The organism is Acinetobacter parvus DSM 16617 = CIP 108168 (genome assembly GCF_000368025.1).
GTDB classification, from domain to species: domain Bacteria; phylum Pseudomonadota; class Gammaproteobacteria; order Pseudomonadales; family Moraxellaceae; genus Acinetobacter; species Acinetobacter parvus.
The window spans coordinates 1,446-44,255 of the sequence record NZ_KB849215.1 but is presented as its reverse complement, the minus strand read 5'-3'; the positions used below and the strand labels follow the sequence as shown (position 1 = coordinate 44,255).

37 protein-coding genes and 5 pseudogenes are annotated in these 42,810 nt (G+C 42.7%); 20 read left to right on the top strand and 22 right to left on the bottom strand.

The features are described 5' to 3' along the window. Nucleotides 1–309: 309 nt before the first annotated feature. The 4 genes from F988_RS14115 to F988_RS15745 form a co-directional block, all read right to left on the bottom strand. Nucleotides 310–1,317 (bottom strand): putative solute-binding protein, encoded by a 1,008-nt coding sequence (locus tag F988_RS14115; RefSeq protein ID WP_004683902.1) that lies wholly within the window; start codon nucleotides 1,315–1,317, stop codon nucleotides 310–312. A gap of 207 nt (nucleotides 1,318–1,524) precedes the next feature. Beyond that, nucleotides 1,525–2,526, bottom strand: a complete 1,002-nt coding sequence (locus tag F988_RS14110) for a putative solute-binding protein (protein ID WP_010589445.1) — start codon at nucleotides 2,524–2,526, stop codon at nucleotides 1,525–1,527. A gap of 217 nt (nucleotides 2,527–2,743) precedes the next feature. Continuing rightward, a complete protein-coding gene (locus F988_RS14105) occupies nucleotides 2,744–3,058 on the bottom strand; it encodes a putative solute-binding protein (RefSeq protein ID WP_034426718.1) in 315 nt (104 codons plus the stop codon). After that, entirely contained in the window at nucleotides 3,055–3,237 is a 183-nt protein-coding gene (locus tag F988_RS15745) for a hypothetical protein (protein WP_004683898.1), read from the bottom strand. The genes F988_RS14105 and F988_RS15745 overlap by 4 nt, the downstream gene beginning before the upstream one ends. Before the next feature lie 302 nt (nucleotides 3,238–3,539). Here F988_RS15745 and F988_RS14090 point away from each other — a divergent pair, with 302 nt between their 5' ends. Both F988_RS14090 and F988_RS14085 read left to right on the top strand, forming a co-directional pair. Next, on the top strand, nucleotides 3,540–5,468 hold the full coding sequence (locus F988_RS14090) for an ATP-binding cassette domain-containing protein (RefSeq protein ID WP_004683897.1): 1,929 nt from the start codon (nucleotides 3,540–3,542) through the stop codon (nucleotides 5,466–5,468). 333 nt (nucleotides 5,469–5,801) lie between these two features. Further along, nucleotides 5,802–6,359 (top strand): VTT domain-containing protein, encoded by a 558-nt coding sequence (locus tag F988_RS14085; protein WP_004683895.1) that lies wholly within the window; start codon nucleotides 5,802–5,804, stop codon nucleotides 6,357–6,359. 88 nt (nucleotides 6,360–6,447) lie between these two features. On the opposite strand, the gene gyrB is transcribed toward F988_RS14085, so the two are convergent. The 4 genes from gyrB to dnaA form a co-directional block, all read right to left on the bottom strand. After that, nucleotides 6,448–8,916, bottom strand: coding sequence for a DNA topoisomerase (ATP-hydrolyzing) subunit B (gene gyrB, locus F988_RS14080; RefSeq protein ID WP_004683893.1), 2,469 nt, complete (start codon nucleotides 8,914–8,916; stop codon nucleotides 6,448–6,450). 47 nt (nucleotides 8,917–8,963) lie between these two features. Then, a complete protein-coding gene (gene recF, locus F988_RS14075) occupies nucleotides 8,964–10,058 on the bottom strand; it encodes a DNA replication/repair protein RecF (protein WP_004683891.1) in 1,095 nt (364 codons plus the stop codon). A 28-nt stretch (nucleotides 10,059–10,086) separates the two neighbouring features. After that, nucleotides 10,087–11,235 carry a DNA polymerase III subunit beta gene (dnaN, locus tag F988_RS14070; protein WP_004683890.1) on the bottom strand — a complete coding sequence of 383 codons (1,149 nt, stop codon included), beginning with the start codon at nucleotides 11,233–11,235 and terminating at the stop codon, nucleotides 10,087–10,089. Between the two features lie 89 nt (nucleotides 11,236–11,324). Further along, entirely contained in the window at nucleotides 11,325–12,716 is a 1,392-nt protein-coding gene (dnaA, locus tag F988_RS14065; RefSeq protein ID WP_004683889.1) for a chromosomal replication initiator protein DnaA, read from the bottom strand. 666 nt (nucleotides 12,717–13,382) lie between these two features. On the opposite strand from dnaA, the gene rpmH reads away from it, so the two are divergent. From rpmH to F988_RS14035, 6 genes are all read left to right on the top strand, one after another. Further along, nucleotides 13,383–13,517 (top strand): 50S ribosomal protein L34, encoded by a 135-nt coding sequence (gene rpmH, locus F988_RS14060; RefSeq protein ID WP_000831329.1) that lies wholly within the window; start codon nucleotides 13,383–13,385, stop codon nucleotides 13,515–13,517. A gap of 27 nt (nucleotides 13,518–13,544) precedes the next feature. Then, entirely contained in the window at nucleotides 13,545–13,940 is a 396-nt protein-coding gene (rnpA, locus tag F988_RS14055; protein ID WP_004675434.1) for a ribonuclease P protein component, read from the top strand. Between the two features lie 9 nt (nucleotides 13,941–13,949). Next, nucleotides 13,950–14,273: a membrane protein insertion efficiency factor YidD gene (yidD, locus tag F988_RS14050; RefSeq protein ID WP_004675433.1), complete on the top strand. Its 324-nt coding sequence runs from the start codon at nucleotides 13,950–13,952 to the stop codon at nucleotides 14,271–14,273. A gap of 2 nt (nucleotides 14,274–14,275) precedes the next feature. Further along, complete coding sequence (yidC, locus tag F988_RS14045; protein ID WP_004683887.1) at nucleotides 14,276–16,036, top strand: membrane protein insertase YidC; 1,761 nt, start codon at nucleotides 14,276–14,278, stop codon at nucleotides 16,034–16,036. Nucleotides 16,037–16,150: 114 nt separating this feature from the next. After that, nucleotides 16,151–17,506 (top strand): tRNA uridine-5-carboxymethylaminomethyl(34) synthesis GTPase MnmE, encoded by a 1,356-nt coding sequence (gene mnmE / locus F988_RS14040; protein WP_004683886.1) that lies wholly within the window; start codon nucleotides 16,151–16,153, stop codon nucleotides 17,504–17,506. A gap of 784 nt (nucleotides 17,507–18,290) precedes the next feature. After that, nucleotides 18,291–18,989 carry a DsbC family protein gene (locus F988_RS14035; protein WP_004683885.1) on the top strand — a complete coding sequence of 233 codons (699 nt, stop codon included), beginning with the start codon at nucleotides 18,291–18,293 and terminating at the stop codon, nucleotides 18,987–18,989. A 50-nt stretch (nucleotides 18,990–19,039) separates the two neighbouring features. Here the strand turns inward: F988_RS14035 and F988_RS14030 are convergent, their stop codons facing one another. The 7 genes and pseudogenes from F988_RS14030 to F988_RS14000 form a co-directional block, all read right to left on the bottom strand. Beyond that, nucleotides 19,040–19,291, bottom strand: a complete 252-nt coding sequence (locus F988_RS14030; protein ID WP_004683884.1) for a GlsB/YeaQ/YmgE family stress response membrane protein — start codon at nucleotides 19,289–19,291, stop codon at nucleotides 19,040–19,042. 200 nt (nucleotides 19,292–19,491) lie between these two features. After that, nucleotides 19,492–20,019, bottom strand: a complete 528-nt coding sequence (hpt, locus tag F988_RS14025) for a hypoxanthine phosphoribosyltransferase (RefSeq protein WP_004683883.1) — start codon at nucleotides 20,017–20,019, stop codon at nucleotides 19,492–19,494. 224 nt (nucleotides 20,020–20,243) lie between these two features. After that, a complete protein-coding gene (guaD, locus tag F988_RS14015) occupies nucleotides 20,244–21,560 on the bottom strand; it encodes a guanine deaminase (RefSeq protein ID WP_004683880.1) in 1,317 nt (438 codons plus the stop codon). Nucleotides 21,561–21,741: 181 nt separating this feature from the next. Next, nucleotides 21,742–21,936, bottom strand: a pseudogene (locus tag F988_RS14010) (glutathionylspermidine synthase family protein); the annotation flags it as partial. Nucleotides 21,937–22,007: 71 nt separating this feature from the next. Then, nucleotides 22,008–22,205: pseudogene (locus tag F988_RS14920) on the bottom strand (hypothetical protein); the annotation flags it as partial. Between the two features lie 138 nt (nucleotides 22,206–22,343). Beyond that, nucleotides 22,344–23,300, bottom strand: a complete 957-nt coding sequence (locus F988_RS14005) for a TerC family protein (protein WP_004683878.1) — start codon at nucleotides 23,298–23,300, stop codon at nucleotides 22,344–22,346. A gap of 269 nt (nucleotides 23,301–23,569) precedes the next feature. Beyond that, nucleotides 23,570–24,520: a LysR family transcriptional regulator gene (locus F988_RS14000; RefSeq protein ID WP_004683877.1), complete on the bottom strand. Its 951-nt coding sequence runs from the start codon at nucleotides 24,518–24,520 to the stop codon at nucleotides 23,570–23,572. 106 nt (nucleotides 24,521–24,626) lie between these two features. Between F988_RS14000 and F988_RS13995 the strand changes: the two genes are divergently transcribed. From F988_RS13995 to F988_RS13980, 4 genes are read left to right on the top strand one after another with little or no spacing between them, the layout of a single operon-like run. Continuing rightward, entirely contained in the window at nucleotides 24,627–25,856 is a 1,230-nt protein-coding gene (locus F988_RS13995) for an acyl-CoA dehydrogenase family protein (RefSeq protein ID WP_004683876.1), read from the top strand. 16 nt (nucleotides 25,857–25,872) lie between these two features. Then, nucleotides 25,873–26,994, top strand: coding sequence for a phosphotransferase family protein (locus F988_RS13990; RefSeq protein ID WP_004683874.1), 1,122 nt, complete (start codon nucleotides 25,873–25,875; stop codon nucleotides 26,992–26,994). Then, entirely contained in the window at nucleotides 26,991–27,689 is a 699-nt protein-coding gene (locus F988_RS13985; protein WP_004683872.1) for a histidine phosphatase family protein, read from the top strand. The genes F988_RS13990 and F988_RS13985 overlap by 4 nt, the downstream gene beginning before the upstream one ends. A 20-nt stretch (nucleotides 27,690–27,709) precedes the next feature. Then, entirely contained in the window at nucleotides 27,710–28,453 is a 744-nt protein-coding gene (locus F988_RS13980) for an SDR family oxidoreductase (protein ID WP_004683871.1), read from the top strand. Between the two features lie 412 nt (nucleotides 28,454–28,865). Here F988_RS13980 and mpl read toward each other — a convergent pair whose 3' ends face one another. Continuing rightward, complete coding sequence (mpl, locus tag F988_RS13975; protein ID WP_004683869.1) at nucleotides 28,866–30,227, bottom strand: UDP-N-acetylmuramate:L-alanyl-gamma-D-glutamyl-meso-diaminopimelate ligase; 1,362 nt, start codon at nucleotides 30,225–30,227, stop codon at nucleotides 28,866–28,868. A gap of 184 nt (nucleotides 30,228–30,411) precedes the next feature. Here mpl and F988_RS13970 point away from each other — a divergent pair, with 184 nt between their 5' ends. From F988_RS13970 to F988_RS13955, 4 genes are all read left to right on the top strand, one after another. Further along, nucleotides 30,412–30,765, top strand: a complete 354-nt coding sequence (locus F988_RS13970; RefSeq protein ID WP_004760281.1) for a DMT family protein — start codon at nucleotides 30,412–30,414, stop codon at nucleotides 30,763–30,765. A 134-nt stretch (nucleotides 30,766–30,899) separates the two neighbouring features. After that, nucleotides 30,900–31,412 carry a 5-(carboxyamino)imidazole ribonucleotide mutase gene (gene purE, locus F988_RS13965; RefSeq protein WP_004675406.1) on the top strand — a complete coding sequence of 171 codons (513 nt, stop codon included), beginning with the start codon at nucleotides 30,900–30,902 and terminating at the stop codon, nucleotides 31,410–31,412. 11 nt (nucleotides 31,413–31,423) lie between these two features. Continuing rightward, a complete protein-coding gene (locus F988_RS13960; protein WP_004683865.1) occupies nucleotides 31,424–32,545 on the top strand; it encodes a 5-(carboxyamino)imidazole ribonucleotide synthase in 1,122 nt (373 codons plus the stop codon). Nucleotides 32,546–33,006: 461 nt separating this feature from the next. Beyond that, nucleotides 33,007–34,308, top strand: a complete 1,302-nt coding sequence (locus F988_RS13955) for a lytic murein transglycosylase (RefSeq protein WP_004683863.1) — start codon at nucleotides 33,007–33,009, stop codon at nucleotides 34,306–34,308. 46 nt (nucleotides 34,309–34,354) lie between these two features. Here F988_RS13955 and F988_RS13950 read toward each other — a convergent pair whose 3' ends face one another. Beyond that, on the bottom strand, nucleotides 34,355–34,726 hold the full coding sequence (locus tag F988_RS13950) for a hypothetical protein (RefSeq protein ID WP_004683862.1): 372 nt from the start codon (nucleotides 34,724–34,726) through the stop codon (nucleotides 34,355–34,357). Between the two features lie 132 nt (nucleotides 34,727–34,858). Continuing rightward, nucleotides 34,859–34,979: pseudogene (locus F988_RS15740) on the bottom strand (matrixin family metalloprotease); the annotation flags it as partial. Between F988_RS15740 and F988_RS15530 the strand changes: the two are divergent. After that, a pseudogene (locus F988_RS15530) lies at nucleotides 34,961–35,326 on the top strand (DDE-type integrase/transposase/recombinase); the annotation flags it as partial. The pseudogenes F988_RS15740 and F988_RS15530 sit on opposite strands and share 19 nt — an antisense overlap. A 53-nt stretch (nucleotides 35,327–35,379) precedes the next feature. On the opposite strand, the gene F988_RS13940 reads toward F988_RS15530, so the two are convergent. Further along, nucleotides 35,380–36,291, bottom strand: coding sequence for a matrixin family metalloprotease (locus F988_RS13940; protein WP_004683861.1), 912 nt, complete (start codon nucleotides 36,289–36,291; stop codon nucleotides 35,380–35,382). Between the two features lie 181 nt (nucleotides 36,292–36,472). Here F988_RS13940 and F988_RS13935 point away from each other — a divergent pair, with 181 nt between their 5' ends. Next, complete coding sequence (locus F988_RS13935; protein WP_004683860.1) at nucleotides 36,473–37,351, top strand: MBL fold metallo-hydrolase; 879 nt, start codon at nucleotides 36,473–36,475, stop codon at nucleotides 37,349–37,351. Nucleotides 37,352–37,404: 53 nt separating this feature from the next. On the opposite strand, the gene dnaK is transcribed toward F988_RS13935, so the two are convergent. From dnaK to F988_RS14910, 3 genes and pseudogenes are all read right to left on the bottom strand, one after another. Next, the gene (gene dnaK / locus F988_RS13930; protein WP_004683859.1) at nucleotides 37,405–39,348 is read right to left on the bottom strand and encodes a molecular chaperone DnaK; all 1,944 of its coding nucleotides are present in this window, start codon (nucleotides 39,346–39,348) and stop codon (nucleotides 37,405–37,407) included. Nucleotides 39,349–39,497: 149 nt separating this feature from the next. Next, nucleotides 39,498–40,043: a nucleotide exchange factor GrpE gene (gene grpE / locus F988_RS13925; protein ID WP_004683857.1), complete on the bottom strand. Its 546-nt coding sequence runs from the start codon at nucleotides 40,041–40,043 to the stop codon at nucleotides 39,498–39,500. 159 nt (nucleotides 40,044–40,202) lie between these two features. Beyond that, a pseudogene (locus F988_RS14910) lies at nucleotides 40,203–40,532 on the bottom strand (LysR substrate-binding domain-containing protein); the annotation flags it as partial. A 410-nt stretch (nucleotides 40,533–40,942) separates the two neighbouring features. Between F988_RS14910 and F988_RS13915 the strand changes: the two are divergent. Together F988_RS13915 and F988_RS13910 are read left to right on the top strand one after the other, a co-directional pair. Beyond that, entirely contained in the window at nucleotides 40,943–42,013 is a 1,071-nt protein-coding gene (locus tag F988_RS13915) for an alpha/beta hydrolase (RefSeq protein WP_010589408.1), read from the top strand. 137 nt (nucleotides 42,014–42,150) lie between these two features. Further along, nucleotides 42,151–42,705 carry a peptidylprolyl isomerase gene (locus F988_RS13910; RefSeq protein WP_004683852.1) on the top strand — a complete coding sequence of 185 codons (555 nt, stop codon included), beginning with the start codon at nucleotides 42,151–42,153 and terminating at the stop codon, nucleotides 42,703–42,705. Nucleotides 42,706–42,810: the final 105 nt, after the last annotated feature.

Sequence of the window (42,810 nt, the reverse complement as noted above, 5' to 3'; positions counted from 1 at the left end):
TTGGCAGAAGAAATTATTTAGACCAATGATCAAAAACTTCATTGATGACTTTATTCTCGATAAAAATCATCTGCTACCACAGAGAGTCTATAAATAACAGTGCGTAAGTCCTAATAGATTTGAAAATAGCCATCATTGCTTTTGATGGCTTTAATATATTCTTAAATCTTCTCTATTCCATTTGATTTCTTATGTCTCTGTATAATCATAATCTTAGCAGTTAAAGACAATGACTTAAATGACAATGCTTAAAAAAACAAAAAGCCTAGATAAATCTAGGCTTTAAGTGTTTACTTTAGCAATTACTGATTATTCACCAGGTAAAGCACATTCAAAGTTCGCCTTGTCTACTGAACAACGAGCTTTCTTCAATACAGACATCATGCCTGCATCGTAAATACCACGTTTAGTTAAGTCCATACGACCATCACGCATTAATTTTTGATATTTTAATTTGTCTTCAGCAGTTAAGTTCATTTTGTATTTTGCTGGGATTTCAGCTTCATAACGTTTGATCATTGCGAAAGATTTTGGAAGTTGCTTCACAAAATAATCACGCGATTTTTGACCAAAACCAGCTGGGAATTTTTCTGGGCGTAACACAAGATCCGCAGTTACTTGTAATACTGGGAAGTTGAACATCGCACCGTTAGCACCTAAACCTTTGCTCAACTCTAATGGCTTATATGCATAAGCAGGAGCGCCTACCATATCTACTTGTCCGTTGTTAAATTTAGCAGCAAAGTTAGAAATATCAGAAAGTACAGCTTGTGCACCTACGCGTTGTACCATAATTTTTTGCGCGTCGTCATGACCCAATACCGCGAATTTTTTACCCGCTGCTTTTTCGATTGAGCTAATGCTCTTATCACGCACGAAAATATAAGCCGCACCTAATGGAGCAATACCACCAATTTCGTATTTATTACCACCAAGATTGGTGGTCATTTTTGCTGCATTACGTGCATCCAGTACATAGGTAATCGCACGTTGAGCAATCTCATTACTTGGCGCACCGCCTAAAGAGTCAATAGAACCCGCAAACTTGTTGTACGGACGTGCACGCATTGCTGTCATTGCCACAGCATCACATTTACCCGCCTTAAAGTTGTTGTCCGCCACCTGCTCATCAGTAATTGCCTGAAGGTTAACGTCAGCACCCCAGCTTTTTGCAGCCAGTGCCCAGTCCTGCATCATTTTGTATGATTCACCTGACTTTCCTAATAAGTCGAATACACACACATTAACTGCCGCCTGAGTTGAGGCAGATACACCTAAGATTGAAGTTGTTGCAATAGCTAATGCAATTTTTTTCATATTTTTCATCCTTTCACAAACTTTATGTTTGTCTCCTTGTTGGAAGCAAATATTAATCATGTTTCTTGAAAAAGAATAAAGCTCGTACTCTATTTTTATATCAATATTGTTTATTTTTTGTCCTGCTTGATCTTATTCACTCATTTTCATGGGTAAATTTGTTATAAGCCGCACAATTTTTTTGTAAATTGATAATTTTTACAGGTCTTATTCACCACTGAGTGAACACTCAAAATTGGTCCGCTCCACCGTACAGCGTGCACGCTTCAGCACGCTCATCATGCTGGCATCGTACACTCCCTGTCTGGTCAAATTCATGCGTCCATCACGCAGTAGTTTCTGATAGCGGATCTTGTCTTCATTGGACAGGGTGATTCTTCTGGCATCCATGCCAGCCTCTAGACGATGTACTGTTGCGAAGTTGCCTGGTAATTTGTTGATGAACCACTGACGTGACTGTGTACCAAAATTTGCAGGGAATTTTCCAGGCTTGATAATTAAGTCGCCCGTAATGTTAACCGCTGGAAAATTGAATAATGCCCCATTTGCCATACCCTTGCTAATTTCCAGAGGTTTATATGCATAGGCAGGTGCGGCAATCACATCGACCTGACCACTGTTAAACTTCTTCACAAAGTCTGAAATGTCGGATGGCACGGCAATCAGATCAATGCTTTCAACAATCGTCTTTTGTGCCTGGTCATAGTGGAGGTAGGCGAATTTTTTGCCTTTGGCCTTTTCAATGGTGTCAATATTTTTGTCCCGAACAAAGATATAGGCCAGTCCGACTTGAATAATCCCTGCAACCTCATGTTTCTCACCCCCAACTGACGCGGTTAGACGGTGCTTGTTGCGATTATCCAACACAAAGCTAATGGCTTTTTGGGCAATGGCATTACTGGTAACCGCGCCCACAGCATCAATTGAACCCGCAAACTTGTTGTATTTACGGGCACGCATGGAGGTCATATAGACACCGTCACACTTCCCTGCATCGAAATCCTGTTCTGCTTTTTTCTCATCCTGATAAGGAATCAGCTCTATATCACCCTGCCAGTTTTTGGCGGCCAGCTTCCATTCCTCGATCAGTTTGTAAGACTCTCCAGCCCTACCCAACAAATCGAATACGCAAATTTCTTGTTTTGCCTGTACAGGAGTAGTCATGACAAATAGAGTCGCAGCACTCAATGCCAAAAGTCCTTTTTTCATTTTGTTTTCCCTTATTTGCTGTTTTTGCATATTTTTCCACTAGCGAGAGACGAATATAGTCAGATCTTGACTAAAAGCCTAGTCCTTTTATTTACATACATCGGGTTTTACTGATTTTTAATAGCACTCATCATATTTTACTCATTGATAAAATATCTATTTTCCCTATCAAATGATTTGTTCAAATCACCACACAATTCAATCTGGATTCAGATTTTTATTCACCTCCCAATGAACATTCAAAACGGGTTCTTTCCACTGAACAACGTGCCCGTTTCAAAACACCCATCATCACTGGGTCATAAATACCATCTTTGGTAAAACGGATTCGTTGCTCCCTAAAAAGTTTTTCATAATTCTCAACCTCTTCCTTAGAAATCGAATATTTATATTTTGTTGGAATGGCATCCTCAAGCCGTTTAATCATGGCAAAACTTGTTGAAATTTGTTGTATAAGCCATTCCCGTGAATTCAGAGAGAAACCTGCGGGAAAAGAGTTTGGGCGAATAATCAACTCAATCGTAATATTCACAACAGGAACGTTGTCAAACATTGCCCTGTTGTTCGCAGTCCTTTCTCAATCTCCAGAGCTTTATAGGCCTCGCCAGATTTTCCCAACAAGTCAAAAACACAAATTTTAGTATCTGTATTAACCTGCATACTTGCCCCCAACATCAGCATTGCCCCCACGGCAAGAATCCCTTTCCTCATCCCTAATCCTGTCACTATACTTCTAATCTTGTTGCTTATTTTTTCATTAAAACCAAATAATAATCTGATTTGCATCACAAAAATAGAGTAAAAACTCTATTTTTAATGATTGAATTGCTGGATTCAATCGAATTGATCTTTAGGGCAGATGGATTACGGTATTTAGATTTCATAACACACTCGACAAGGTTTGAAGCCAGAATATAATTTATGAATGAATATTGAATGGCTACCAGATAAAAATTTGCTTTCATGCACGTTCACCTTAAAATGCAGCCAACTCTTTGTAATTTTGCATGCTCATGATCCAGTTTGACCAAGTTTCATTGCGCCGTGGTGGGCGAGTCCTCTTTCAGAAAGCATCAATGCAGCTCCATCCTGGCTGGAAAATTGGCCTTACAGGCGTGAATGGTGCGGGTAAATCGACTTTGTTTGCCGCATTTCTGGGTGGCTTGGTTGCAGATGAGGGAAATCTAACTCGTCCAGCAGTTTGGACTGTGGCACACATGGCTCAGGAAATTAAAGCCTTAGAAATGCCAGCAATTGATTTTGTTTTGTCTGGTGACGAAGAATATTGGGACATTCAAGAAAAATTAGCGCATCCAGATCATCTGAGTAATGATGATTTAGCCAAATTACATGGTCGTTTTGATGAAATTCATGGCTATGCAGCACCTGCGAAAGCAGCCCAATTGATGGCAGGTTTAGGATTTCTTGATCATCAAATCCGTTTAAATGTGGCAAGCTTCTCGGGTGGTTGGCGGATGCGTTTAAACCTCGCCCGTACCTTAATGAGCCGCTCAGACCTACTGTTGCTGGATGAACCCACCAACCATTTGGATCTGGACGCAATTCTGTGGCTGGAAGACTGGCTTAAAGCCTATGAGGGCACGCTGGTGTTGATTTCACATGACCGTGACTTCCTTGATGCCATTACCGACCATATCCTGCACATCGAAAATCAGGAACTCATGCTCTATACAGGCAACTACTCCACCTTTGAAACCACCCGTAGCGAACGCTTGGCACAACAGCAACAGGCGTTTGAGAAACAACAGGAAACCCGTGCACATCTACAAAAATTTATTGACCGCTTTAAGGCCAAAGCCACCAAAGCCCGTCAGGCACAAAGTCGTATTAAACAGCTAGAGCGCATGCAACAGCTTGCGCCTGCGCATGTGGACACGCCATTTACCTTTAGCTTCCGTGAACCCAGCAAAATGAGTTCACCGCTGTTAAGTCTGGATATGGCGACAATTGGCTATGGCGATAAAATCATTGCTGAAAAAATCCGCCTGCAAATCACGCCAAGTTCACGCATTGGCTTGTTGGGGATGAATGGTGCAGGTAAATCAACCCTGATCAAAACATTGGTGGGTGATTTACCGCTCTTGGCAGGCGAGCGCAAAGCCTCTGAACTCTTGAACATCGGTTATTTTGCCCAGCATCAAATGGATGCACTGGATGCCAATGCCAGTCCAATGCTGCAACTGGCCCGCATTGCAGATAAACAAATCAGTGAAGCTTCCTTGCGCGCCTTTCTGGGTGGGTTTGGTTTTAGTGGTGAACGTATGGACACCCCATGCGAGAGCTTTTCAGGTGGTGAGCGCGCACGTCTGGCATTGGCCCTAATCGTATGGCAACGCCCAAATGTATTGATTCTGGACGAACCCACCAACCATCTGGACCTGGATATGCGTCATGCCCTGAGTATGGCATTGCAGGACTTTGAGGGTGCTGTGGTGTTGGTCTCGCACGAACGCCAACTGATTGCCAGCGTCTGCGATGATTTACTGTTGGTTCATGCAGGCAAATGCACAGAGTTTGAGGGCGATTTACAGGATTATGCGAAATGGTTGCGTGAAGCGCGCCAACAGCAGATCAACGCTCAAAATGCCCTACAGCAACAAAGCAGCAATGCACCCGCCTCAACTGCAAAAGTGGATAAGGAAGCCCAGCGAAAAGAGGCTGCCCGTCGCCGTGAACTGACCCGCCCGATTCGCAAGAACATCGAAAGGGTTGAGGCACAGATTGACAAGGTTCAACCGCGTTTAGCAGAGATTGAACAGGCTTTGGCGGATAGTGCCCTGTATGAAGCGAATCGAAAAGATGACTTGATCAAACTCATGAATGAGCAAAATGATTTAAAGGCAAAACTAGAACAATTCGAAGAACAATTGCTCACCTTCATGATGGAGTTAGAAGAATTAGAAGCGTCATTTACGCATTAATTTAAAAATATAGATCCATATATTTACTGCATAGAAATATATGGATCTTAGATTCATGTAGATATTTAAAAACCTTTAAGCCTGTTCCCAAGCTCAAATCAACATCCCCGTAACATAAATCTGTATTGAATAATGTTATTCTTTTATCTCACTTTTTAATCTCGATTAAAATTTGAATTTTCTCAAAAAATTGAGCTTTGGCTTCAGGCTAGATATACTCAAGCCCCATTATTGTAATGTTATCACCTACGAATGAATCTTGAGGGTTAGATTCGTTTAATATTTTTTGTACTGCAATTTGCTGAGTACGTTATTTGGGACACTACAAACTGAATGAACTCTTTAGACTTTCTTTTTAATTTCGAACACTTCCTGCCAATCCTAGTTCAGGAATATGGTTTATGGATTTATGCCATCCTGTTCCTGATTATTTTTTTAGAAACAGCTTTTGTGTTTATGTTCTTTTTGCCAGGCGACAGCCTGTTGCTGACCGTAGGTGCCTTGTGCTCCATGATCGAGATCATGCATCTTGGTTATATGATCAGCTTGCTTTTTGTTGCCGCAACCCTGGGTTATATGGTCAATTATCATATTGGCCGTCATTTTGGTGACCGTATCTTTAATATGGAATCTCGCTTCATCAAACAAGAATACCTACAAAAAACCAATGTGTTTTTCTTAAAGCATGGTGGGAAAACTATCCTTCTTGCCCGCTTCATTCCTTTTGCACGCTCATTTGCACCGCTAGCAGCAGGTTCAAGCAATATGAATTATACGCACTTTGTAGTTTACAATATCCTAGGTGCGTTGCTGTGGATCAGTGTTCTAGTTACTGCAGGTTATTTATTTGGTCACGCGATTATTCAAGTGAGTGATTTGGTAGATAGTTAATCCTTTAGTGTTCCACGTGAAACCTTCCCTGCTAGTTTTCAAAAAAAAGACGATGCTCCAAGGCATCGTCTTTTTTTACATTCAGAATTTAAGCGTCAATATCTGCATTGAGTGCGTTTTCTTCAATGAAGGCACGACGAGGTTCAACATCATCACCCATGAGACATGAGAACATACGATCCGCCTCAATCGCATCATCAATGGTCACTTGCAACATATTGCGATTTTCAGGATCCATCGTGGTTTCCCAAAGCTGCTCGGCATTCATCTCACCCAGACCTTTATAACGCTGGATCATCATGCCACGGCGTGAGTCCTGCAAAATATGCTGCCATACCTGATGGAAACTGTTGACCTGAATACGGCGCTCACCTTTTTGCAGATAAGCCCCCTCTTCAAGCAGCTTGAACCAGCTCTTGGCATTTTTCAGCAAACGTGCATATTCAGCAGAATTGAGCAGACCTGCATCCAGCAAATAGGCATGTGGCAAGTTATGTACATATACCGTGACACGCGGCCAGTAGTGTGCCGATTTTTCACCCAGGGAGTTTTCACGTTCAAATGATTCCAAGGTAATTTCAGGGCGCAAACTTGGCTGTAATTTTTCAATTGCCACACGCAATTGCTCAGCCCATGATTCCACATAGTCACGCTCATGGTTGTGGTCAGCCTTAAATGCCTCTAGCTCAAGCAGGCCATCCAGCAGGCTCGCAGGATAACGCTGAGTGAGGCGCTGCAAGCTCTTCTGTGACACCTGATAATCCGCAATCACACTCGCCAATGCCGCACCAGTAATTGCAGGTGCTTCCGCACTGATATGCAAGGCAAGCTCATCAATTGCATTGGAGATCAAAAACTCTTCCAGTGCATCATTGTCCTTGATGTATTGTTCGTGCTTGCCTTTCTTCAATTTGTACAGTGGTGGCTGGGCAATATAGATATAACCACGCTCAACCAGCTCTGGCATTTGACGGAAAAAGAACGTCAACAACAAGGTACGGATGTGTGAACCATCCACGTCCGCGTCAGTCATGATGATGATTTTATGATAACGTAACTTATCTGGATTATATTCTTCACGCCCGATGCCACAGCCTAAAGCCGTAATTAGCGTCCCGACTTCCTGACTGGAAATCATCTTGTCAAAGCGGGCACGCTCAACGTTGAGGATTTTACCTTTCAACGGCAAAATCGCCTGCATCTTACGGTTACGGCCCTGCTTGGCACTACCACCCGCAGAGTCACCCTCGACCAGATACAGTTCAGACAAGGCTGGATCTTTTTCCTGACAGTCCGCCAATTTTCCTGGCAAACCCGCAATATCCAGCGCACTCTTACGGCGGGTCATTTCACGGGCCTTACGCGCCGCATCACGGGCACGCGCTGCATCAATGATCTTACCTGCAATCGATTTCGCTGCTTGTGGATTTTCCAGTAAATAAGCAGAAAACTCTTTGTTCATGGCCTGCTCTACCGCAGGTTTTACTTCACTCGAAACCAATTTTTCTTTGGTTTGCGATGAGAATTTTGGATCTGGCACTTTCACTGAAACAATCGCGGTCAAGCCTTCACGAGCATCATCCCCTGTAACAGCAACTTTTTCTTTCTTTAAAATATTTTCACTTTCAAGATACTGGTTCAAACCACGGGTTAACGCCGCACGAAAACCTGCAAGGTGTGTACCACCATCTTTTTGTGGAATGTTGTTGGTAAAGCAGCGTACATTTTCCTGATAGCTGTCATTCCACTGCAAGGCAACTTCGACGGTAATCCCGTTTTCAGCATCAGCCGTGAAATGAAAAATATCATTCAGATGGGTCTTGCCTTCGTTAATGTATTTAACGAATTCAGACAGGCCACCCTCATAATCGTAGACGTGTTCAAGGTTGATCCGTTCATCACGCAATACAATCCGTACACCTGCATTGAGGAATGAAAGCTCCCTTAAACGGCGTGCCAGAATATCAACATTGAAAATGGTCTGGCTAAAGGTCAACTCACTTGGCCAGAAACGTACAACTGTACCTGTACGCTCTGTTTCACCCACCACCTTTAATGGATATTGTGAATCACCATGCTGATATTCTTGCTCGTGAATTTGACCCGCACGATAAATCGTCAACTGTAGTTTTTTCGACAAGGCGTTGACAACCGACACTCCTACACCATGCAAACCACCCGACACCTTATAGCTGTTATCATCGAACTTACCGCCCGCATGCAGGATGGTCAGGATCACTTCTGCCGCAGACACGCCCTCTTCAGGGTGTATGTCGGTTGGAATACCACGTCCGTTATCCGACACGCTGACCGATTCATCCTCATGGATGGTCACCAGAATTTCGTCACAATGACCCGCCAGGGCTTCATCAATGGCATTATCCACCACCTCAAACACCATATGGTGCAGACCAGTACCATCATCGGTGTCACCGATATACATCCCAGGACGTTTACGAACCGCGTCTAATCCACGTAATACTTTAATACTAGAGGAATCATAAGCCTTTTCATTTGTTTGTTCTGTTTGAGAGACTGATTGAGACTCTGAACTCATGGTTACTCCCTAGTAATATTGATCTATTTGAAGATGAGAAAATAAAATTATGGTGCAGCAAGACTGACTTGACCGTGAACAACATGGAATAATTGAAAAGGAATCGACAAATCATGTAAGTGTTTTAATACCGACGCATGGTCCAGGGTGGTCATAAAAACCTGACTTCCCAGCTGACTCAGTCGCTCAATTAAACGCTGTTGTGCGGCTACATCCAACTCTGCTGTCAGATCATCCAATAATACCACAGTTTCCTTGTTGCTCGCATGCAGCATTGCAATTTGTGACAGTTTTAATGCCATGATTAACAACTTTTTTTGCCCACGGGACAACACATCCGCAGCATCACTGCGCAGGGCATCGCCACCCGTTTTTAAACGCAGGTCGGCACGGTGTGGACCATACTCAGTATAGCGCCGTTCCATGTCTTTTTGATGCTGCTGCACCAGATCGTGTAGCAGTCCCTGCTCGGTATGAAAACCTGGATTGTATTCCAGCACAATCTCCAGATCAGGCAACAACTGCTTTAAATCTTCCTGAAAAAAATAGTTCCATTGCTCCACAATGCTGACCCGTTGTGAATGCAGAATTTCACCATAGTCACTCAGCATCTTGTTCCATGGTTCCAAATCAGCCAAGGTCAAGTTACGCCGTGACTTCAGCAGACTGTTCCGCTGCTTTAATGCACGTGAATAATATTGCCAGGCAAAATAGAACTCAGGTTCCACGTGGAACATCAACCAGTCCAGCAGTTGCCGCCTTGGTTTAGCTCCATGATCAATGATATCTGTACTTTGTGGGTCAATATGCTGCAAAGGCAGCAGTTTTGCCAACTGCCCCTGCGTGGCAATGGTATCACCATTGACCTTGATCAACTGCTCACCAGAAGCCAGCTTTTGCATACCAATCCGTTCACTGGCGGATTGGGCAAAAACAAGCGCATCGTCTGCATTGTACTGAATGTAATGTTTTGGTATATGGGTACGGAATGATCGGCCTGTCGCCAATAAATGAATGGCTTCCAGAACTGAAGTTTTTCCAGAACCATTTGCGCCGTAAAAAATATTAAACGGTTGCAACTCGCCGAGTGCAACCGCCTTTAAATTACGTACACGTTCGATATTTAAACGCGTGATTTGCATGTTTTAAAACTCAAACCATCAATCGCAATTAAACCCGCATCGGCATTACGACATAGGTTTGGTCTGGATGGGCTGGGTCTTGCACCAACACCGACTGATTGGCTTCGGTCATGCTCATCTTGACATCATCACCATCCAGCACACTCAGGACATCTAAAATATATTGTGCATTAAATGACATTTCCAGCGGCGCATCCTGATATTGAATGACCAGATCTTCACTGGCCTCATCCTGCTCAGGGTTATTGGCACGCAACTGCAAGGTATCCTGGCTAAAATTCAGGAAAACCCCACGCAGCTTCTCATTACTCAGAATCGCCACACGTTGCAGTGAATGTTTAAACACATCATGGGCAATTAGCACATGCTTATCACCACCACGCGGAATCACACGGCGATAATCTGGGAACTTGCCATCAATCAGCTTGGTGGTAAAACGAACAGTGATATCACCCTGCTCCTTATCACGGCTTGGCGTATTGATGGTGATATTTAACAGTTCACGGCCAATCAACAAGGTCAGTTGCTCATCCTCAATACTGAGTAAACGCTGTAATTCACCAACCGCCTTACGCGGAACAATCGCCTGAATCGATGCAGATGCTGTCGATGTAGCCGACACTTCACACAATGCCAAACGGTGACCGTCTGTTGTGACTGTACGCAATTGATTTTGATCAATTTCCAACAATGTACCCGTCAGATAGAAACGAACGTCCTGAACCGCCATGGCGAAAGAGGTTTTTTCAAACAATCTTTTTAATTCACGCTGTGTGACCTGCACCTGTGTACCCTGACTGTTTTCAGTCGTCAGTAATGGATAATCCTCGGCAGGAAGCGTACCCAGAACAAAGCGGCTATTGCCTGATTTCAGGATACAACGCTGGTCTTCAGTAATTTGTAGGTCAATCAAGGCTGCTGTCGGGAGGGATTTACAAATTTCGACCAGTTTACGTGCTGGAACAGTCGTTTCGCCAGCCTGCAAACAGGCACCCTCAGCCAGCGTGGTGCTTGCCACCAGTTCAACTTCCAAATCAGAACCCGTAATGGTTAAAGCCTGTTGAGTGGTTTGAATTTTGACATTAGAAAGAATATTCAAGGTGTGACGACGCTCAACCGCCCCCACCACATGCGATAAAACATTGAGTAAACTTTCTTTAGCGATTTTCAAACGCACGATTTATTCCTCTTACAACAGAAGCCGATATGAATGTTAGCAGTGTACTATGCTGCACTTAAAAGCAGTTTGCAACTCTGAAAAATGAATTAACTTTGTAAAAGACGCAGCAGGTTTTTATAGTCTTCATTAAAAATTGGATCTTGCTCACGTAGGCTAGCCACTTTTTCACAGGCATGCATCACTGTACTGTGGTCACGCCCACCAAATGCCATGCCAATCTCTGGAAAACTGTCACCTGTCAGTTCACGCGCCAACCCCATTGCCAACTGGCGTGGGCGTGCATAGATACGAGTACGTTTTGGCCCCACCAGTTCCTTGAGTGGAATACGGAAATATTCACTGACCACACGCTGAATGTTTTCCACACTGATGGTACGGGCACGAATTGCCAACACGTCTTTCAAGGACTCACGCACCACATCCAGATCAATGGCTGTCCCCTTGAAACGGGAAATAGCCACCACCTTATTCAATGCCCCCTCAAGCTCACGCACATTGGCAACCACTTGCTGGGCAATAAACAGGGCACAGTTGCGGGGTAAATCGACACCACTGTTTTCAGCTTTCTTCAATAGAATTTCAATACGGGTTTCAATATCTGGTGGTTCAACCCCCACCGACAATCCCCATGAAAAACGAGAGACCAAACGCGGATCAAGCTCAGTTAATTCTTTTGGATAACGGTCAGATGTTAAAATAATTTGTTTAGATTCATCGAGTAAAGCATTAAAAGTATAGAAAAACTCGACCAAACTCGCCTCTTTACCTGCGAGTAAATGAATATCATCGACCAACAACAAATCTAAAGAACGACAATTTTTCTTAAATTCTTCAACCTTACCTTTTTGTAGTGAACTGACAAAATCCTGTACAAAACTTTCCGAGGTCATATACATCACACGCGCATTTGGCTTGGCTTGTAACAGCGCATTTCCGACAGCTTGCATCAAGTGTGTTTTACCCAAACCTGTTGGACCATATAAAAATAAAGGATTGTGCTGAGACGCACCAAGCTGGGTCAAAACCTTGCGGCAGGTTTCCGCAGCCATCTGGTTGGAACGGCCTTCCACAAACAGTGAAAAAGTGAATTGCGGGTTGAGCTGTCTTTTCTTTGGTGATTTCGCTGTGTTTTGACTTGGCTGGACCAGATCAGGCTCTTTCTTGATACGTGTTGGAATAGTCTGGGTATTTAAAGCGGCAGTCGTGGTTGCTGGCTGCTCACTGGAAGACAAAATCGTACCAGGGCGGGAATCAACCAGGATCTCAACCTGACGAATCCGCCCTTCAGACAACTGTTCCGCCAAAATTGAAATGAGTTCCAGATGATTATCTTGAATATAACGTGTCCAATAAGGGTTAGGTGCGTATAAACGCATGACTCCATCAACCTCTTCGGCAACCAAAGGACGAATCCACATCGCAAAGACGTTATCAGAGAGCTCTTGTCGCAAGCGAGTTAAGCAGTCTGTCCAGAGCATGTGCATCCCCTATCTATCCATTTTAAATTCAAAAATAAAAACCGTTACCCTCATCTTTCAAAGGGGTCGCCATTCTAACCAAGTTATCCACATCTGTCAGGACAATTTATGAGACTTTCGCTGAAAAAGACAGCATTTGTTTATAAATTTAAATTCAAAACAGCATGTGTATAACTTTTTGCACAAGCTGTGGATAATTTTAAGCTCAAAGTTATCCACAAACTATATTATTGATAAAAACATGCTTATCCACAGCATAAATTTATGTTTATTCAAAAAAAAACACCACTTTCCACAGAATAAATCCACACTAATAAGAATAAATTTAAATTTTAAAATTTGAATTTACTTATAAGGTTTACCTGTTTTGTGGATAACTGAGCATATCGAAATTTAAATTCAAAATCCAAGAATTAAATTTAAATTAGAAAGCGGGTTGTTGATAAACCTGTTTGTAAACTGGGAAAATAAACGAATGCTGATATAATTTAACCAGATAGCTTGTGTATATTTTTTGTTTTCAATAAAAGCATGTAACTGCATGCAGGTTTATTGCTTCAAAACAGAACAAACAAAATGTAAAGTTTTTGATTTTCCATTGACAGCGTAAACATTGCACAATAAAATCGCGGACCTTTATAGAAAGATCATTTTGGGAGTTTCGATATGAAACGTACTTTCCAACCATCTGAATTAAAGCGTAAACGCGTTCATGGTTTCCGCGCTCGTATGGCTACTAAAGCAGGTCGTCAAGTTTTAGCTCGTCGTCGTGCAAAAGGTCGTCATAGCTTAACCGTTTAATACTGTTAAGCTGACCAGACTTGGGTGATGGCACTTTACAGTTTCGGCATTGAATCTCGTATTCGTTGTGCTGCAGATTATAAAAGTGTGTTTGATGGTGCACTTTTTAAAGTGCACCAGCCCCATTTCCTTTTTTTAGCAAAATTAACCGAACAGCCAAATAGCCGTTTGGGTATTGTCGTTGCTAAAAAGAAAGTACGTCGTGCTCATGAACGAAATCGAATAAAACGTCTTGCTCGGGAGAGCTTTCGCTTACACAAAGTGCAATTTAATGCTGATATCGATATTGTGGTAATGCCTAAAGTTGGTATAGAAGCAATCGCAAATCAAGAATTACATCAACAATTAGAGTTTGCTTGGCAAAAATTACAACGCTTAGCAAAAAAGCATTCAAAAGCTGTTATAACATCTTCACAAAATTAGAGATCTCCAATGGTACAATTACTACATTGGTTGATAAGATGTTACCAGATTGCTATTAGTCCATTATTGGGTCCTCGTTGTCGCTATATTCCTACCTGCTCGCAATATGCGATTGAAGCATTGCAAACACACGGTGCGGTCAAAGGTGTCTGGTTATCGACTAAACGAATTTGCCGTTGTCATCCTTGGGGCGGCTCAGGCTACGATCCAGTACCACGCAAAGCACTTCGTTTTATTTCGTTTCATCAAATAGATTCTCAAATGCATCACGTTGCTGTACCCTTTCGTGATCGTTTATTCAAGCAAAATCTCTCTAACCATTTGGGATTATAGATATGCAACAATGGGCCAGATTTGCAATTCTTGGAGCCATGTTTGTTACCGCATATTTGCTTATTTTGGCTTGGCAAAAAGATTATGGTCATGCTGCACCAGCACCGCAACAACAAGCGGCTGCTGTGACTGCACATGAAGTATCTGCAGATTTGCCAAACGCTCAAAATGCAACAGCGGCTTCAGACTTGCCACAAGCAAATGTGACTGCATCACAAACCACAGAACATAATACATCTGTGAGTCAGCAACTGATTTCAGTACAAACTGATCTTTATCATCTGTGGATCAATCCAAAAGGTGGTGATATTGTCCGTATTGAATTGTTAAGCCATGATGAAAGCAAAGACAGCGATAAACCGTTTGTCATGCTGGAAAGCGATGCGAAACGTACCTACGTCGCTCAATCGGGGTTAATTGGTTTAAATGGACCAGATAGCAGCCGTGGCGGTCGTCCAATGTATGATGTTGAGAAAACAGCATACACCTTGGCAGATGCGAAAAGTGTAGCGTCGAAAGATGGTAAAACACATCAAGTATTGACTGTGCCGTTGGTATTTAAAACACCTGAAGGTGTGGAAGTGATTAAATCGTTCACTTTCACGCAAGGTGATTACCCAATTACTGTTAAACATCAAGTTGTTAACCGTAGCCAGCAAAACTGGCAAGGTCAAATGTTTGGTCAGCTGAAACGTGATAATTCTGATGATCCAGGGAAGTCTTCTCAAGGTATTTTCACACTAGGTACCTATCTAGGTGGAGCATGGGGTACACCTGAAGAGCCATATAATAAGTTAAAATTTGCCAATTTTAATGACGAAAAATTAAATGTTGAAGCCAAAGGCGGCTGGGTTGCCATGGTTCAGCATTATTTTGTGAGCGCATGGATTCCTGGGAATTTAAAACTCACTCAGGCCGATGGTCAGCCATATAATGCAAAATTAGAGTCACGTCAGTCTACGGACGGCATGAATATCATAGGCTTCACCTCTCCAGTGATCAATGTACCTGCAGGTACTTCAATGGAAGTGGATGCTAAACTGTATTCAGGTCCAAAAATCCAATCTGAACTCAAAGACTTGGCTGCTGGTTTAAACCAAACTGTTGATTACGGTTGGTTATGGCCAATTGCGAAATTATTGTTCTTGGGCTTGCAATTCTTCCATAACATTATTGGTAACTGGGGCTGGTCAATTATCTTATTGACGATCTTGGTGAAGTTGATTTTATGGCCACTTTCTTCAAAAAGTTATCGTTCGATGGCGAAAATGCGTGTGATTGCACCAGAAATGCAACGCATGAAAGAAGAATTTGGTGAAGACCGCATGCGTTTCTCACAAGAAATGATGGCGCTCTATAAGCGTGAACAGGTTAACCCTCTGTCTGGTTGCTTGCCATTGCTATTGCAAATGCCAATTTTCCTAGCCTTGTATTGGGTATTGATGGAATCGGTTGAACTGCGTCATGCACCGTGGTTAGGTTGGATTCAAGATTTATCTGCGATGGATCCATGGTTTATCTTGCCGTTGATCATGGGTGTCACCATGTATGTTCAGCAGATGCTTAACCCACAACCAACGGATCCAATGCAGGCAAAAGTATTCCGTATCATGCCAATCATGTTTACGGTATTCATGTTGTTCTTCCCTGCGGGCTTAGTGCTTTACTGGATCGTCAACAATAGTATTACCATTTTGCAACAATGGTTTATTAACAAAAGCGTCGAAAAAGACCGTCTCAACAAGGTTGAGCCGAGCGCTTAAGTCCGAACTTTTACTGAATAAATCCGCTTAAGATGGTAATCTTGGGCGGATTTTTCTTTGTCTGTATTTAGGGTTCCTGTTTCATAACCCTTGTGTTTTTTAGGTGAATTTAACATGCAACATCAAACCACAATTGCTGCGATAGCTACCCCATTAGGTCGTGGTGGTGTGGGCGTGATTCGACTTTCTGGACCAAAAGCTTATGCGATTGCAGAACAGTTGACCCATAAACAATTACCTGCTCCACGTATGGCAGGTTTCCGTCAGTTTTGTGATGCCGATGGCTCAGTGATGGATGAAGGGATTGTGTTGTGTTTTCCTAATCCCCATTCGTTTACGGGCGAAGATGTGGTGGAATTACAGGGGCATGGTGGTCCTGTTATCCAAAATGCTTTGCTGGCACGTTTGCTCGATCTGGGCGCGAGTGCTGCAAAAGCGGGTGAGTTTTCTATGCGTGCCTTTGAAAATGGCAAAATGGATTTAGTACAAGCAGAAGCAATTGCCGATTTGATTGATGCCACTTCACAGGCGGCAGCACGTTCTGCCGTTCGCTCTTTGCAAGGTGTATTCTCAACCAAAATTAATACAGTTTTAGAAAAACTCATTCACTTACGTTTGCATGTTGAAGCTGCGATTGATTTCCCTGAAGAAGAAATTGATTTCCTTGCTGATGGCAAGATTTTGGCTTTGTTGGATGAGGTACAGGACTCAGTTCAAGCGGTACAGCAGTCTGCTCGTCAAGGACAGCTATTACGTGAAGGTTTACAGGTGGTAATTGCGGGTAAACCAAATGCGGGTAAATCGAGCCTGTTAAACGCACTGGCGGGCCATGAACGTGCTATTGTGACGGATATTGCAGGCACCACCCGAGATGTGCTGCATGAAAAGATCAGTTTGAATGGTTTGCCGATCACCCTAACTGACACTGCTGGTTTACGTGAAACGGGCGATATTGTCGAGCAGGAAGGGATTCGTCGTGCGATCAAGGAAATTGAACAGGCGGATTTATTGCTGTTGGTGTATGACTTGAATCAAGGTGATGAGCCATTGCAATTAGCGCATGAATATTTTTCAGAGCATCTTGAGCCAAAACGTTTGCTATTGATTGGCAATAAATGCGATTTAACGGGGCAAGATGCCACATTACGTGATTATCAAGGCTTCCGTCATATCAGTGTCTCCGCAAAACAAGATATGGGGGTTCAGGCACTCATAGAGGCGATTACAGCGCATGCGGGCTTCCAGCCTGAAGAAGACACCTTTATCGCCCGAACACGTCATTTAGATGCAATGAAGCGTACTCAGCGCTATCTTGCAGAAGCACGTGAGCAGTTAGTTGTGTTTAATGCAGGTGAATTGGTCGCAGAATCATTGCGACTGGCTCAAAATGCGTTGGGCGAAATCACTGGTGATTTCAGTGCTGATGATTTACTCGGAAAGATTTTTGGTTCATTCTGTATTGGAAAGTAATTTGAACCTATTTTATTGGCTCTAGACTAGCAGATTACCCTTAATTTTACCTAATTAGATTCCTTGAAAATAGTTTTTATCAAAACGAATTTTAAGCATCATTGTGAATCTGGATATGACCCAATGAACGCTTGTGGTGGAATTATTCCAAAATTTAATGCGATGATCTACCTTATTCTGGTTTTATCCGAATAGCCGTAAAACCTCGGGGTTTAGCCCGAGGATATAAGGCTGCAATCCGCTAGTCCCCCTTGTGGGGATTAGCTAGGATTGCTAAAAACATTTGGATCTAGTAATCCATGTGCTATGATAATTATGTTGTATATTTTTAGTCAGCAGACTGATACAACACGAAAAAAACAGTTTTCCCCATTGTAATCCGTGCGCTCTTTGCAATCCGAAAGGTAGGACTACATTGGAATAAGAAGCAGAGAACTATAGTATCTGTTTCGTGGCAGGACATTGCCATCTAGCAGTAGGAATCCCCCTCCTTTAGGTCGGGGAGGATGTCAAATTTATATGTCAACATGTTGTGATATTTATTGTTAGTTTATTACCAAACTGGAATGTGTATTAAGGAGTTTCTTTGAGAATCAACGGAAGTGTTTCACGTTGAACACAGATACAACTGGGTCTTTGAATATGAAAATCTATGATTTTAGAATGAATGTTCCACGTGGAACTTTTTGACACAGGTTAGATTTTGGTTGTGACTGAGTAAGCTGTGCAATTTATGAGGATAAGCTTGATTAGAATAGCGCTAATTTTGAGTTGAGTATGAGACATGTTGAAAAGAATTGCTTTATTTTCATTATTGAGTTGTGCGTCTGCGATGATTTTTGCAAATGTAGAAACCTTAAAAAATAATTTAAATCAGCAATATCCCAATATTCATGTTAGTAATATTCAAGCAACAGAAATGACAGGACTATACAGTGCCAATTTAGATAATCAGATTATTTATTTGGATGAAAATGCCCAACATATGTTTATTGGTTCGATGGTTCGTTTAAAAGATCAAAAGAATCTGACCAAGGACTTGGTTCTAAAGCAAAATTCAATTGACTGGAAACAATTACCTTTAAAAGATGCAATAAAAACGGTAAAGGGCAATGGCAAACAGCAGCTCGCTATTTTTTCAGATCCGAATTGCCCCTATTGTAAGAAATTAGAAGCTGAACTGGATAAGCTCAATGATGTCACCATTTATACGTTTATCTATCCATTAAAAGCACAATCAATTACGGTTTCAAAATCGATTTGGTGTGATCCTAACCAAGCTTACGCGTGGAAAAACTTATTGCAGAAGAATGCACAGCCTAAAGAAAAAACCTGTGCCAACCCGATTGAGCGTAATCTGGCACTGGGACGTAAACTGGGCGTTGAGGGCACCCCTACCCTGATTTTTGAGACGGGTTTTAAAATGACGGGTGTACGGAGTGCCGAGGAAATTCAGTTGATCTGGAAAGAACTGGGCTTATAAATAAACAACTCCCAAACCATTACACCATGAATTGGGAGTATTCAAACGGTTTAGGCTTTTTTGCTGACCAGATTGTAAATAAACAGAACAATCACTGCACCAATCACAGAGGCAATAAATCCTGCCGCCGAATTTTCGCCGTATAGGCCCAGCAAACGGCCACCGTAGGTTGCCAGCAACGAACCTGCGATACCCAGCAGGGTGGTTACAATAAAGCCTGCCTTGTCATCTCCAGGGTGCAACGCACGGGCAATCAAACCCGCAAAGAAACCCACTACAATCGCCACAATTAGAGACCACATTGTCTTTTCTCCTTGTTTTAACAACGGTATTCATAATTATCCTGCTTGATTAGAGCAGCTTTTGTCTGTAGTGGATTGCCCACTTATGTCGTATTTTTGTGCAGTCTTTAGCAGTGTTTGATTAATGGGGCGATATAAAAAAAGGAGCTTTGCAGCCCCTGAGTAGAGCACGGCCTTTGGCCGCGCACAGGAATATGGATTTAAAGACCAATCTCACCAATAAATGGCAAGTGACGGTATTTCTGGTCAAAGTCGAGGCCATAACCCACAATAAAACGGTCCTCAACCTCAAAGCCTAAAAACTTCACTACCAGGTCAATCTCACGGCGTGATGGCTTGCTTACCAGCGTACACAGTTCAATTGAGTTTGGATTACGGGTTTTAAGCATCTCAACCACTTTGCTCAAGGTATTGCCCGAATCAATAATATCCTCAACTACCAGCACATCTTTACCATGAATCTCACCATCCAAGTCTTTCAGAATTTTGACATCACGGGTTGAAACAGTGCCACCGCCATAGCTTGAAACGGTCATAAAATCGAGTTCATGCGGCTTTTCAATGGCACGGCACAAATCTGCCATAAAAATGACTGAACCACGCAGTAAACCAATCAATACCAGTTCCTTGTCACTTTGAGCATAGTGTGCATTGATTTTTTCACCGAGTTGTTTCACTTTGGCTTGAATCTCTTCACTGGAAATCATAATGCGCATTGCAATGGTCATTGGCAGATTCCTAAAACGTAAAAAATGGGAAATAAAAAAGGTGTTGACCTGCAACACCTCGAAATCTTGAGCGAATATGCGAATTTTAAAACAAAATCACCGTTCATGCACCTTTTGATGGTGCAAAAAATGTATCCTTTTTCGGCTGATGACTGTCACGTCTCAGTAGTGCAGCACAGCAGCTTACCAATAAAATCCACCCAATTTTTCGTTTATTCAAAACTTTAGCTTTGGCTATAGGCTTTTTGTCCATAGATATAGGTTACCTCAATATTTCGGTCATCGCCCATGGTAAACAAGGCAAATAGGCTATCCTCGATTGACTTTGAACGTGACTGGCGCAGTTGCTGCAATGCGGTTGGCTTGAGATTTAACACCACAAAATCAGCTTCCTTACCCACATTAAAGTTACCGAGTTTGTCATCCAAGTCGAGGGCTTTTGCACCGCCCAGTGTTGCATGGTACAGCGATTCAAACGCGGACAATTTGTCACCTTGCAACTGTTGTACCTTGTAGGCCTCATTGACGGTCTGCAACAAGCTAAACGAGGTCCCTGCCCCAATGTCGGTCCCGAGACCGACTTTAACTTGCTGTTGCCATGTTTTTTTCAATGGAAACAAGCCACTGCCCAAAAACAGGTTTGAGGTTGGACAGAATGCAATGGCGGAGTCGGTGTCATGCATACATTGCCATTCTTGATCTTCCAGATGCACACAATGTGCAAACACCGAACGGTTTCCTGTTAAACCATAATGATGATAAACATCTAAATAACCCTTTTGTGCTGGGAATAAATCTTTAACCCATGCAATTTCATCTTTATTTTCGCTTAGATGAGTATGTACATAAACATCAGGATATTCAGCTTTGAGTTGCCTTGCTCTTTCAAGTTGTTCAGGTGTAGAGGTTGGTGCAAAACGTGGGGTAATGGCATATAAGGCACGTCCCTGACCATGCCATTTTTCAATCAATGCTTTGGAGTCGTTATAGGCACTCTCGGCAGTGTCACACAGTGCTTCTGGTGCATGACGATCCATCATCACCTTGCCCGCAATTAAGCGCATCTGCTGCTGTGCTGCGGCTTCAAACAAGGCATCCACCGATTCAGGATGCACGGTACAGAACACCAGTGCAGTTGTTGTACCATTTTTAAGCAGTTCCTCTACAAAGAACTTTGCAATCTGTTGTGCATAGGCTTTGTCCTTGAACTGGATTTCGGTGGGAAAGGTGTAGGTGTTGAGCCAGCTTAACAGCTGTTCACCATAGGCCCCGACCATTTCAGTTTGTGGGAAATGGATATGGGTGTCGATCATGCCTGGAATGATCAATTGTTCAGGATAATGCTGAACTTCGACATTGGCAGGAAGATGGGGCTGGGCATCATTCCAAGTGCCAAACCAGAGAATTTGACCTTGTTCAGCGATTAGCAAACCATCTTCGATATAACGAACCTGATCAATAATATCTTGTGCCTGGGAAACAGTTTTTTGGATATCCAGGAAGCGACCACGAACGACCGTGATGGGAGTAGTCAAAGTCATAACAACCTACAATGTTTTTCGTCGATTGTACCCGATTTTATTCAGCTTACTGGATTATTCGCCTAATTTAGGCCATTAAAACGTATGTAAATGTGAGTAATGAATTGAATCAATTCACTTTATTTTTGGGCGGAAATGGGTAAATTGTCAGCAATAATTATACCCTTTGAGAAAAATACATATGTATTACTGGAATACCAAGGCTTTCCCAGATCCATTCCCACGGGTAAAGCTTAAACAGGTTATGAATCGGGCGATTGTTCAGGTCAACAAAACCCTGCCCATCCCAGCCAATATTCTCCATCGACAGTTCAGAGACCTGTAGTTGCGCCTGATAAGCGGTATCCATCAGGTATTCCAGATTGCCCCAATCTTTTGGTGCTCAAGCTGCCAGTCGGTACGCGGTGCGAGGATTTTTCTTTTCATACAAAATTTCAGTTTTCCTGATCAGCCACCAAACGAAGAACCACCACGGCCAAAACCACCACGAACAGGTGAGGAGGCAGAGTAACTTTTTGACGTTGTTGAGATCATGGGCTGCCCGACACTAAGGTTGCTGCGCGGACGTAGGGTATTGCCGCGAAAGGATATTTCCCGATTGCCCTGATAATACTGTGGGCCGAGGTAACGTCCAGAACCAAAACTGCCGTATTATGTTTCTGATTAGGAAAGATAAAAGCTTTAAGCCGCCATATGATATTGATCTGTTTTTTAATGTACAGTCTATTTTTATGATTTAACTATTCAGGCACCTGAATTGATCAAATGCCTGAATTCAAATGATTAAGATTGCAACTGCTTTTTATTATGACGTAATGATAGATAAGCGGTGATACTGAGCACCAGCACAATAAAGCCCAATGAAATCCAGATTGGCATGTGGAACACATCCAGCAATAACATTTTCGTACCAATAAACAATAAGATGATGCCCAGTCCATATGGTAGGTAATGCAGTTTGGTTGCGGCACCAGCCAGCAGGAAGAACATGGCACGTAGGCCTAGAATTGCCATCAGGTTTGCAGTCAGGACAATGAACGGGTCACTGGTGACGGCAAAGATTGCAGGGATGGAATCCACTGCAAAGATCACATCGGAACCTTCAACCAAAATCAGAACTAAAAATAATGGTGTCGCCCACAACAAACCATCACGGCGAACAAAGAATTTTTCACCCTCAAGCTGTGGGGTAATCCGCATATGTTTACGTAACCATTTTAAAGTTTTGATATCTTCGATATTGGTTTCTTCGTCTTGTCCTTTTAGGAATTTGAAACCTGTATAGACCAAGAACGCACCGAAGATGTAAAGAACCCATGAAAACTCTTGAACGAACCATGCACCGATAAAAATAAAGATGGTTCTTAATACGATTGCACCTAATACGCCATAGAGTAAGATTTTACGTTGCAGTGCAGGTGGAATGGCAAATGCGGCGAAGATCATCAGCCAGACGAAGACGTTGTCAATCGCCAGTGATTTTTCCAGTAGATAACCTGCGAAGTATTCCATGGTTTTTTGATTCGCAAGGGTGAGCCCTACTGTTTGCTGTAGATAGAGCCACAAACCTCCACCAAACAGCACCGCCACAGTGACCCAGGCCGCACTCCAGTAGGCAGCCTGCCTGATCGGAACATCCTGACCCTGTTTTTGTTTAAAGCCTAAAAAATCGACCAGTAGCATGACCGCCACAATGCCGAAGAACACCACATACAGCCATAGATTGCCGATAGTTTCCATCACAACTCCTTATCTGGCAAATGGACATAAAAAAACCCTGACCAGTTGCCAGATGAATGAAATAAAACATCTGTTTCAACATGATCAAGGTCTTGCCTACATCATCATAAAGGATGATGCTCAGAGTCCGACTTTTTGCAAAGTGTAATGACGAAGCTCTGACACCTAAGTATTTAAACTACACTACCTAAGTTTGGAGGAGGCTACTCCCCTTGTCAAATTCTGTTATGGATGATGACATCCAAATATAGCTATAGAATTACACACTTTTAAACAATGTGCAAATCTTCATCAAATAAATTGTGATTAAAAATCTTTAGGATTTCGTTGCGTAAAAATTGATGGCGAGGATTGTGCCGAACTGTGTCATGCCAATACATGCCCATCTTAATTTTAGGTAATTCGATGGGTAGCGGATGAATATTTAAATTTTCTGCATAATGCAGATGTTTAAGGATACTTTGTGGAATGGTCAGGATGGCATTTGGATATTGCGCCAGTACCTGCAAGGCGGTTGCATAGTGCTGGCAACGCAGGAAAATTTGACGGGACAATTGTTGGCGGTTGAGATAAATATCTTCAAGCAATAAGCCTGTGCGCCTTGATGATACACCGATATGTGGTGCGGAGAGATAGTGTGTTAAATCCATCTGCATTTGCTGTGTACACACCACAAAATAATCGTCAATTAAGTTTTCAAACTGTAAATTGGCTTGATACGGTTGCACCAGATCAATCACAAAATCAATTTGTTGAGCTGAAAGATCAGCCAGCATATTCTTTCGATCAAGTTTGGAACTCAAAAACTGAATATTGAGATTGAGTTGGGCGAAATGATGCACCAGTTGAGGAAAAATAATCGGTTCAATTTCATCATGAATTGCGATTTTCAAGCTTTGTAGCATGACAGGATCAAAGTCGTGTTGTGGAATCGCAATATTTTGAATCGTTGATAACGCCGTTTGAATCGGTTGATAAATTTGTTCGGCAAAAGGTGTGGGAAGCATTTTTTGCCCACTGCGCACAAATAATTCATCTTTAAGTTGCTGACGCAAACGTTGTAAAGCATGACTGACCGCAGATTGACTAATACAAAGAAGTTGAGCTGCCTTAGAAATACTTTTTTGTTCAAAAATCGCAATAAAAAGAGGATACAGATTGATATCAATACGATGAAAGTGAGCCACTTCCAGTGGGTTGGTATTATGAATCTGATTCATAGTTTTGCATAAAATAAAATCATTTCATTCATAATAAATTTTCGCTTATGGTGATGTAAAGCAGCGAATCAAGCTTCGCCAAATTTTTACTTTAAGGGAAATGATGATGTTTGCATTATCTGAACGTGCGCAGGATTTTATTACACGAACGCAAGCTTTTATTCAACAAGAAATAGAACCCATTGAAAAAGCATTTTGGGATGAAGTGCATCAACTCAATGTCGATGGTGACTGGACTAAATGGCAGTGGCCAGCTCAACTCGAACAACTCAAAACCAAAGCCAAAGCAGCAGGCTTATGGAATATGTTCTTGCCTGATGCTGAACTGGGTGCAGGTTTATCGGTACAGGAATATGCACATATTGCTGAATTGACGGGACGTAGTTTACTTGCTCCGACAGTATTTAACTGTAATGCACCTGATAGTGGCAATATGGAAGTGTTATGGCGCTATGGTAGCGATGAGCAAAAACGACAATGGCTACAACCGCTGCTTGCTGGTGAAATCCGTTCAGTGTTCTGTATGACGGAACCTGCGGTCGCGTCGAGCGATGCGACTAATATGCAAGCCACGGCAGTGATTGACGGTGATGAAATTGTTCTGAATGGGCGTAAATGGTGGTCATCTGGTTTGGGTGATCCGAATGCCAAAGTGATTATTTTTATGGCTTATACGCCAGACCCCAACAAAGATCGTCATCATCAACACTCAATGGTATTGGTACCGATCGACACGCAAGGCGTGAGCATTGAACGAATGTTGCCTGTGTTTGGTGATTACGATGCACCGCATGGACATGGACAGGTCAGTTTTGACAATGTGCGCGTACCTGTGAGCAATTTTATTGGTGGTGCAGGTCAAGGATTCGAAATTGCTCAAGGACGCTTAGGGCCTGGTCGTATTCATCACTGTATGCGTTGTATAGGTGCAGCGGAAAAAGCCTTAGAACTCATGATTGATCGTGGCATGTCACGCAAGGCATTTGGTAAAGAAATTCTTAAACTTGGCGGCAATTTAGAACGTGTGGCAGAAGCCCGCGTGCAGATCGATCAAGCTCGCTTATTGACCCTGTACGCCGCTTATAAGATGGATACACAAGGCAATATGGCCGCACTGACCGAAATTTCTGCCATTAAAGTGGTTGCGCCAACAGTCCTACAAAATGTGGTGGATATGGCGATCCAGATTCACGGCGGAGAAGGTGTATCACGCGATACTCCGCTGACAGCATTTTTCAATCAAGCACGTAGTTTACGTTTGGCTGATGGACCTGACGAAGTACATAAAGGCATGATTGCTAAATTAGAATTGAAAAAACGTGGCTATGGTCGTTGATTAAGGATAAAAACAAATGGCAGTAATTGATGTTGGCGGTCAGGTTCGTCACGGTGAAGAATTGGATATTTCCGCTGTTGAAAACTGGTTAAAAGAACAAGGTGTAGAGCTGCAAGGACAGGCACAAGTGACGCAATATTCAGGGGGTGCATCGAATTGGACCTATCGTTTGCAATATGACAATGCTGATCTGATCTTACGTCGTCCACCGAAAGGCACCAAAGCCAAATCAGCGCATGATATGGCGCGTGAATACAATGTGCAGAAGCATCTTGCACCGTTCTACCCTGTCCTGCCTGAAATGATTGCATTGTGTCAGGATGATAGTGTAATTGGCTGTGATTTCTATGTGATGAAACGGATTGAGGGTATTATTCCACGTGCCAATCTACCTAAAGAATTACAATTGGATCAGTCACAAGTTCAACAGTTGTGTTTGAATGTGCTGGATAAGCTGATTGAGTTGCATCAAGTGCCGTATCAGGGTACTGAGCTGGAAAAACTGGGCAAGGGCGATGGTTACTGCCGCCGTCAAGTTGAAGGTTGGGATGCACGTTATAGTAAAGCGCTTACGCCAAATGTTCCCGATTTTGCTTTTGTGCGCCAGTGGTTGCTGGAACATATTCCTGCCGATTCTAAAACTTGTGTGATTCATAATGACTGGCGTTTTGATAATGTCATTTTAGATCCACAACAACCGACTCAGGTGATTGGTGTACTGGATTGGGAAATGGCGACACTGGGCGATCCGTTGATGGATTTAGGCAGTGCCCTCGCCTACTGGATTCAGGAAGATGACGATGCCCTGATGAAATCCAGCCGCCGTCAGCCAACCAATCTAAAAGGCATGCTGACACGCCAGCAGGTGGTGGATTACTATCTCGATAAAACAGGCCTACAACCAGAAAATTGGGCTTTCTATGAAGTATTTGGTTTATTCCGTTTGGCGGTGATTGCTCAACAGATTTATTATCGTTATTACCACCAGCAAACCGATAATCCTGCATTTAAGGATTTCTGGATTTTGATTCATGCCTTGCATATTCGGGCGTTAAAACTGATTGCAGCAAACAATGCTGAAGCACAGCAATTGATTCCTGAATATGGCGCAAAACTACAGGATATTTTAAAACGATGAGCACAATCTATTTGGTGCGACATGGGCAAGCCTCATTTGGTGCGGCAAGTTATGATCAGCTTTCGGCCAAAGGTGAACAGCAGGCACAGGTGGTGGGTGATTTTTTTAAGCAAACCCTGAAACATCCCCCACTGGTGGTTGCGGGTTCAATGCAGCGTCATCAACAAACCGCACAGTGGGCCTTGTCGAAAAGTTTCCATGATGCACCGATTCAAACCCAATCGGCATGGAATGAGTTTGATCACCAGCATGTGTTTTCCCAATACGAACCACGGTTTAATCAACCTGAATTGCTCAAACAGGATGTTGAACTGGTTGCCAATCCTCGTGCCTATCTGGGCAAAATTTTTGATGGTGCGATTGACCGCTGGATTGGAGCGCAATATGACCATGAATATCATGAGACTTGGTTAGGCTTTCAATCGCGTGTAGAAAATGCCTTACAAACCCTGTGTGAGCATCTTGATGCGACACAACAGCGTCAAGCCGTGGTATTTAGTTCAGGCGGCGTGATTTCTGTGGCGGTTGGCAAGGTTTTGGGTTTGCATGCCAAACAGATTTTTGCACTGAACTGGTCCATCACCAATGCCAGTATCACCACGCTGCGTTGGGTGGATGGGCGTTTGCAGTTACTCAGTTTTAATGAGCATCACTACTTAAAAGCACATGATGCTGAACTTTTAACATGGATTTAAAAAAACAATAGGTGGCAGACATGGCAAAGACGATTTTAATTACAGGTGCAAGTTCAGGTTTGGGTGCAGGTATGGCGCGCGAGTTTGCAGCCAAAGGCTATAACCTTGCGTTGTGTGCACGGCGGCTGGAACGGCTGGAAACACTCAAACAGGAGCTACAAAGCCAGCATTCGGTGCAGGTCGGTATCAAGGTACTGGATGTGACGCATTATGATGATGTGTTTACGGTGTTTAAAGCCTTTCAGCAAGAATTTGGGACGATTGACCGTATTATTGTCAATGCGGGTGTGGGCGATGGCCGCCGTATTGGTAAGGGCAATTTTGAAGTGAACCGAGCAACAGCGGAAACCAATTTTATCTCTGCCTTGGCACAGTGTGAGGCGGCCGTTGAAATCTTTAGGGCGCAGAATAAAGGGCATTTGGTGGTGATTTCCTCGATGAGTGCAATGCGTGGTTTACCGAAGCATTTATCGACTTATGCCGCCAGTAAGGCGGCGGTTGCACACTTGGCAGAGGGCATTCGTGCGGAGCTGTTGAATACGCCAATCAAGGTATCCACGATTTTTCCAGGCTATATTCGTACGGAAATGAATGAGGGTGCGAAAAAGCTACCATTTGAGGTGGATGAGAAAACGGGTTGCAAGGCTTTGGTGAAAGCGATTGAGAAAGCCCCTGTAAAAGCGTATGTACCACAGTGGCCGTGGTTGCCAATGGGGATAGCCATGAAGATTTTGCCTTTAAAACTGGTGAATAAATTGAGTTAAAGATTACTGTGGAGTCTTGCCGAGTTCTCATCTTATTTCAGGATAAACTTTCAGTTCGACCTACTTTTGTTTCGGCAAAAGTAGGCAAAACCATTGTCATCCACAAAACCTGACCACTTCTTTCAATAAATGAATTAATTGCAAAAACGGTATCTTTTTTATACCCCGCAGATTGTGGATGACATTTCCGAGTAGCATGTTTTTTGTCGAACTTAGGTTAAATTAATTTTTTGCTGATATTTACTATAGTGACGGCGGCATGGATGCCGCCTGTTTGGCAGGGGTCACATGGATGTACCCTCTGCTAAACAAAGGATTTTTGCTTACTTTTCATCCCTGAAAAGTGAGATATGCCTATACAAAAGGTATAGGTTTTTTCCTAATAAATGAGGCCGTGCAATACCTGTATTTACTAAGACAAAGCCGTAATCAATTTTTGGTGTAAACCACCAAAACCACCATTGGACATGATCACAACAGCATCGCCCTCGCCTGCTTCATTCACCACACGGGCAATGATCTCATCCAAAGAACGGCTGACTTCGGCCTTGTTTGAGGATGCGGCAATCACAGGTTGTAAATCCCAGTCCAAGCCCTCTGGTTGATACCAGATCACTTCATCGGCTAAACGGGCAGAATGCGCCAACCCATCTTTGTGGCTGCCCATACGCATGGTGTTGGAGCGTGGCTCAATGATCGCCCAAAGTTTACGCTCGCCTAAACGCTTACGTGCGCCGTCCAGTGTGGTTTCAATCGCCGTTGGGTGATGGGCAAAGTCATCATAGACTTCGATGCCACGCACCGTTCCCAATAGCTCCATACGGCGTTTTACTCCACCGAAGTTAGATAGGGCTTTACAAGCCTGTTCAATGGTTACACCCACATGCTGAGCAGCGGCAATGGTGGCTAAGGCATTTGCAACACTATGCTGTCCTGTCATATTCCATTTCACTTCGCCAATTACTTTGCCGTGTTCAAGCACGTTAAAATGGCTGCCATCGGCACTGATCAATTCAGCAGATAAAGCGGCTTGGTCATTTGCTTCAAGACTGGTACGAATGACAGGTGTCCAGCAGCCCTGTGCTAGTACTTCATCAATATTGCTTTCAGTAATCGGGGCAATAATACGACCCTCACTTGGAATGGTACGCACTAAATGGTGGAACTGTTTTTGAATGGCAGCCAGATCATCAAAAATATCGGCATGGTCAAATTCAAGGTTGTTTAAAATCGCCGTTTTAGGGTGGTAATGCACAAACTTGGAACGCTTATCGAAGAAAGCAGAGTCGTACTCATCGGCTTCAACACAGAAGTATTTGCCACCACCTAAACGTGCGCTTTCGCTAAAACCCAATGGTACGCCACCGATCAGGAAACCAGGATTTAAACCTGCCTGATCCAGCACCCAAGCCAGCATGGTCGTGGTTGTGGTTTTACCATGTGTCCCCGCCACACCGAGTACATGCTTGCCCTGCAAGACATGATCTGCCAAAAACTGTGGACCAGAAATATAAGGCAAACCCTCGTTTAGCATATATTCAATCGCATCAATACCACGTTTCATGGCATTGCCGACGATGACAAGATCGGGATGCGGTTGTAAATGGCTACGATCATAGCCCTGCATCAGTTCAATGCCTGCATTTTCCAGTTGAGTTGACATTGGTGGATAAACATTGGCATCTGAACCTGTGACTTTGTGTCCCAAATCTCGTGCCAATAGAGCTAAAGACCCCATAAATGTGCCACAAATACCCAAAATATGCAGATGCATCGTGCTTCTCTCTTCTATCCAATCACGCAATCAACGTGTGTTATGCAGTTAAAAATTTGCCTCAAAAGATAGCAAGGCTGCTATGGAAAAGATAGTCAAAATTCGTTGTTGTTCTTTACTTATAATGACGTTGAGGAATGATAAAATTCCAGTATTTTTAAAATATTATTTTACAAAGGACATTATGTTGAGCTTCCCTCTGCTGGCGTTATGCCTATTGATCATTTCCAACTGTTTTATGACTTTGGCATGGTATGGGCATCTTAAAATTTTACACGATGCCCCGCTTTGGCAAGCGATCCTGTTTAGTTGGTGTATTGCCCTGCTGGAATACAGTTTTATGATTCCTGCAACCAAACTGTTAAGTCAGCATGGCTGGAGTCTGGGGGAAATGAAAATTACACAGGAAGTGGTCACGCTGATTGTATTTGTGCCCTTTATGATTTTCCTGTTTAAGCAGCCTTTTAAACTGGATTATGTCTGGGCGATGTTTTGTTTGATGGGCTGTGTCTATTTTGTGTTTCGTAACCAAAGCTAATTTTTCGGATACTGCCCAGATGTTCTTTATTTGGGGATGCCTGAAAAAACCGCTATAATATTTGCCAGTTTATTCCTTTGTGCTTGGCGTGAGTCGAGACATTTTCCTATTTTTATCATGTTTTGGAAAAGCCAATGAATGCGGTCGCAACAGATAGCCAACCTTTAGTCGGAATTATCATGGGTTCTCAATCAGATTGGGCAACCCTTGAACATACCGCTAACATGCTCAAACAATTGGGTGTTTCTTTTGAAGCTGAGGTGGTTTCTGCGCACCGTACGCCAGATCGTTTATTTGAATATGCTGAAACAGCACGCGATCGTGGTATTCAGGTAATTATTGCGGGTGCTGGTGGCGCTGCACATTTGCCTGGGATGTGTGCTGCTAAAACTGATTTGCCTGTGCTTGGCGTGCCTGTTAAATCTTCAATTTTAAATGGCGTGGATTCATTGCTTTCGATTGTACAAATGCCAGCGGGTATTGCGGTAGGTACTTTGGCTATTGGTCAGGCTGGTGCAACCAATGCGGCAATTCTTGCAGCGCAAATTCTAGGTTTAACCCGCCCAGATATTGCTAAAAATGTAGCTGATTTCCGCACAGCTCAAACGGAAAAAGTATCGAACAATAACATTCCTGGTCAAGTATAACGGGGCCAATCATGAATAAAACCATCGGTATTTTTGGTGGTGGACAGCTTGGCCGCATGATGGCGCAAGCAGCTTTACCACTCAATATTCAATGTAGCTTTTTCGAAGCAGAAAAAGATTGTCCTGCTGCAATTTTAGGTCCAGTTTTTTCCAGTAAAGATCAACAAGGTTTGCAGGATTTTATTGCAAGTGCCGATGTATTCAGCCTTGAATTTGAAAATACGCCTGTTGCTGATGTAGATGTTTTGACCCAAACTAAGACACTGCACCCTCCTGGCCTTGCCTTGGCGACGGCACAAAATCGCTTGGCAGAAAAAAGTTTGTTTGACGAACTTGGTATTCCAGTTGCGCCGTATCGTGCTGTGGATAGCTTGGACAGCTTAAAACAAGCGGTGACGGAATTAGGCTTACCTATCGTATTAAAAACCGTAACAGGCGGCTACGATGGTAAAGGTCAGTTTGTATTACGTTCAGAGGATCAAATTGATACGGCTTGGGCTGAATTAGGGCCTGCAAAAAGCTTGATTGCAGAAAGCTTTGTGAAATTCAGTCGTGAAGTGTCGATTATTGCGGTACGTGGTCAAGATGGTGATGTCAAAACTTGGGCACTCGCCGAAAACCATCATCACAATGGTATTCTCTCTCACTCGATTGTTCCTGCACCAAATAGCACAGATTTACAACCAGTTGCACAAGACTATATTACCCGGTTGTTGAATCATCTTAATTATGTGGGTGTGCTGACGCTTGAATTATTCGTGACTGAACAAGGGCTTTATGCCAATGAAATGGCATGTCGTGTGCATAACTCGGGTCACTGGTCGATTGAGGGCGCAATTTGCTCACAGTTTGAAAATCATATTCGTGCAGTAGCAGGCTTGCCGCTTGGAGCAACCGATGTTGTGCGTCCAACAGTGATGATCAATATCATTGGTCAACACCCTAAATCAGAAGATGTTTTAGCACTCAAAGGCGCGCATTTACATCTTTATAATAAGTCTGAACGTGCTGGCCGTAAGCTTGGTCATATTACTTTGATGCCAAACAATAGTGATGAATTGACCGTGTTATGCCGCCAATTAGCTCAGATTTTACCTGTGCCATTGGCATTAACAACGGATATGAACCTCTAAACTTATCCACAATAGATAAAAAAGCGATCTTCGGGTCGCTTTTTTATTGGCTGATGTTTAAATTTAAAGTTTTAAATTCAAAACCTGAAATGGATGCAAAATATTAAGCTTGTGGATAACTTGGTTTTGCAATTTTGAATTTAAAACGACGTAAATGGATCATTTGCAGTTTAAATTCAAAATATGTGTCAGTTTTTAAATTTAAAATCATGATGGTGCTTTTATTTTAAGTTAAATGATTAGTCTGGATTGTGGATAAATTTATTTTGTGTTTTTGAATTTAAAGTACAGGGTGAAATTTGAATTCAAAATATAGGAATTATTTTTAAATTCAAAAATGATTGCAGGTTTTAAATTTAAAAAACAATAAATGAATTCAAAGTTACGATTGCAAACGGAACATGGTGCAGTTGCATGTTAAGGTGAACAAGAAATTTAAATTTAAAAACTCTGGTTAAGACATGAAACATCATTTTTTTTTATTTATAGGCACTGCCTTATTTGCTTTCTTTAATCAAGCACACGCAGAACTCATTATTAATGGTGCAAAGGTGGCAAGCAACACCGCTACAACGACGGCACCTGTAACAGGCAGCTATATGTCAACTTCCAGTTTTCAGGGCTGTCTGGCAAATTTACGCTCCCAGGCAATTGCTTCAGGTGTTTCTGGCTCAACCTATGATCGCTATACACAAAATTTAAGCCCTGATTATTCAGTCATTGATAAATTAAATTATCAGCCTGAGTTTTCGACCCCGATCTGGGATTATCTGTCTGGGCTTGTGGATAACGAGCGTGTGCAGGCTGGGCAGCAAAAACTGGCCCAGCATCGTGTGGTACTGAACCGTGTGGAACAGACCTATGGTGTTCCTGCTGAAACGGTGGTGGCAGTGTGGGGTGTGGAAAGTAATTACGGGGACATTTCAGGTAAATATCCTTTATTGCAGGCTTTGGGGACACTGAGCTGTGAGGGCCGCCGCCAAAGTTATTTCCGTGGCGAGTTCTTCGCCACCATGCGGATTTTACAACGCGGTGATTTAACTCAGGATCAACTCTATGGTTCCTGGGCAGGTGCTTTTGGTCATACCCAATTCATGCCATCCACCTATGAGCGTCTGGCGGTGGACTTTGATGGGGATGGCCGCCGTGATTTGGTTTCAAGCACCACAGATGCTCTCGCTTCAACTGCCAATTTCCTAAAACGGGCAGGGTGGCAAACTGGCATGCCATGGGGCTTTGAAGTCAAAATTCCACAAGGTGTGTCAATTGCAGGCGAAAGCCGTCGTAATAAAAGGTCACTGAATAGCTGGATTGCGCAGGGCGTAACCCGTACGGATGGTACGGCATTGATTCAGGGTAATTTGTCAGGCAGCACACCAGCGGGGCTGATTACACCCGCAGGTGCCAATGGCCCAGCATTTTTGGTATTTAAAAACTTTGATGCGATTTATAGCTATAACGCAGCGGAAAGCTATGGACTGGCAATTGCGCATCTATCCGACCGTTTAAGGGGTGGAACACCTTTTTTAACTGCCTGGCCAACAGATGATGCTGGTACCTCACGTGCAGAACGTCGTGAAATCCAGCAGTTCCTGATTCAGCGGGGCTATGACATTGGGGCCGTAGATGGTTTGATTGGTGATAAAAGCCGTCAGGCGATTCAGCAGGAACAAACCCGTTTGGGTTTAAAACCAACAGGTCGGGCAGGGCAGCAGATTTTACGGGCGTTCCGTCAGGAACAAGCCAAGCAGATGATGCAATAATAATGTGTTCATCAAAAAAGGTCTGCAAAATGCAGACCTTTTTTACTTATGGCGCATCGTCCAGTTTAACCGCTTCCAGAATATCAAAAATCACCGCGGTCACATCCTGACTTAAATCACGGTCATTAAAAATTTCATAGGCCGTGATGGTCACATCAGTGTCACTTGGCAACTGTTTTTGTTCTTCCTCAATCAAGTGTTCAATCGGTAAAAGGGTCTGTTTCACTTCCAGATGCAGGATTTCGTCATAAGCAACGTTTTCGTCCTCAAGCTCGATTTCCTGCTCATTGAAATAAGGGATTAAAATAGAGTGAAGATAAGGGCTAATATCCTGAATATCCAGGATTTCAATATCACGAGTCTGCTCAATCGTACTGATGTGATCGTTCATCTCAATCAGGATATGATAATAACTCATGTTGATCTCCGCTTAAGACTAAAATGATGTTTTATCGACACAATAACATGAATAAATCAAAAGAATCGAACGATTCTTGTTATCTTGTTCAAAAACATCATTTTGGAAATCCATGATGCGTTTAACCCATGCTTATCGTAACAAACCCAATAATTCCAGATCGGTGTCGGTTAACTGAAAGTCTCTGGCATCCTGTATCCTTGATACGTGGATACATGAGGGATTTTGGATCGTGGGTGTGTTTTACTTGCAGCGGTAATCGACTTATATTCACGCAAGATTGTGGGTTACAGTATGTCAAATCGCATGACTGCGGATTTGGTGTGTGCAGCGTTACAACATGCGATTGCGACACGACAACCGCCTAAAGGCTTGATTATGCACACGGACAGAGGCTCACAGTAGTGCTCGACACAATATCAGGATTTACTCAATAGATATAGGATTGAGTGCAGTATGAGCCATAAGGGGCTTTGTTACGACATTACGCACTATATTGCGAGGTTTTATAATCAGGTGCGATTACATTCCACACTCAATTATTTGTCCCCCAATTTATTTGAACAAAAAATGAGTGATTTTGAATATGCCTGTGTCTGATTTTACTTGACCATTACAATTTCCATCTTTAACAGAGTCGGACTATGCGGTAATTATCTTGCCAGCAGTAGGTCGCGGTCTGCTTGGGTTAAACGAAAGTGGGCAATATCCTGATCTTTCATGACTGGATGCATCAGTGCATGGGGATCATCAGTATGTTGCAGACCCAGCGCGTGGCCCAGTTCATGTGCCAGTGTCAGGCGTAGGTCATCCTCCGATTCAAATTCATAGATCAGGATTTGTTTGCCATTAAATAGACCTTTATGAAATAAATGGGGCTGAAAACGCTGTTTATATTGCTTAACAGAGGCATTTAATTGCTGGTCAAGCGCATTCAGTTCATCAATTTGCTGGTTGAGTTGACTGATTTTTTGGTTGTATTGACCAATTTCCTGCTGTAGTTGCTCAACATTTTGCTGTAGATGCTGTTGTCGCTGCTGGAAGTATTCAGCATTGACAGAAGAGGAGGGACTACGTTGGGCAATCTGTCGCTCCTGATTATAGTATTGAATCTGTTGGTCCAGTTGTAGCTGTTTTTGATCCAATATCTGTTTATTTTGCAGGACTTCCTGTTCGATCTGGTCAAGCTGCTTCTTTTTATTTAGCCATTGCTGTTGATTGGTTTCGAGTCGGCTTAAATGTTCCCGACGTTGCTCACTTTCATACTGCCGTTCATCATAGATTAAATGAATCGCGAGCTGTGCATTCGGGTCATAAACAAAATAATCCTTTCCAGTGCCATCTTTCCAGACCTGCGTGGCTTGCTGGCTAATCGCCTCGACCTGCTCAACACTGAGTTTAAAACGTGGGTCAACTGCGGCAATACGATAACGTAGCCGTGTATCAAGAGGGTGGGTGATACGATCTGTGAGCGAATTAAACTTGAGTTGAGGATGTTGGCGGGTTTGATAACCCGACCACAATAGAAAAAATGCCAACCCCAACATTAAAAAAACACGAGTCATTCTATTTTATGTTCTTCTGGTTAATATGGTGCAAAACAGTGCAAGACATCTCTGTCTAAACGCTCAGTCGGTCAACTATAACAAAATTGCAAGAACACTGAAAAATATATAATCATTCTTCTGATTCTGTTTTAATGAATTGATAAAACATGGATGAATAGAAAAAGACCAAGGAATAAGGATGCTGAAATATTTACTTAAAGCTCCCGAGGCAGGATGGGCTGCTGCATCGCCCGCTCAGGCAACAGTTGAAAATTTAAAAATCAGGTATTTGGGGACAGCGGGATTTATCCTGTCTGACCAGCATCGCACGGTGGTGCTCGATCCCTTTATTAGCCGTCCAAGCCTGTGGCAGACCTTTACCCAACCTTTATTGAGCGATCCAGCATTAGTGAAACGGTATATCTCAAAGGCGGATGAGGTGCTGATTGGTCATGCACATTACGATCATATTCTGGATGCGCCAGAAGTGTGTAAACAAACGGGGGCACGGTTAATTGGTTCACAGGCCACATTAATGTATGGACGTTCAGCAGGCCTGTCGGAACAGCAGATGCTTGAAACAAAGGGGCGGGAAACCATTGACTGTGGAAAATGGCAAGTTGTGGGTTTGCCATCCATACACGGTAAGGCACTGTTTGGTCGCGTGCCTTTACCAGGGGATATGACCACACCTCCGCCTTATCCGCCGAAATTTCATCATTTACGGCATGGGCAGGTCTTCAACTGGTGGATTCATACGGGCAAGCTCAGTGTGGTGCATATTGATTCAGCCGACTTTATTGAGCAGGAATTGCAGGGGCGAGAGGCTGATATTGTGTGTCTATGTGCGATTGGACGTAAATATCGCCCCAACTATGTTAAGGATGTAGTGCGGCTACTCAAACCAAAATATATTATTCCATGTCATTGGGATACGATGCTAACGCCTATTGATCAACCACCAAAATTGTTACCTGGTGTCAATATCCCTGAATTTTTAGAAGAAATAAAAGCTTGTGGGGTAGTGCCTTTATTTATGCCGATTTTGGGTGAACTATATTTCGATCAAAATAAATAAAATAGAAAGTATAAAAAACCGCGCTTTCGCGCGGTCTTTTTTAAAGAGACAAATTATTTTTTGTCATCTTTAACTTCTGTGAACTCAGCATCTACAACGCCATCGTCCGCTTTTTGTTGTTGACCCGCATCACCACCTTGGAATGCATTTGGATCAAAACCTTCTGCGCCGCCAGCACCTTGTGCTTGTTCATAAGCACGTTGAGTGATTGGCATCAAGATGTTTTGTAAAGCTTCAGTTTTCGCTTTGATGTCTTCAACATCATTTTCTTTAGTTGCTGCTTCAAGCTCAGAAACCGCAGTAGCGATTGCAGTTTTTTCATCTTCAGTCACTTTGTCACCTAGATCTTTAACTGCTTTGTTCGAGCTAGATACTAAAGCATCTGCTTCGTTACGCGCTTTCGCTAACTCTTCAAATTTACGGTCTTCTTCAGCATTCGCTTCAGCATCTTTAATCATTGCTTCGATTTCAGCATCAGACAAACCTGAGTTCGCTTTAATCTGGATTGATTGCTCTTTACCAGTGCTCTTATCTTTAGCCGATACTTTTAAGATACCGTCAGCGTTGATGTCGAACGATACTTCAATTTGCGGTACGCCACGTGGAGCAGGTGGGATATCGCCTAATTGGAAGTTACCTAACAATTTGTTTTGCTGAGCCATTTTACGTTCACCTTGGAACACAGAAATGTCTACAGCTGGTTGGTTGTCAGCAGCAGTTGAGAACACTTGAGATTTCTTCGCAGGAATCGTGGTGTTCTTCTCAATGATTGGTGTTAATACACCACCCATTGTTTCAATACCTAAAGTTAATGGAGTTACGTCTAATAAAAGAACGTCAGTTTTGTCACCAGACAATACCGCACCTTGAATCGCAGCACCGATTGCAACTGCTTCGTCAGGGTTCACGTCTTTACGTGGCTCTTTACCAAAGAATTCTTGTACTTTTTGTTGTACAAGTGGCATACGAGACTGACCACCAACTAAAATTACGTCAGAGATGTCTGAAGTCGAAAGACCAGCATCTTTAAGCGCGATTTTGCAAGGCTCGATTGTACGAGCAACTAAATCAGCAACTAAACCTTCAAGTTTTGCACGCGTTACATTGATCACTAAGTGTTTAGGACCAGTTGCATCAGCTGTGATATATGGAAGATTAATTTCAGTTGCATTTGATGAAGAAAGCTCGATTTTTGCTTTTTCAGCAGCTTCTTTCAAACGTTGTAACGCAAGTGGATCATTTTTCAAGTTCACACTTTGTTCTTTCTTAAATTCTTCAACCAAGAATTCAATCAAGGCGTTATCAAAGTCTTCACCACCAAGGAATGTATCACCGTTAGTCGATAACACTTCGATTTGCTGGTCGCCATCAAGGTCTGCGATTTCAATGATTGATACGTCAAAAGTACCACCACCTAAGTCGTAAACTGCAACTTTACGATCGCCTTCTTTTTTGTCCATACCGAACGCAAGTGCCGCAGCCGTTGGTTCGTTAATGATACGTTTAACATCAAGACCTGCAATTTTACCTGCATCCTTGGTTGCTTGACGTTGAGCATCGTTAAAGTAAGCAGGAACGGTAATTACCGCTTCAGTAACGGTTTCACCTAAATAGTCTTCTGCAGTTTTCTTCATCTTTTTCAAGATTTCAGCAGAGATCTGTTGAGGTGCTAATTTTTTACCGTTTACTTCAACCCAAGCATCGCCATTGTCTGCTTTGATGATTTTGTAAGGTACAAGACCGATATCTTTTTGTACCGCTTGGTCTTCATAACGACGACCGATTAAACGCTTAATCGCGAATAATGTATTTTTCGGGTTGGTTACAGCCTGACGCTTAGCACTTTGACCCACTAAGATCTCGCCATCTTTATAAGCGATGATCGATGGAGTTGTACGTGCGCCTTCAGCGTTTTCGATTACTTTTACTTTATCGCCTTCAAGTACAGCAACACATGAGTTGGTAGTACCTAAGTCAATACCAATAATTTTCGCCATTTGGTGTGTTCCTCTAAAATTTTGTTGCAATGTTTTGCTTGTTATTCGATATGAGAGTCAATCGGTTTTTTTCAAGCATTTTTATGAAAAAAAATCAAAAAACTCTCAAATTTCTGCATTTTTGAGCAAAAAACGCTTGCTCACACGCATTATTGACCCACCATCACCATCGCAGGACGAAGTAAACGTCCATTCAGGGTATAGCCTTTCTGCAACACCGTACCAATCTCATTGGCCTTGGCATCTGGATCGATACCTACCGCTTGGTGTAAGTCGGCATTGAAGCCATTTTGGGTATTTGCCTTAACCACGCCAAATTTTTCCAGTGTGGTCAAAAGCGATTTCAGGGTCAATTTCACGCCTTCGAGTACAGGTGTCTGTTCTTCACCAGCCGCCTGAATCGCACGTTCAAGGTTGTCGACAGAATCCAACAACTCTTTTGCAAACTTTTCCAGCACCGTATCTTTGTGCTTTTCCGATTCACGCTGGATACGCTCCACACTTTTTTGTGCCTCATACACAGCATTTGCGGTACGCACCTTTTCAAGTTTCAGGCTTTCTTCAAGCTTGCTAATCTGAGCCTGTAAATCTTCAACGCTAAGCTCGTTTGCCTGCTCTACACTTTCAGCTTGAGTTTGTTCAGTTTGTTGCTCATTTTGAATGTCTTGAGCTTGCTCATTGTGCTCATTAGCCATTGATGATCTCCGTTTAAAAAAGTTCTCAAACATGTACAGCCCTTTTGGCATAAGTGCTCATCGGGTTAAACCTGAACTGCCACATATTGGTCATTCATAGATACGGATGAGGTATGGGCAACACGACAAAATTCAAGCGTTCAGGTTCATTTAAATCTTTTAATTATGCTGATTTAAGTAAAAATTTAAGTTTTCGATGACAAAAGCAATAAATTCTTGTGTGATTTTCGGTAAATGTTGCCTTGATGATAGACTAACGACGAGGTTAGGTGCAGAAAAATCTGTAAATACTTGTTGCAAACGTTGTTGTGCAATATCCTGTCGCACCAGCAGGATGGGCAGCATGGCAACGCCCTGCGCCTTGAAGCAGATCTGATAAAGTGCAATCACATCATTGCTTTTGAACGTAACATTTAATGGATAGTTTTGCGGTTGCTGATCTGTATCAAACAGGGTCCAGTACTGGTTATAGGTATGATGGGCAAGGCAGACAAAGACCTGAATGGCTTTTAAGGTATCCGTGTTTATTATGATTGTTGTAAGATGTGCAACATTTATCTTAATCCAGGGTTTTTATTCAGCAATAATTGCAATTTAAAGTGTTTCCTATTAGAGGAGACAAACAAATCAATACTAAGCCTTGATAGGCAAAACCGCAATGATGTTGCCCTACAGACAAAAAGTTTGTATTCGATGTTATTGAGGGGAAATATATGAAGCAAATCACTTTTATTGACATAAAAAGCAGGTATAGATAAGCAAAATGGTTAATGACTTTTTCAGATATGACCTTTAGTTTACAAGATATTTTTTAAATGCTTGATCTTGATCTATGACTTTATTCAGGCATATAGTCAAAGAGGACAAGAACAATGGACAGAGCGGAACAGGGGAAAAACGTGTCAGCATTACCTCAGAAAATTCAAACACTTTTAGATAAAAGACAAGGTCCTGCTGCACGAGCACTTGATAAGCTGCCCAAGATTGTACAAGAGTCGATAGCCAGGATTTTAGGATACCCTTACCAATATCCAGACCTGGACGCATTTACCAAATGTATTGTGGCCGCTCAGATCAAGCAGGGACGTATAGGCTTTATTGGTGATGATCCGATTGAATCAAGACGACAGTTCGATGCACAAATGCTTGCGATCCTAAATAAACCAACCTCTATTGAATCTGTTGAAGATATCCGCCTACCTTTACAAAGCGGAACCGTATTTGCGAGACACTACCATCCCGCTCCCAATAGAAAACTCCCAATGATTGTCTACTATCATGGAGGTGGGTTTGTGGTGGGTGGCTTGGATACCCATGATGAAGTCTGTCGCCTTATTGCCAAGTATGCAAAAGTACAGGTGCTCAGTATTGACTATCCCCTTGCCCCTGAGGCATCACCACAACAATTGATTCAATCCTGTGAGGACGCCTTGGCGTGGGCTTACCAGAACCGCCGTCAACTTAAAATTTATAAAAACCGTATTGCTGTGGCGGGCGACAGCGCAGGGGGTAATATCAGTACCGTCGTTGCACAGCACGCTGCTGGAAAATCCTATGCACCACAGGCACAATTACTCATCTATCCTACGGTTGACTTCAAAAGTCGTCACCCATCTTTCTATGCCTATGGTCAGGGCTTGGTCCTTACCAGTAAGGATGTCGATTACGTGACCGAATACTATGCAACCCAGCACAATGTTGCTTTGGATAATCCCCTTGTTTCTCCCACCTATGGCAATCTTAAAAAACTGGCGCCTGCCTATGTCCTTACTGCTGGACATGACTTGCTGCATGATGAAGGTGAGATTTATAGCCACAAACTCAGACAGAATGGCGTCAAGGTCCAGTATGTGGACTACCCAGACCAGAGTCATGGCTTTATCAACATCACGCCAATTTCCAGCAAGGCAAAACGTAACACCATCGAGATTGCGAAAAATTTCAGGAAGTTTTGGGACAAGCATAGTTAATTTATGTATGAACCTATGTTCCACGTGGAACATGGGTGTTTTATTGTAGACAACAAATAAAAATAGCAAAAATGGATTTGCAAAACATAAGATGATGGGCTACAACAAATCTATTTTACAGGTCGAGAAAAGCAATTATGAAAAAGCTGTTCATTGCAACAAGTCTAATTCTGGCAAGTGGTTCTTTATTTGCAAATACGCTGGTCGATATGAAAACCAGTATGGGGACGATTGAAATAGAGCTATATGATGATCAAGCACCTATATCAGCAAAGAACTTTGAAAATTATGTGAAGAGTAACTTCTATTCAGGAACAATTTTCCATCGCGTTATCCCAGGTTTCATGATTCAGGGTGGCGGCATGGATGTAAACATGATTGAGAAGACCACAAAGGCCCCTATTGTAAATGAAGCAAGTAATGGCCTGAAAAACAACCGTGGTACTTTGGCAATGGCACGTACCAGTGACCCTAATTCTGCAACAAGCCAGTTCTTTATTAATGTGGCTGACAACAATTTCCTGAACCGTTCAGCAATGGACGCAGGTTATGCAGTATTTGGTAAAGTCACTAAGGGAATGGACATTATCGATAAAATTGTAAAAGTGCCTACTGGAAACTATGGAATGCACCAGAATGTACCAAAACAACCAATTAAAATTATCAGTGTTCAGATAAAACACAAAAAGTAAAAAGCAAAGCAGATAGGACTTACGCATTGACGGATTCAAAAAAGTATTAAAATAGTTTATAAAGTATCTGTGATCAGACGAACTAAACATGCTTCTACAGCAACT

Bases quoted from the DNA above. Each gene is read 5' to 3' on its own strand.
- F988_RS14115 (WP_004683902.1), bottom strand. From the start codon at position 1,317: ATGAAAAAAATTGCATTAGCTATTGCAACAACTTCAATCTTAGGTGTA.
- F988_RS14110 (WP_010589445.1), bottom strand. From the start codon at position 2,526: ATGAAAAAAGGACTTTTGGCATTGAGTGCTGCGACTCTATTTGTCATG.
- F988_RS15745 (WP_004683898.1), bottom strand. From the start codon at position 3,237: ATGAGGAAAGGGATTCTTGCCGTGGGGGCAATGCTGATGTTGGGGGCA.
- F988_RS14090 (WP_004683897.1), top strand. From the start codon at position 3,540: ATGATCCAGTTTGACCAAGTTTCATTGCGCCGTGGTGGGCGAGTCCTC.
- F988_RS14085 (WP_004683895.1), top strand. From the start codon at position 5,802: ATGAACTCTTTAGACTTTCTTTTTAATTTCGAACACTTCCTGCCAATC.
- gyrB (WP_004683893.1), bottom strand. From the start codon at position 8,916: ATGAGTTCAGAGTCTCAATCAGTCTCTCAAACAGAACAAACAAATGAA.
- recF (WP_004683891.1), bottom strand. From the start codon at position 10,058: ATGCAAATCACGCGTTTAAATATCGAACGTGTACGTAATTTAAAGGCG.
- dnaA (WP_004683889.1), bottom strand. From the start codon at position 12,716: ATGCTCTGGACAGACTGCTTAACTCGCTTGCGACAAGAGCTCTCTGAT.
- rpmH (WP_000831329.1), top strand. From the start codon at position 13,383: ATGAAACGTACTTTCCAACCATCTGAATTAAAGCGTAAACGCGTTCAT.
- rnpA (WP_004675434.1), top strand. From the start codon at position 13,545: ATGGCACTTTACAGTTTCGGCATTGAATCTCGTATTCGTTGTGCTGCA.
- yidD (WP_004675433.1), top strand. From the start codon at position 13,950: ATGGTACAATTACTACATTGGTTGATAAGATGTTACCAGATTGCTATT.
- yidC (WP_004683887.1), top strand. From the start codon at position 14,276: ATGCAACAATGGGCCAGATTTGCAATTCTTGGAGCCATGTTTGTTACC.
- mnmE (WP_004683886.1), top strand. From the start codon at position 16,151: ATGCAACATCAAACCACAATTGCTGCGATAGCTACCCCATTAGGTCGT.
- F988_RS14035 (WP_004683885.1), top strand. From the start codon at position 18,291: ATGTTGAAAAGAATTGCTTTATTTTCATTATTGAGTTGTGCGTCTGCG.
- F988_RS14030 (WP_004683884.1), bottom strand. From the start codon at position 19,291: ATGTGGTCTCTAATTGTGGCGATTGTAGTGGGTTTCTTTGCGGGTTTG.
- hpt (WP_004683883.1), bottom strand. From the start codon at position 20,019: ATGACCATTGCAATGCGCATTATGATTTCCAGTGAAGAGATTCAAGCC.
- guaD (WP_004683880.1), bottom strand. From the start codon at position 21,560: ATGACTTTGACTACTCCCATCACGGTCGTTCGTGGTCGCTTCCTGGAT.
- F988_RS14005 (WP_004683878.1), bottom strand. From the start codon at position 23,300: ATGGAAACTATCGGCAATCTATGGCTGTATGTGGTGTTCTTCGGCATT.
- F988_RS14000 (WP_004683877.1), bottom strand. From the start codon at position 24,520: ATGAATCAGATTCATAATACCAACCCACTGGAAGTGGCTCACTTTCAT.
- F988_RS13995 (WP_004683876.1), top strand. From the start codon at position 24,627: ATGTTTGCATTATCTGAACGTGCGCAGGATTTTATTACACGAACGCAA.
- F988_RS13990 (WP_004683874.1), top strand. From the start codon at position 25,873: ATGGCAGTAATTGATGTTGGCGGTCAGGTTCGTCACGGTGAAGAATTG.
- F988_RS13985 (WP_004683872.1), top strand. From the start codon at position 26,991: ATGAGCACAATCTATTTGGTGCGACATGGGCAAGCCTCATTTGGTGCG.
- F988_RS13980 (WP_004683871.1), top strand. From the start codon at position 27,710: ATGGCAAAGACGATTTTAATTACAGGTGCAAGTTCAGGTTTGGGTGCA.
- mpl (WP_004683869.1), bottom strand. From the start codon at position 30,227: ATGCATCTGCATATTTTGGGTATTTGTGGCACATTTATGGGGTCTTTA.
- F988_RS13970 (WP_004760281.1), top strand. From the start codon at position 30,412: ATGTTGAGCTTCCCTCTGCTGGCGTTATGCCTATTGATCATTTCCAAC.
- purE (WP_004675406.1), top strand. From the start codon at position 30,900: ATGAATGCGGTCGCAACAGATAGCCAACCTTTAGTCGGAATTATCATG.
- F988_RS13960 (WP_004683865.1), top strand. From the start codon at position 31,424: ATGAATAAAACCATCGGTATTTTTGGTGGTGGACAGCTTGGCCGCATG.
- F988_RS13955 (WP_004683863.1), top strand. From the start codon at position 33,007: ATGAAACATCATTTTTTTTTATTTATAGGCACTGCCTTATTTGCTTTC.
- F988_RS13950 (WP_004683862.1), bottom strand. From the start codon at position 34,726: ATGAGTTATTATCATATCCTGATTGAGATGAACGATCACATCAGTACG.
- F988_RS13940 (WP_004683861.1), bottom strand. From the start codon at position 36,291: ATGACTCGTGTTTTTTTAATGTTGGGGTTGGCATTTTTTCTATTGTGG.
- F988_RS13935 (WP_004683860.1), top strand. From the start codon at position 36,473: ATGCTGAAATATTTACTTAAAGCTCCCGAGGCAGGATGGGCTGCTGCA.
- dnaK (WP_004683859.1), bottom strand. From the start codon at position 39,348: ATGGCGAAAATTATTGGTATTGACTTAGGTACTACCAACTCATGTGTT.
- grpE (WP_004683857.1), bottom strand. From the start codon at position 40,043: ATGGCTAATGAGCACAATGAGCAAGCTCAAGACATTCAAAATGAGCAA.
- F988_RS13910 (WP_004683852.1), top strand. From the start codon at position 42,151: ATGAAAAAGCTGTTCATTGCAACAAGTCTAATTCTGGCAAGTGGTTCT.